The 55,079-nt window shown below is 61.9% G+C and carries 54 protein-coding genes, 5 tRNA genes and 1 riboswitch (1 of these 60 running past the window's edge); of the genes, 23 read left to right on the top strand and 36 right to left on the bottom strand.

Annotated features, from left to right (window positions below):
• Both C6W91_RS14445 and C6W91_RS14440 read right to left on the bottom strand, forming a co-directional pair.
• Positions 1-734 carry the 5' portion of a 50S ribosomal protein L11 methyltransferase gene (locus tag C6W91_RS14445; RefSeq protein WP_370570972.1) on the bottom strand. It extends 484 nt beyond the left edge of the window, so 734 of the gene's 1,218 nt are visible here — the first part of the coding sequence; the start codon lies at positions 732-734; the stop codon falls past the left edge of the window.
• Between the two features lie 725 nt (positions 735-1,459).
• A tRNA-Thr gene (locus C6W91_RS14440) sits at positions 1,460-1,535 on the bottom strand.
• 197 nt (positions 1,536-1,732) lie between these two features.
• Here C6W91_RS14440 and C6W91_RS14435 point away from each other — a divergent pair.
• Positions 1,733-2,608, top strand: a complete 876-nt coding sequence (locus C6W91_RS14435; protein WP_370570964.1) for a hypothetical protein — start codon at positions 1,733-1,735, stop codon at positions 2,606-2,608.
• A gap of 30 nt (positions 2,609-2,638) precedes the next feature.
• Here C6W91_RS14435 and C6W91_RS14430 read toward each other — a convergent pair whose 3' ends face one another.
• Entirely contained in the window at positions 2,639-3,076 is a 438-nt protein-coding gene (locus tag C6W91_RS14430) for a hypothetical protein (protein WP_370570963.1), read from the bottom strand.
• A gap of 202 nt (positions 3,077-3,278) precedes the next feature.
• Here C6W91_RS14430 and C6W91_RS14425 point away from each other — a divergent pair, with 202 nt between their 5' ends.
• Entirely contained in the window at positions 3,279-4,271 is a 993-nt protein-coding gene (locus tag C6W91_RS14425) for a hypothetical protein (RefSeq protein WP_368948325.1), read from the top strand.
• Between the two features lie 19 nt (positions 4,272-4,290).
• On the opposite strand, the gene C6W91_RS14420 is transcribed toward C6W91_RS14425, so the two are convergent.
• Positions 4,291-5,184 carry a LysR family transcriptional regulator gene (locus C6W91_RS14420; RefSeq protein WP_370570962.1) on the bottom strand — a complete coding sequence of 298 codons (894 nt, stop codon included), beginning with the start codon at positions 5,182-5,184 and terminating at the stop codon, positions 4,291-4,293.
• A gap of 133 nt (positions 5,185-5,317) precedes the next feature.
• On the opposite strand from C6W91_RS14420, the gene C6W91_RS14415 reads away from it, so the two are divergent.
• From C6W91_RS14415 to C6W91_RS14405, 3 genes are all read left to right on the top strand, one after another.
• Complete coding sequence (locus C6W91_RS14415; protein ID WP_065272995.1) at positions 5,318-6,508, top strand: cytochrome P450; 1,191 nt, start codon at positions 5,318-5,320, stop codon at positions 6,506-6,508.
• Between the two features lie 75 nt (positions 6,509-6,583).
• A complete protein-coding gene (locus C6W91_RS14410; RefSeq protein WP_065273778.1) occupies positions 6,584-7,615 on the top strand; it encodes a TRAP transporter substrate-binding protein in 1,032 nt (343 codons plus the stop codon).
• 153 nt (positions 7,616-7,768) lie between these two features.
• Positions 7,769-8,653 carry a DMT family transporter gene (locus tag C6W91_RS14405; RefSeq protein ID WP_370570959.1) on the top strand — a complete coding sequence of 295 codons (885 nt, stop codon included), beginning with the start codon at positions 7,769-7,771 and terminating at the stop codon, positions 8,651-8,653.
• Positions 8,654-9,062: 409 nt separating this feature from the next.
• Here C6W91_RS14405 and C6W91_RS14400 read toward each other — a convergent pair whose 3' ends face one another.
• The 4 genes from C6W91_RS14400 to dctP all read right to left on the bottom strand — a co-directional run bounded on the left by C6W91_RS14400 (position 9,063) and on the right by dctP (position 14,289).
• The gene (locus tag C6W91_RS14400) at positions 9,063-10,103 is read right to left on the bottom strand and encodes a fatty acid desaturase (protein ID WP_274830067.1); all 1,041 of its coding nucleotides are present in this window, start codon (positions 10,101-10,103) and stop codon (positions 9,063-9,065) included.
• A gap of 312 nt (positions 10,104-10,415) precedes the next feature.
• Positions 10,416-11,771: a TRAP transporter large permease subunit gene (locus tag C6W91_RS14395; RefSeq protein WP_065272999.1), complete on the bottom strand. Its 1,356-nt coding sequence runs from the start codon at positions 11,769-11,771 to the stop codon at positions 10,416-10,418.
• A gap of 3 nt (positions 11,772-11,774) precedes the next feature.
• Positions 11,775-13,097, bottom strand: coding sequence for a TRAP transporter small permease subunit (locus C6W91_RS14390; protein ID WP_274830066.1), 1,323 nt, complete (start codon positions 13,095-13,097; stop codon positions 11,775-11,777).
• A 94-nt stretch (positions 13,098-13,191) separates the two neighbouring features.
• Positions 13,192-14,289 (bottom strand): TRAP transporter substrate-binding protein DctP, encoded by a 1,098-nt coding sequence (gene dctP, locus C6W91_RS14385; RefSeq protein WP_065273001.1) that lies wholly within the window; start codon positions 14,287-14,289, stop codon positions 13,192-13,194.
• A 526-nt stretch (positions 14,290-14,815) separates the two neighbouring features.
• On the opposite strand from dctP, the gene C6W91_RS14380 reads away from it, so the two are divergent.
• Positions 14,816-17,311, top strand: coding sequence for an ATP-binding protein (locus C6W91_RS14380; protein WP_368981500.1), 2,496 nt, complete (start codon positions 14,816-14,818; stop codon positions 17,309-17,311).
• A 30-nt stretch (positions 17,312-17,341) separates the two neighbouring features.
• On the opposite strand, the gene C6W91_RS14375 is transcribed toward C6W91_RS14380, so the two are convergent.
• The 7 genes from C6W91_RS14375 to thiC are packed head-to-tail and all read right to left on the bottom strand — an operon-like array spanning position 17,342 to position 23,416.
• On the bottom strand, positions 17,342-18,133 hold the full coding sequence (locus C6W91_RS14375; protein ID WP_274837720.1) for a hydroxymethylpyrimidine/phosphomethylpyrimidine kinase: 792 nt from the start codon (positions 18,131-18,133) through the stop codon (positions 17,342-17,344).
• On the bottom strand, positions 18,130-19,104 hold the full coding sequence (locus C6W91_RS14370) for a HesA/MoeB/ThiF family protein (protein ID WP_274834992.1): 975 nt from the start codon (positions 19,102-19,104) through the stop codon (positions 18,130-18,132). The genes C6W91_RS14375 and C6W91_RS14370 overlap by 4 nt, the downstream gene beginning before the upstream one ends.
• Positions 19,101-19,694 carry a thiamine phosphate synthase gene (locus C6W91_RS14365; protein WP_274834991.1) on the bottom strand — a complete coding sequence of 198 codons (594 nt, stop codon included), beginning with the start codon at positions 19,692-19,694 and terminating at the stop codon, positions 19,101-19,103. Before C6W91_RS14365 ends, C6W91_RS14370 begins: the two co-directional genes overlap by 4 nt.
• Positions 19,694-20,461 carry a thiazole synthase gene (locus C6W91_RS14360; RefSeq protein ID WP_274834990.1) on the bottom strand — a complete coding sequence of 256 codons (768 nt, stop codon included), beginning with the start codon at positions 20,459-20,461 and terminating at the stop codon, positions 19,694-19,696. Before C6W91_RS14360 ends, C6W91_RS14365 begins: the two co-directional genes overlap by 1 nt.
• Positions 20,462-20,464: 3 nt before the next feature.
• Entirely contained in the window at positions 20,465-20,662 is a 198-nt protein-coding gene (gene thiS / locus C6W91_RS14355; RefSeq protein WP_274834989.1) for a sulfur carrier protein ThiS, read from the bottom strand.
• Positions 20,631-21,599 carry an FAD-dependent oxidoreductase gene (locus C6W91_RS14350; RefSeq protein ID WP_274834988.1) on the bottom strand — a complete coding sequence of 323 codons (969 nt, stop codon included), beginning with the start codon at positions 21,597-21,599 and terminating at the stop codon, positions 20,631-20,633. Before C6W91_RS14350 ends, thiS begins: the two co-directional genes overlap by 32 nt.
• Entirely contained in the window at positions 21,596-23,416 is a 1,821-nt protein-coding gene (thiC, locus tag C6W91_RS14345) for a phosphomethylpyrimidine synthase ThiC (protein WP_370570958.1), read from the bottom strand. Before thiC ends, C6W91_RS14350 begins: the two co-directional genes overlap by 4 nt.
• 123 nt (positions 23,417-23,539) lie before the next feature.
• Positions 23,540-23,668: riboswitch (TPP riboswitch) on the bottom strand.
• Positions 23,669-23,885: 217 nt separating this feature from the next.
• Here thiC and bioB point away from each other — a divergent pair.
• From bioB to C6W91_RS14305, 8 genes are all read left to right on the top strand, one after another.
• Positions 23,886-24,878, top strand: a complete 993-nt coding sequence (bioB, locus tag C6W91_RS14340; protein ID WP_274834986.1) for a biotin synthase BioB — start codon at positions 23,886-23,888, stop codon at positions 24,876-24,878.
• The gene (locus C6W91_RS14335; RefSeq protein ID WP_274837717.1) at positions 24,875-26,050 is read left to right on the top strand and encodes an 8-amino-7-oxononanoate synthase; all 1,176 of its coding nucleotides are present in this window, start codon (positions 24,875-24,877) and stop codon (positions 26,048-26,050) included. Before bioB ends, C6W91_RS14335 begins: the two co-directional genes overlap by 4 nt.
• Entirely contained in the window at positions 26,047-26,676 is a 630-nt protein-coding gene (bioD, locus tag C6W91_RS14330; RefSeq protein WP_274837716.1) for a dethiobiotin synthase, read from the top strand. Before C6W91_RS14335 ends, bioD begins: the two co-directional genes overlap by 4 nt.
• Positions 26,677-26,691: 15 nt before the next feature.
• Entirely contained in the window at positions 26,692-27,987 is a 1,296-nt protein-coding gene (gene bioA / locus C6W91_RS14325; protein ID WP_368981499.1) for an adenosylmethionine--8-amino-7-oxononanoate transaminase, read from the top strand.
• Between the two features lie 378 nt (positions 27,988-28,365).
• Positions 28,366-29,325, top strand: coding sequence for an ABC transporter substrate-binding protein (locus C6W91_RS14320; RefSeq protein WP_274837714.1), 960 nt, complete (start codon positions 28,366-28,368; stop codon positions 29,323-29,325).
• A gap of 11 nt (positions 29,326-29,336) precedes the next feature.
• Positions 29,337-30,392: a glycine betaine/L-proline ABC transporter ATP-binding protein gene (locus tag C6W91_RS14315; protein WP_274830052.1), complete on the top strand. Its 1,056-nt coding sequence runs from the start codon at positions 29,337-29,339 to the stop codon at positions 30,390-30,392.
• Positions 30,389-32,425: a proline/glycine betaine ABC transporter permease gene (locus tag C6W91_RS14310; protein WP_274837713.1), complete on the top strand. Its 2,037-nt coding sequence runs from the start codon at positions 30,389-30,391 to the stop codon at positions 32,423-32,425. The genes C6W91_RS14315 and C6W91_RS14310 overlap by 4 nt, the downstream gene beginning before the upstream one ends.
• Positions 32,426-32,546: 121 nt before the next feature.
• Positions 32,547-33,068, top strand: a complete 522-nt coding sequence (locus C6W91_RS14305) for a DUF2478 domain-containing protein (RefSeq protein WP_274830050.1) — start codon at positions 32,547-32,549, stop codon at positions 33,066-33,068.
• 290 nt (positions 33,069-33,358) lie between these two features.
• Here C6W91_RS14305 and C6W91_RS14300 read toward each other — a convergent pair.
• Positions 33,359-33,442: transfer RNA gene (locus C6W91_RS14300), tRNA-Tyr, on the bottom strand.
• 120 nt (positions 33,443-33,562) lie between these two features.
• On the opposite strand from C6W91_RS14300, the gene rlmB reads away from it, so the two are divergent.
• The 4 genes from rlmB (at position 33,563) to C6W91_RS14280 (ending at position 36,103) form a co-directional block, all read left to right on the top strand.
• Positions 33,563-34,354: a 23S rRNA (guanosine(2251)-2'-O)-methyltransferase RlmB gene (gene rlmB, locus C6W91_RS14295; protein WP_370570957.1), complete on the top strand. Its 792-nt coding sequence runs from the start codon at positions 33,563-33,565 to the stop codon at positions 34,352-34,354.
• Between the two features lie 104 nt (positions 34,355-34,458).
• On the top strand, positions 34,459-34,710 hold the full coding sequence (locus tag C6W91_RS14290; protein WP_274833000.1) for a hypothetical protein: 252 nt from the start codon (positions 34,459-34,461) through the stop codon (positions 34,708-34,710).
• A 159-nt stretch (positions 34,711-34,869) separates the two neighbouring features.
• Positions 34,870-35,322 carry a YHS domain-containing (seleno)protein gene (locus C6W91_RS14285; RefSeq protein WP_065273018.1) on the top strand — a complete coding sequence of 151 codons (453 nt, stop codon included), beginning with the start codon at positions 34,870-34,872 and terminating at the stop codon, positions 35,320-35,322.
• A 310-nt stretch (positions 35,323-35,632) separates the two neighbouring features.
• Positions 35,633-36,103: a CoA-binding protein gene (locus C6W91_RS14280; protein WP_065273019.1), complete on the top strand. Its 471-nt coding sequence runs from the start codon at positions 35,633-35,635 to the stop codon at positions 36,101-36,103.
• A 244-nt stretch (positions 36,104-36,347) separates the two neighbouring features.
• Here the strand turns inward: C6W91_RS14280 and C6W91_RS14275 are convergent, their stop codons facing one another.
• From C6W91_RS14275 to hisA, 4 genes are all read right to left on the bottom strand, one after another.
• Positions 36,348-36,665, bottom strand: a complete 318-nt coding sequence (locus C6W91_RS14275; RefSeq protein WP_274830046.1) for a phosphoribosyl-ATP diphosphatase — start codon at positions 36,663-36,665, stop codon at positions 36,348-36,350.
• A gap of 15 nt (positions 36,666-36,680) precedes the next feature.
• Positions 36,681-37,442, bottom strand: a complete 762-nt coding sequence (gene hisF / locus C6W91_RS14270) for an imidazole glycerol phosphate synthase subunit HisF (RefSeq protein ID WP_274830045.1) — start codon at positions 37,440-37,442, stop codon at positions 36,681-36,683.
• A gap of 83 nt (positions 37,443-37,525) precedes the next feature.
• Entirely contained in the window at positions 37,526-37,864 is a 339-nt protein-coding gene (locus tag C6W91_RS14265; protein ID WP_274834975.1) for a hypothetical protein, read from the bottom strand.
• Positions 37,865-37,940: 76 nt separating this feature from the next.
• A complete protein-coding gene (gene hisA / locus C6W91_RS14260) occupies positions 37,941-38,663 on the bottom strand; it encodes a 1-(5-phosphoribosyl)-5-[(5-phosphoribosylamino)methylideneamino]imidazole-4-carboxamide isomerase (protein ID WP_370570971.1) in 723 nt (240 codons plus the stop codon).
• Between the two features lie 158 nt (positions 38,664-38,821).
• On the opposite strand from hisA, the gene C6W91_RS14255 reads away from it, so the two are divergent.
• A complete protein-coding gene (locus C6W91_RS14255) occupies positions 38,822-39,220 on the top strand; it encodes a DUF2147 domain-containing protein (RefSeq protein ID WP_370570956.1) in 399 nt (132 codons plus the stop codon).
• 48 nt (positions 39,221-39,268) lie between these two features.
• Here the strand turns inward: C6W91_RS14255 and C6W91_RS14250 are convergent, their stop codons facing one another.
• The 3 genes from C6W91_RS14250 to C6W91_RS14240 form a co-directional block, all read right to left on the bottom strand.
• Complete coding sequence (locus C6W91_RS14250; RefSeq protein ID WP_274830041.1) at positions 39,269-39,520, bottom strand: WGR domain-containing protein; 252 nt, start codon at positions 39,518-39,520, stop codon at positions 39,269-39,271.
• 159 nt (positions 39,521-39,679) lie between these two features.
• Positions 39,680-40,675 carry a calcium-binding protein gene (locus C6W91_RS14245; protein ID WP_370570955.1) on the bottom strand — a complete coding sequence of 332 codons (996 nt, stop codon included), beginning with the start codon at positions 40,673-40,675 and terminating at the stop codon, positions 39,680-39,682.
• A 399-nt stretch (positions 40,676-41,074) separates the two neighbouring features.
• Positions 41,075-41,611, bottom strand: a complete 537-nt coding sequence (locus C6W91_RS14240; RefSeq protein WP_065273024.1) for a peroxiredoxin-like family protein — start codon at positions 41,609-41,611, stop codon at positions 41,075-41,077.
• A gap of 136 nt (positions 41,612-41,747) precedes the next feature.
• Between C6W91_RS14240 and C6W91_RS14235 the strand changes: the two genes are divergently transcribed.
• A complete protein-coding gene (locus tag C6W91_RS14235) occupies positions 41,748-42,476 on the top strand; it encodes an AraC family transcriptional regulator (RefSeq protein ID WP_065273784.1) in 729 nt (242 codons plus the stop codon).
• A gap of 24 nt (positions 42,477-42,500) precedes the next feature.
• On the opposite strand, the gene hisH is transcribed toward C6W91_RS14235, so the two are convergent.
• Both hisH and C6W91_RS14225 read right to left on the bottom strand, forming a co-directional pair.
• The gene (hisH, locus tag C6W91_RS14230; protein WP_065273025.1) at positions 42,501-43,139 is read right to left on the bottom strand and encodes an imidazole glycerol phosphate synthase subunit HisH; all 639 of its coding nucleotides are present in this window, start codon (positions 43,137-43,139) and stop codon (positions 42,501-42,503) included.
• Positions 43,140-43,194: 55 nt separating this feature from the next.
• On the bottom strand, positions 43,195-43,803 hold the full coding sequence (locus C6W91_RS14225; RefSeq protein ID WP_274837710.1) for a TetR/AcrR family transcriptional regulator: 609 nt from the start codon (positions 43,801-43,803) through the stop codon (positions 43,195-43,197).
• Positions 43,804-43,906: 103 nt separating this feature from the next.
• Between C6W91_RS14225 and C6W91_RS14220 the strand changes: the two genes are divergently transcribed.
• The gene (locus C6W91_RS14220; protein WP_368981497.1) at positions 43,907-44,542 is read left to right on the top strand and encodes a DUF2306 domain-containing protein; all 636 of its coding nucleotides are present in this window, start codon (positions 43,907-43,909) and stop codon (positions 44,540-44,542) included.
• Positions 44,543-44,560: 18 nt separating this feature from the next.
• Here the strand turns inward: C6W91_RS14220 and hisB are convergent, their stop codons facing one another.
• Positions 44,561-45,148, bottom strand: coding sequence for an imidazoleglycerol-phosphate dehydratase HisB (gene hisB, locus C6W91_RS14215; RefSeq protein WP_274830035.1), 588 nt, complete (start codon positions 45,146-45,148; stop codon positions 44,561-44,563).
• A 214-nt stretch (positions 45,149-45,362) separates the two neighbouring features.
• Between hisB and C6W91_RS14210 the strand changes: the two genes are divergently transcribed.
• Entirely contained in the window at positions 45,363-45,602 is a 240-nt protein-coding gene (locus C6W91_RS14210) for an Lrp/AsnC family transcriptional regulator (protein WP_065273027.1), read from the top strand.
• A 92-nt stretch (positions 45,603-45,694) separates the two neighbouring features.
• Here C6W91_RS14210 and C6W91_RS14205 read toward each other — a convergent pair whose 3' ends face one another.
• The 7 genes from C6W91_RS14205 to C6W91_RS14175 all read right to left on the bottom strand — a co-directional run bounded on the left by C6W91_RS14205 (position 45,695) and on the right by C6W91_RS14175 (position 50,819).
• A complete protein-coding gene (locus C6W91_RS14205) occupies positions 45,695-46,513 on the bottom strand; it encodes a calcium-binding protein (protein ID WP_274834966.1) in 819 nt (272 codons plus the stop codon).
• Positions 46,514-46,667: 154 nt separating this feature from the next.
• The gene (locus tag C6W91_RS14200; protein WP_274837707.1) at positions 46,668-48,020 is read right to left on the bottom strand and encodes an aminotransferase; all 1,353 of its coding nucleotides are present in this window, start codon (positions 48,018-48,020) and stop codon (positions 46,668-46,670) included.
• 214 nt (positions 48,021-48,234) lie between these two features.
• Positions 48,235-48,309 (bottom strand) — tRNA-Gly (locus C6W91_RS14195).
• A gap of 146 nt (positions 48,310-48,455) precedes the next feature.
• Positions 48,456-48,530: transfer RNA gene (locus C6W91_RS14190), tRNA-Gly, on the bottom strand.
• A 113-nt stretch (positions 48,531-48,643) separates the two neighbouring features.
• On the bottom strand, positions 48,644-49,540 hold the full coding sequence (locus C6W91_RS14185) for a NaeI family type II restriction endonuclease (protein ID WP_370570951.1): 897 nt from the start codon (positions 49,538-49,540) through the stop codon (positions 48,644-48,646).
• A 57-nt stretch (positions 49,541-49,597) separates the two neighbouring features.
• Positions 49,598-50,557: a DNA cytosine methyltransferase gene (locus tag C6W91_RS14180; protein ID WP_065273031.1), complete on the bottom strand. Its 960-nt coding sequence runs from the start codon at positions 50,555-50,557 to the stop codon at positions 49,598-49,600.
• A 187-nt stretch (positions 50,558-50,744) separates the two neighbouring features.
• A tRNA-Gly gene (locus C6W91_RS14175) sits at positions 50,745-50,819 on the bottom strand.
• Positions 50,820-50,973: 154 nt separating this feature from the next.
• On the opposite strand from C6W91_RS14175, the gene C6W91_RS14170 reads away from it, so the two are divergent.
• Positions 50,974-51,171: a hypothetical protein gene (locus C6W91_RS14170; protein WP_274834960.1), complete on the top strand. Its 198-nt coding sequence runs from the start codon at positions 50,974-50,976 to the stop codon at positions 51,169-51,171.
• A gap of 18 nt (positions 51,172-51,189) precedes the next feature.
• Here the strand turns inward: C6W91_RS14170 and C6W91_RS14165 are convergent, their stop codons facing one another.
• From C6W91_RS14165 to C6W91_RS14155, 3 genes are all read right to left on the bottom strand, one after another.
• Complete coding sequence (locus C6W91_RS14165) at positions 51,190-51,576, bottom strand: MAPEG family protein (RefSeq protein ID WP_274834958.1); 387 nt, start codon at positions 51,574-51,576, stop codon at positions 51,190-51,192.
• A gap of 199 nt (positions 51,577-51,775) precedes the next feature.
• Positions 51,776-53,350 carry a hypothetical protein gene (locus C6W91_RS14160; RefSeq protein ID WP_370570950.1) on the bottom strand — a complete coding sequence of 525 codons (1,575 nt, stop codon included), beginning with the start codon at positions 53,348-53,350 and terminating at the stop codon, positions 51,776-51,778.
• A 212-nt stretch (positions 53,351-53,562) separates the two neighbouring features.
• Positions 53,563-55,079 (bottom strand): biotin/lipoyl-containing protein (locus C6W91_RS14155; RefSeq protein ID WP_370570949.1); only part of this gene is annotated, 1,517 nt, incomplete at its 5' end.

Raw genomic sequence — 55,079 nt, 5'->3', positions numbered from 1 at the left:
TCGTTCGGGGTGATCTGCGCAACGCGGGCAAAGTGGTGAAAGGCACTGAGATCAAAGCCTTCCGCCCGTTGCGGGCGCCACAGATCAAGCAACTGATCGCTTTCCACGGCTTGCGCCACCAGGGTACCGCGTTCGGGGATGGCGCGCGCCTCGGGCTTGGCCAGAGCGCCCATGGCATGGGTCAGTGTTGCCAGCGCTCCTTCGCCCAGAAGGACCGTGTCGACGATTTCCGAAATCACCACATCTGCCGCTTCTGGCATGTCCTCACCAATGACGATCTCATGCGACCATTTCGGGATCACGGTGATGCGGTCAGAGAGACCATTGTCAGCGATGACGCGAGTTGCGGCCTCGGCGATCAGCGGCTGCTGTTCGCAGGTGTAGACGTGTTTCGCCCCGGCGCGCGCGGCCAGCATCGCCGTTAGACCGGCGCCGCAGCCGATGTCCAGCACCACATCGCCCGGTTTTACCTTCGCTGCGATCGCCTTGGCATAGGCGCTGTTGCGGGCCGTATCCGCCAGCATCGGGAAATGCCAGCGCGGCACGAACATCTGGTGCAGCCGTTCCTGGAAAATCTGCGCATCGTGGTTCCGGGGATCAAGCGCAAGGGCCTGGGACAGCATCTGCGACGTCCTGCGGCCCCCATCGGTCAGAGGCATGGATTTTGCGAGCTCTACAAGTTTCTCTGCGCCGTGCGCAGCCTGAGAGGTGTTATCCTGAGGCGAATGCGGCATCGGATTTTCGGCCAACTTTTAGATTTCCTTATTTGAGGCAAATGCGATTGATCCCATATTGCGCAGACGCGTCTAACAAAGGGTAAAGCTGAACTAACGAAGCTGTGAATGCTTCATTGACTGCTGCCGCGTGTCTCGGCGCTCAGACCGGCCTGATCGGCATGGGGTGTCCATTTGATCGCGGTCCGGCGCTGAGATGTTTTTGCTCTGAATGCTGTGCGGGACAGGGGAGAGCACAGCGCGTGATCGGTCCACCCATAGCCCCTCTGCGATGCCCATGCTGCCGAGCCGATAAGGAGAACGATCCGTTCACGGCTGACCTTTGAGACGCAGATACGTCAACATCGCCTCCGACAGCGTCAGAACATCATACGTGGCAGAGGCGTCTGCCGACGAGAGAGGAGCTTGCGGGGTCAGACTATGCCGAAGAAAGTGGTTGCTTGGGAGTTCCGCATCCTGAGTGCGGAGGCGATACCAGAATTCGTGGAGTTTGCAGGCAGCCCTGTTTGCCCGCGAGAGAGCGATGACGCGGGACCTGGTCCGCAGGGACTAGGAGATTTTTCCCGAAGAATAGTGCTGTCGGAGGTCCACCGGCATACGGGGGGTTAAGTAGTAGATACCTTCCTTCACGAAGACATAGCTGTGCGAAATGGTCTCCAATTTGTTCTACGCCTCGCTTTGATCAGGCTAAAAGCAAACGTAAAACAATATCTTAGATGAAGGAGTGGTGCCCCCACACGGACTCGAACCGCGGACCTACTGATTACAAATCAGTTGCTCTACCAGCTGAGCTATAGGGGCGCTGCCGGGGAATTAGCGATATTGGGCGCTGCCTGCAAGATGGAAAACGCAAGCTATGCGCAATTCCTGCGTCTAGTTTGTGCAGGCCACTGGCCGCGCGGGCCTGCAGGGCACATGGGCGCCTCGTTTGACCTTTGAACGCAGGCGGAGTAAGCCTTTAACCCGTTAAATCATCGCACAAGCAAGGCCCCGATTTCATGCAGGTCATCCTCCACGTGGGTGCACATGGCACCGAAGAAGACCGGTTGCTGAAGACACTTTTGAACAACAAGGAGGCGGCGGCGAAACGCGGTGTCGCTATTCCCGGTCCCGGCAAGTACCGTTACCTGCTGAAGGATTGCATGGGGGCGCTTCTGACCGGAACTCCGGCGCCGGACTCTGGCGAGGTCCTTTGGGATTCGATCCTGGAGCAGGAACATGCAGACCGGGTGATCCTGTCCAACCCGCATTTCTTCGGCTCGCAGCGGCAGGCGCTTGAGGGGCATAACTTCTACCCCGAAGCGGAAATGCGTATGGGGGCGCTTGCGCGGCTGTTCCCGGAAGATCAGCTGGAAATCCATATGGGGCTGCGCGATCCCGGCAGCCTGTTGCCGACCCTTCTGGCGGATGCCAGTCCGCAGCGTGTCGATCAGGTTCTGCAAAGCAGCGACCCGGTGGCCCTGCGCTGGTCGAATCTGCTGCTGCGCCTGCGTACCGCGGTGCCGGATGTGCCGATAACCGTCTGGTGTTACGAGGATATGCCGCTTATCTGGGCGCAGATCCTGCGACAGATGATGGGCTTTAATTCGGAAGAGCGGATTTCCGGAGGTATGGATCTGCTGTCCTCGATCATGTCCACCGAAGGCATGAAACGGCTGCGCGCCTATCTGCATGAACACCGGGACATGACCGAGGCGCATAAACAGCGGGTGATCGCCGCCTTCCTGGGCAAATATGCCATCGACGAGGCGATCGAAGAGGAAATCGATCTGCCGGGCTGGACCGAGGATCTGATGGACACCCTGTCCGACCTCTACGAGGAAGATCTGGAACAGATCGCACAGATCCCCGGCGCGACCCTGCTGTCGGCCTGATCCGGGACCATTGGCCCGGGGGCCGTCTGCTCAGGGGCTGGCCGGTTGCCCTTGCCGGTTCACGGTCTGGGTCTCGACCGTCATATCATCATAGGTAAGCTCGATCGTGATCGTCTCGACGCTGCCTGGGGCAAAGGCGCGGTAGGGCAGGCCGTCTTCCTCATGAATGGCGTTCGGGGCGGCCTGATCCAGATGGCAGGGCGGCAGAGGCCAGATTTCCGGGCCGCCATCGTTGATCGATAGCCGGATCCGTGCCAGCCCGCAGCGCCAGGACCACAGGTGGGTGACATAGACCAGATCCTGCCCGTTGAAATCCCGGACCGAGATCCAGTTGGCGCGGGTGGCTGCCAGGATCGGCTTGACCTCTGCCGCGGTGGTAAAGGGCGGATCGGCCAGGGCGGGCGTCCCCAGTGTCAGGGCACAGGCCAGCGGAACCAGAAGATTTCGGGACAGGGGGGTAAACATCATACTCTTTTCCTTCAACATGAGGGCCTTCAACAAAACGGGCCATTTAGCATAGCAGAGCATTGCGAAGACGCCCCCTTTGCAACAGCGTCCAGAGCCAGCACGCCCGGCGGGGCAGAATAGTTTTGACCCTGTCTGCATGGGATTATACTGAAGAAATGCACCCCGCACAGCCATCTTGAGCAGGCGGGCAAAGAGGTTTCAGATGGCAGAGCAGCCGCCCTTCAACATCGTAATCGTCGCTCAGAACGGCAGGTTGCAATACGAGGCGATCCTGTTTGCGGCCTCGCTCCGCCATGCCTCGCCGGGGTTCACAGGCCGCCTGTTCGTGGCTACGCCCCGGCCCGGTCCGCTGTGGAAAAAGGATCCGTCTTTGCGCAGCCAGCAGGTTCTGTCGGTGCTGGAAAGGCTTGGCGCAGAGATCCTGCCCTTTGACAGTCAGCTGTTCGGGGAAAACTATGCCTATGGCAACAAGATCGAGGCCTTGCAGGCATTGCCCGAGGGCGAGCCATTCGTGTTTTTCGATAGCGACACGCTGATCACCGGTGAACTCTCCGAGGTGCCGTTCGATTTCAGCCGCCCCTCGGCCTCTTTGCGATGCGAAGGGACCTGGCCCAAGCCAACGCTGTATGGGCCGGGCTATACCGGGATCTGGCGGGCTCTTTATGACCGCTTCGGGCTCGATTTCGAAAGCAGCCTCGATCTGTCGCAGCCCGAGGGATACTGGCGGCGCTATCTTTATTTCAACGCGGGGTTCTTCTACGGCGCTTGCCCGCGCCGGTTTGGCGCGCGCTTTGCCGAATATGCCACCTCGATCCGCGATGATCTGCCGGTCGAACTGGTCGGCCAGTCGCTGGATCCCTGGCTGGATCAGATCGCGCTGCCTTTGGTGATCCATTCCTTTGGTGGTGGGCGCGATGCGTTGCCTTCGGGGTACCTTGATGGGCAGACCAGCTGCCATTACCGGCTGTTTCCGCTGCTCTATGCGCGCGAAACCGATCACGTCATCAAGGTCCTGCACGAGGCATCGGCCCCGAACTGGATCAAGAAGGTGCTGAAAACCTACGAGCCGATGAAGCGGATGATCTATCAGGGGCGGGGCGAAAAGGTGCGTGCGCTGTTTGATCAGGCGAACCTGCCACGGCGTGAACAGGCGATCCGCAACCGCATCAAATCCGAAGGTCTGTGGATGCGCTGATGACCCAAGGTCGCGCGGGTCAACAGACGCGGGCGATCTGGTCGCGCAGCCAGACGTGCATCGCTGAATGATGGGTGCGCGATGTCCAGGTCAGGTCGATTTCGAACTGCCCGGGAAAGGGGCAGGGCGCGGCCTGAACCCTATCCTTGAAATGTTCGGCCAGCCGCGATGGCAGCGTGGCGATCATATCGGTGCCTTCCAGCAACTCGGGCAGGGTGGCGGGGCTGGGAATCGACATCACCTGGTTGAGCGATTTCCCTGCCGCCGCGATTTCCATCAGAAATCGGGACCGCCAGGAATCACCATAGTTCACAACCACTTGCGGCACGGCCAGAAATTCCGCTTCGGAGCGCGGCATGCGGTCCGGCGGGGCATCGCGGGCCATCACCATGACCGCATGTTCGCTCAGCAACGTGCGGCTAAAATAATTGCTGCCCTCGATCCGTACCGGCCCGATCAGAAGATCGCTTTCGCCGCGGTCCAGATGTTGCTTGCCTTCCACGGTTGAGGTCAGGATTGAAATGCGCAGCCCCGGCGCGCTGCGGCGCAGGTTGCGCATCAGTTGCGGCAGGATGGTGGCGCGTTCGTAGTAGTTACAGGAGATGGTGATCTCGGCCTCTGCCTCTCCAGGGTCAAAGGCGCGCGGTTCGGCCAGTTGCAGCACCTCGTCCAGCATCCGGCTGGAGGTGGCGACGATTTCCTCGCAGCGCTCGGTCGAAACCATGCGCCCGCCCTGGCGCACGAACAGCGGATCGTCAAAGGCGCGGCGCAGCCGGTCGATGGTATAGCTAACGGTCGACTGGTTGATGTTTAGCGTCTCGGCCGCCCGGGAAAACGACCGGTAGCCATGCACCAGCCGCAGGGTGCGCAAAGCAGCGAAATCAATGCTGAGTGGATCGGGATTGGATTTCATTTTAGCAGTCTAACCCGTTTGCACACCTCTTGTATTGAAAAAATGCATGTTCAAAATCAACAAAATCGGATTGCCTCATTTTGGCTGGAGCTTTTAGGCTCGTTCGGATCACGTCGCACTCGGGGAGGAGAAGATGACGGTTTCGATGCTGCAACAGGCACCGCAGGAGGAGACGATTACGATCCGGGACCTGACCCTGGATCCTTATCCGATTTACCAGCGCCTGCGCCGGGAGGCGCCCGTAGTGCGGGTGAAATCGCTGGGCCGCACCATGCTGACCCGCGCCGAGGACACCAAATACGTCAAAGACAACCCAGGCATCTTCAGCTCCAACGATCCCAAGACGCCGATGCAGCGGGCCTTCAGGGCGCATACGCTGATGCGCAAGGATGGCGCCGAACACGCGCGGGAGCGCGAGGCGATGGCGCCGACCTTTACCGGGCGCAATATCAAGGGTTGCTGGGAGGGTATCTATACCAAGATTGCCGAGGATTTCGTCGCGGGGCTGCCACGCGGCGAAACCGTGGACCTGTTCCCGGCGCTGGCGGGCCCCTTTGCGGCGCGCTGCCTGAAACACTTGTTGGGTATCCCCGAAGCCAGCGACGATGACATGCAGCGCTGGAGCCAGATCCTGATCGACGGGGCCGGCAACTTCGGCTTCACCGATGAGCTGTTTGCCCAGTGCGATGCGGCGAACGATGAAATGGATGCGCTGTTCCGTGCTGCGATCCCGCGCCACAAGGCCGATCCCAACCCCAGCGCCCTGTCTGTGATGGTGAATGCCGAGGATCCGATCCCCGAAAGCCAGATCTTTTCCAACATCAAGATCGCGATCGGCGGCGGCATCAATGAGCCGCGCGATGCGCTGCTGACCATCCTCTACGGCCTTTTCACCAACCCTGAACAACTGGCCGAGGCAAAGGACAAGGCGCTATGGGGCCAGGCCTTTGAGGAGGGGGTGCGCTGGGTTGCACCGATTCAGGCCAGCTCGCGTCTTGTGCTGGAGGACACCGAGATCCGCGGACACCTGATCCCCAAGGGCGATACGGTGATGACCATTCAGGCCTCGGCCTGCCGCGACGAAGAGATTTTTGAGGATGGCGAAAGCTTCAACATCTTCCGCGAGCGCAAGCCGCATCAGGCCTTTGGCAACGGACCGCATTTCTGTCAGGGCACACATATTGCCCGGCGCATGTTGGCCAATATCATGCTGCCGATGCTGTTCGACCGCTTCCCCAACATGACCCTGTCGGACAGCGAGCCAGTCAATTTCTACGGCTTCGGCTTCCGCGGCCCCCGGAACCTGCCGGTCACGCTGAACTGACAGCCACACACGTATAACAAAGGGGCGGTGATCTAATGCCGCCCCGGTCTTCATCATCATCTGGGAGGAAACATGATGAAACATACCCTGCTGGGCGCCGCGTTTTTTGCCGCGGCCACCGCATTGTCACCACTGATGGCACAGGCGCAGGAGGTGACGCTGCGGCTGCACCAGTTCCTGCCGCCCCCCGCCACCGTACCAAAGATGATCCTGAAACCCTGGGGCGCGCAGGTGGAGGAAGCCTCTGGCGGGCGGATCAAGATTGAGCATTTCGATGCCATGTCGCTGGGCGGCACCCCGCCGGGTCTGATGGATCAGGCGGCTGATGGGGTCGCTGATATGGTGATGACCGTGGTGGGCTATACGCCCGGCCGCTTCCCCAAGACCGAAGTGTTCGAGCTGCCCTTCATGATGACCGATCCAGTGGCCACCTCGAAGGCCTTCATGGAACTGGTTGAAACCGACCTGCAGGAAGGCGAGTACAAGGACGTCAAGGTGCTGGGCGCCTGGGTGCATGGCCCCGGCGTGATCCACACCGAAAGCGGTGTGAGCAAGCTGGAAGACATGGAAGGTCAGACCCTGCGCGGTCCGACCCGGATCATCACCGATATGCTGAAGGAGCTGGGCGCCACCCCAGTTGGCCTGCCGCTCCCCGCCATTCCCGAGGCGCTCTCCAAGGGCGTGATCAGCGGCACCGTGATCCCCTGGGAGGTCACTCCGGCGGTCAAGCTGACCGATCTAGTGGAACACCACACCGAGTTCAGTGGCAAGGAGGCGCTTTATACCGCGACCATCGTGCTGGTGATGAACCGCGACAAGTACAACGCCCTGCCGGATGATCTGAAGGCTATTCTCGACGCGGAATCGGGCCAGAAACTTTCGGCCTTTGCTGCCAAGGTCATGCTGGAGCGCGATGCGCCGGGCCGCGAAATCGCCGAGGACAAGGGCAATGAGATCGTCGTTCTGGACGAGGCCGAAGTGGCCCGCTGGAAAGAAAAGGCGCAGCCTGTGATCGCCCGCTGGATTGATGAGGTCGGCAGCAAGGGCATCGACGGAGAAGCCCTGATTGAACAGGCCAAGGCGTTGATTGCCAAACACGGCGGATAACACCCCAATCCCAGAACCGATGGGGTACGAAAGGGCGTGGGTCGCTGACCTGCGCCCTTTCTTTGTGCCGGGGATCCTGCGCGGGCGGCTCTGCGTTGCAAGTTGCGGGCTTTGCGGCGATAGATCGTGCAGAGGCAGCACGCAGGGGCGGACATGGGGGCTTTCAGATGGATGGGGCTGGGGGCGGTGATCCTGGCAGCGATGCTCTGGGGCACCACCGGGACAGTGCAGGCCCTTTTGCCTGCGGGCCGTGATCCGCTTGCTGTGGGGGCGCTGCGCCTGCTGTTCGGCGCCGGTGCCCTGTGCATGCTGGCACTGATGCAACCCAAGAACCGACTGGCCCTGCGGCATCTGCCACTGCCGGGGGTCCTGTTCGCCGGTGTTGCGATCGGCAGCTACAACCTGCTGTTCTTCTACGCGGTCGCGCTGGCCGGGGTCGGGATCGGTACCGCGGTCGCCATCGGCAGTGCGCCGATCTGGGCCACGCTGTGGGAGCGGTTTGCGCAGGGGCGCAGGTCCGGTCCTCTGCGGCTCATGGGGCAGGGGGTGTCGGTTCTGGGCGTTGGTCTTCTGGGCTATGCGGGCGCAGGCGAGGGCGGCGCACTGTCGGGGGTTATCCTGGCGCTGCTCTCGGGCGGCTGTTATGCGGCCTATTCGCTGGCCACCAGTCGCATGGGCGGCACGCTGCCTTCGACCGTGATCGCGGCTTCGACCTTTACCGTTGCGGCGCTGGTAACTGCGCCGGTTCTGTTCATGGTGCCGCTCGATTGGCTGGCGGGGCCCTCCGCCTGGACCGGGTTGGTATTCCTTGGCGTTGGGGCCACGGCGCTGTCCTATGCGCTTTATACTTGGGGGCTGACCCGTGTCACCGCATCCACCGCCGTTACCCTGGCGCTGGCCGAGCCGGTCACCGCATGGTTCCTCGCCACCATAGTGGTGGGAGAGGCGGTAACGCCGGGCGGTCTGACCGGCGTGGTGATGATCCTTACGGGCCTGCTGGTGGTGACCCTGTTTCGCGACCGGGCGCCGGGGCGCTAGGGCGCCATGAGGCAGGACCTGCAACAGCTGTTGCTGCGGCCCCTTCGCCGGGGACTGTGCCTTTGCGCGGATATGAACAGGGCGGGGAGGCTGCCTGATACTCTGCCGCGCTGACGCTGGCAGGCACCGGATCAGAGATCGCCTCTCCCTTGAATTCCGGCGCGTCGAAATCGAACCGGCGCAGCAGCCGGAACAATGCCCTGCGCCGCAGCGCAGCCTCTTCTTTTTCGAGCAATTGATGCATGTTGATCAGACCCCACGTCCACAGATCGGAAAACCCTGGCATGCGCGTTGCAAACAGAGAGTTTCCGGCGATCCGGAAAAATAGCGAGAGTTTTCGGAGTATTAAGCTGAGTGAACCGCGTCTTTGCTCATGAAAGACGCGGTTACAGGGTGGCTTTGACCCGGATCAGGCCGTCGCCAGCAGCGGGCGGGCCTGGGCAAAGGACAACAGGCGGCGGCTGTCTTCGTCCCAGAGGTGCAGCCGCGCATTGGCCAGGCTTTCGCGGATGGTCATGCGGTTGCTTTCGGCCAGTTCTTGATGGTCGCGCAGCACTTCGGTCAGCCGGTAGAACGGGATGCGGCTGTAAAGGTGATGCACGTGGTGGATGCCGATATTGGCGCTGAACCACTGTAGCACGGCGGGCAGCTGGTAGTAGGAACTGCCATGCAGGGCGGAGTCATGCAGCTGCCAGTCTTCGTTGCTGTCCCAGTTGGTATGTTCGAACTGGTGCTGCACGTAGAACAGCCAGACGCCGATGGTGGCCGCCAGCAGGGTGGTCGGCAGGAAGATCAGCAGCAACGGTTGCCAGCCGCCGAAATACCAGATCGTCAGCAGCGCCGCCGCAATGGCCAGGTTGGTGAGCATGGCGCTGACCCAGTATTTCGCACTGTCCATCAGTCCCAACGGCACCCGGTTTTGCAGCAGGAACAGATAGCTGGGGCCAAGGCCGAACAGCACCAGTGGATTGCGATACAGCCGGTAGACAAGGCGCTGGAACGGACCAAGCGCGCGGTATTCGGCAACGGTCAGCGTGTGGACGTCGCCCATGCCGCGTTTGTCGAGGTTGCCGGTGGCGCTGTGATGCACCGAATGGGTGCGGCGCCAGACATCATAAGGTGTCAGCGTAAGAACCCCCATGACGCGGCCGATCCAGTCGCTGAAGGTCCGGTTGGGGAAGAAGGCGCCATGGCCGCAGTCGTGCTGAATGGCAAAGAGCCGCAGCAGGAAGGCGGCGTTGAAAAGGGAGATACCGAAGGCCAGCCAGTAGCTGACCGACAGGCTCCACCAGGCCAGCGCCCAGAGAACCACGAAGGGAACAACGGTGGCTCCCAGTTCAAAGGCGCTGCGCAGCTGGTTGGGATCTCGGTAGCTGGCAAGGGTTTTCACCCAGTCGCGTGCAGGAGTTGCACCCCGGGGGGTGCTGTGTAGGTCGGTCGTGTCGGTCATGCGCCTGCTGTATTATTGCTTCTTGATTGTCCCGATACCCTAGCAGATGGGTATGGCAAGCGAAATTTGAAACTCCTTTGCCGGAACAGGAACTGCGGCCATGGTCTGTGCGGGCGCTTTTGCGGCGTGAATTCCGGCGGAAAACACATTCAACTGGCTGATTTTGGTGGACAATGCAGGCTGCGATACGGGCCGGGGCGCGGCGCTGGCAGGGACAATGGGCCGCAACTGCAAAAAGTCACAAAAAAATGAACCGCCCCGGGGCGGAGCGGCTCATGCTTGGAAGTTTGGCCGGTTCGGCGGCAGTCTTGCTTAGCCGTAAACCAGGCGCGGTAGCCATGTGATGATCTCGGGGAAGACCATGCAGAGGATCAGGCCGAGGATCTGCAGGCCAAGGAAAGGCAGCGCCGATTTGAAAATATCCGTCATCGGGATTTCTGCCGGAGCCACGCCGCGCAGGTAGAACAGCGCATAGCCAAAGGGCGGCGACAGGAAGCTCATCTGCATGTTGACGAGGTAGAGCACCCCGAACCACAGCACCAGATCCGCCTCAGAGGTGAGGCCAAAGGGTTCAGGCCCCATCGCCTTGATGATCGGCACAAAGATCGGCACGCAGAGCAGCAGGATACCCACCCAGTCAAGGAACATGCCAAGGACCACCAGGACGATCATCATGATGATCAGGATACCCCAGGGACCAAAGCCGGTTGCTTCCAGCGCCGATTGCACGAACTGCTGGCCGCCTTCGAGGACGTAGAGGCCTACAAAGATGGTGGCGCCGAACATGATCCAGATCACCATGGCGCTGGCCTTGAGTGTGCCGATCGAAGCCTCGCGCACGGTCTGCCAGTCCAGCTTTCGGTGGATCGCGGCAACGATGAAGGCACCGAAGGTGCCGATGCCAGCCGCCTCAACCGGGGTAGCAACACCGGTAAAGATCACCCCCAGAACGATGACGATCAGAGCGATAGGCGCCGACATATTGCCCATCAGGCGCATCTTCTCTGCAAAGCTGACGCGTTCTTCCACCGGGATCGGCGGGCCAAGCTTGGGATTGATCGTGGAGCGCAGGATCACATAGAGCACATAGGTGCCCGACAGCATCAGCCCCGGAAACACCGCGCCGATGAACAGTTCACCCACCGATTGCTCGGCCACCACGGCATAGATGATCGCCAGGATCGACGGTGGGATCAGGATGCCGAGCGTGCCGCCCGCCATGATCGACCCCATCGCGATCTTCGGATCATAGCCGCGTTTCAGCATCGCGGGCAGGGCGATGATGCCCATGGTCACCACCGCAGCGCCGATGACGCCCACCATGGCCGCCAGAACGGTTGAGGCGATGATGGTCGCGGCGGCAAGGCCGCCTTTGACGCCGCCCAGCACCTTGTAGATCACATCGAACATGTCGTTGATGATCCCGGCCCGTTCCAGCATAGAGGCCATGAAGATAAAGAGTGGGATCGCCGAGAGCTGATAATTGGTCATCAGCGGGAAGATCCGGCTGGGCACGATATTCAGTGCCCTCTCATCGCCAAGCACATAGAGAAACACGCAGGCCAGACCGCCGGTGACAAAGGCCAGCGGTAGCCCCGCCAGCAAAAGCGCCAGCAGCGAGCCGAACATGATGAGTGTCAGCCACTCAATTCCGATTTCCAGACCCATGTCTTAGGCCCCCTTCACGATTGCGCGCACGTCCTGCGCAAGCTTGGAAATACCCTGCAGAACCAACAGCAGGCCGCCGATCACCATGACCCATTTCATCGGCCACAGCGGGATTTCCCATTCATTGAAGCTGATTTCGCCCCAGCGGATATTCGGATCGGTCCATTGCGCCAGGCTCATGCTGCCCAGCATTTCACCAAATCCGATATTGCCGCGCGCCCATTCCGAGATGACCCCGTTGCCGGTCGCCACCGCGTTTGCGTCCAGCGCGAACTTGTAGCCGGTGAAGAGCAGGGTGAAGGCGAAGATGAAGAAGAAGATCGAGGTAAACAGATCCGCCCAGGCCCGTTTCGGACGGCTGAGTGGCGCATAGAAGATGTCGACGCGTACATGCGCCTCGGTCAGCATCGCATAAGAGCCGGCAATCAGGTACTGCATGCCGAACATCAGATACATCGCCTCGTGTGCCCAGTTGGTGGGCGAGCCGAAGACATAGCGGCTGATCACTTCGAAGTAATAGACGAAGACCGCGATTACCGCCCAATAGCTGACGAATTCACCCGCCATCAGGGATGTCCGGTCGATCCAGCCGGTCCAGCCCGTCGACACATGGCTGGAATCCTCGACCCGCTCAGATTCTTCCAGCTCCCGCAGGGCCCTTTCCGCTTCGCTTTCGGGTTCCTCCTCGGGCAGGTTCTGATTGGCGCGGCGCACCAGACCCGGCATCAGCACTGCATCGACCAGCATCGCCGCCAGCAGCACATAAAGCGCATAGGCGCCCACCTTGTTCCAGAAGGCCAGATTGTCGCCTGCCACTTCCAGCGCGGGGGTGGCGGTTTTCAGATCCTCAGTTGCCTGCGCGATCCTTTCGCGCCCGTCACTCAGCCGCTGTTCGGCGCGGGCGATGTTCTTTTCGGCGCGACGTTTGGCAAAGGTGCCTTCTTCGGCCTCGGCCAGATCCGCGCGCATCTTGGGCAGGTCCGCCTCGGCGGCTTCGATCCGGCCGGTTTCGCGCTCCAGCGTCCGTTCCGCCTGACGCACCACGTTGGAGGCATCCGACAGCACGCTGCGGGCTTCCTGGCCGTTGGAGTTTGAGATCAGGATCAGAATGAAGACCGGAATGAAGGCCAGGCCCATCAGGCTGCGCAGATAGAACCGGTGCAGACCCAGCATGCCGCCGGTCACGAGAATGAAATAGCCAAGCGCGTTGGTATATTTGCTGGGGCCGGTCCGTGGCCGCCTGGCCAGGACCATGGCCACCAGCGGAAAGACGATCAGTCCCACCCAATAGGCCCAATGGGGCAAGGTGACATCGAGGCTGGGCATGGGGTCCCCCGTTATTTTTGATTGTTTGAGGTCAGAGCAACGGACCCGCACGCGATGTGCGGGTCCGCATTGGTCAGCGTCGCCTGGGGTCTGATTACAGATCCAGCGACATGCCTTCGGTCAGGGCCGGGTCCACATATCCAAGCGAGCCGGACTGCATGTAGTCGAGGATGGTCTTGAAGATGCGGGCGCTGGATTTGTCGCGGTTGGCGTATTTGTACCAGACCGGGACGGCGACCTCGGTCATCAGCTCCACATCGTCCTGGCTGAGGCGGGTAACCTCGGTTCCGTCGGCCTCGAACTTTTTCCAGGCTTCCTGGTCGGCGGCCTGGATCGCAGCGTGGTGCATGTCGGAATAGACGTGGGTCTCCATTTCGACGAACTGTTGCATCTGCGGCGACAGCGCGTTCCAGCTCTCCATGCCCACGGTCAGATCCATGATGTCCACCGGCTGGTAGAGCGACATGAAGCCCGGAGGACCCATGACGATATAGTCGGTGACCTGGCTGAAGCCGAGCGAGTAGTTCACCGCCGGACCCACGTAGTCGGCCACGTCGATGGTACCCTTCTCCAGCGCCGGGAAGATTTCCGAGCCGGGCAGAACCGTGGTTTCGGCACCGATCTCGGTAAAGATCTCGGCGACCATGCCACCGGGCAGGCGCATCTTGCGGCCACGGAAGTCGTCGATCGAGCGGATCGGCACCTTGGAGTGGATGATATTCGGGCCGTGGTGGATCGGGCCGACGAAATGCATGCCCTGCGCCTTGTAGAGCTCGCGCGCCATATCAAGGCCGCCAAGCCCATAGTAGAACACGTCATATTCATGCGGGTTGCGCAGTCCCAGCGGGAAGGACGACAGGAACACCGCCGCCGGGATGATGCCCTGGGCATAGATGGTAAAGGGGTTCACCGCGTCCAGAACCCCATTCTTCACCGCGTCATAGAGCTGAAAGTCCCCGACGACGTCATTGGCGCCAAAGGGTTGAAAGGCCAGCTCACCGCCGGTCTTTTCGACGATGCTACCGCACCAGTCCTTGAAGATCTGCAGACCTGCACCGCCCGGCCAGGATGTCTGCACCTTCCAGGTTTTTGTGTGACTCGCCGCCGTTGCGATATGGGGTGCGGCCAGTCCCGCTGCACCCAGACCGGCAAGACCTGTCAGCGCGCCGCGGCGCGTTACGATTTTTGACATGATTTTTTTCCTCCCTAAACCTGTCTTGCGACAGTTCCGAACCCGCTTCCTCCTGCAGGTTCTTGAATATGTTAGGCGGGGAAGTACAAATTTTCAAAATCATATATGTTGTTTTTCGCAAGGGGATGGATAACGCTCGGGTAAGGATTTGATTCAACTGCGGGAATACCGTTCCTTCCGGCACGCGACCGCGGACTGTATTTTTTGTCGGTGTTTCCCTTGGGTCACTTTGCACAGGTTTTATCGGCATGGGAGCGCGTGTTCAGCCATATTGTCCTTGCTCCCAGGGGGCGGCTGTGCTGTTGCGGCGGCCAGATGGCGTACCGCCAAAAGGAGAGCGGACGTCCGTTGGGTAGGGTGAAGGTGCAACGGGGATGTTTATATTTCTACCGTTAAGAGCTATTGAACCACTTAAGGCCATAAGGGGAATTGCCGGTTGTTTTGCGGCACCCATTGCAATTTTAAGAGGCTTTTGATGGTCGTGAGTTCCAATACACGTGCAGATTTGCGCCGTGTGGCCAGGGGAGTGTCCAATCGCTCTTACCTGTCGGTGCTTGTGACCATTGTGGTACTAGTCGGCGCCTCGATATTTGCCGAGCAGCAGAACTCCACCATCTACAGCCAGCGTCTGCGCGCGGATGTGCAAAGCGAGGTCGGGTTGATCCGATCCCGGCTTGAGGGCGCGCTCAATGCCGATATTCAGTTGGTGCAGGGCCTGGTTGCAGTGATGTCGACCGAGCCGGACATGACACAGCAGCGGTTTTCCGATCTGAGTGCGCAGATGATCGGGCGGGACGGGCAGATTACCCATCTTGCCGCGGCTCCGGATCTGGTGATCTCTCTCATTCACCCGCTGAAGGGCAACGAGGCGGCGCTGGGCCTTGATTACAACCAGCACAAAGCGCAGCGCGCGGCCGCTGAGCAGGCGCGCGATACTGGCAAAATCGTTCTGGCCGGACCGGTCAAATTGGTACAGGGCGGCGAGGCCTTCGTGGCGCGCTTCCCTATTTTCACCTCGCAGGACGGTCCCTTGCGCTTCTGGGGTATTTTGTCAGCAGTCATCAGTGCCGATGGGTTATACGAGACCGTTGGTCTGACCGACCCGGATCTGGGCCTCGATATTGCGATCCTTGGAAAAGACGGCAAGGGCGCGGCGGGTGAGCAATTCTTTGGCTCCGAACAGGTGATGGATGAAGACCCTGTGCGTACCGATGTCGCTCTAGCCGAAGGCAACTGGGTGCTGGCCGCCACGCCCAAAGGCGGCTGGGACGTTACGCCGGACAATCTCTGGACCCTGCGGCTGCTGCTGCTTGTAGGCGGACTTCTGGTTCTGGTCCCGACCGCGCTTGCCACCCGCATGGCCGATGCCCGCAGCCACGCGATCGAGAAACTCAAACGCCGTGAACGGGATCTGGAAACCCTTTCCCGGCGTCTGGAGATTGCCGTTGAGACCTCCAAGATCGGCATCTGGGAGCTGGACGCGGAGACCGGTGAACTGATCTGGGATCGGCGCATGTCCGACCTTTATGGGATCGAGGCGCCGAACGGGAAAATCAATTTCTCCGAGTGGAAGAAGTGCCTGCATCCGGACGATTGCCAGCAAGCCGTGGAAACCTTCTGGCGCGCTACGCACGATGGCAAGAATTACCTGTCGGAATACCGCATCTTGCTGGAGAACGGCGAGCAAAAGCATATCCGGGCGCTGGGCTGCGCCTTCTCCGATGCCTCCGGGCGACTGCGCATGATCGGGGTCGACTGGGATGTCTCTGGCGATGTGCACCTGCGCGAAGAGCTGATCCGTGCCAACCGGGCTTTGACCCAGCGCAACAGCGAGCTACACGAGGCCAAGCTCAACGCCGAACAGGCGGACCGGGCGAAATCGGAATTCCTCGCCAATATGAGCCATGAAATCCGCACACCGATGAATGGCATCCTTGGCATGGCGGATCTTCTGGCCGAGGCTGAACTGCCAGATGAAGAGCAGCTTTATGTGGAAACCATCCGCGATTCCTCCAATGCTCTGCTGAAAATCATCAACGACATTCTTGATCTCTCGCGCCTTGAAGCCGGCAAGCTGGACATAACCCCGACGGATTTCGATCTGCGCAGCTGTATCGTGCAGGCAGTGAACCTTTTGCGGCCCAAAGCCAACGGCAAGGGGCTGACGGTTGAGGTGGAGATCGACGAAACCCTGCCGCAGCGCATGCGCGGTGACGATGGTCGCTTGCGCCAGATCCTGGTCAATCTTGTGGGCAACGCGGTCAAGTTCACGGCACAGGGCGGGGTTGTCGTGCGTGTCACCAGTGATCCGGAGTCGCCCTACCGGCTCGTGGTTGAGGTCGAGGATACCGGGATCGGCATTTCCGAAAGCCAGGCCGAGCATATCTTTGACCGTTTTGCGCAGGCGGACGCGGCCACCACCCGTGCCTTTGGGGGAACCGGCCTTGGCCTGACCATCTCCAGCATCCTAGCCGAGCGGATGGGCGGCACCATTTCGCTTCAGCCGAAACAAGCCGCCGGGCAGGGCTCCTGTTTCCGGCTCGAAGTCCAACTGGAGCCGGAACAAACCCCAGCGGCTCAGCAGAAAACGGAAACCGCTCCTGCGGTGGCAACCGAGGTTCTGACCGGCGCCCGGATCGTGCTGGCTGAGGACAACCGGACCAACCGGCTGCTGATCCAGAAATATTTCGCCGGGCTTCCTGTTGAGTGCGTCGAGGCCGAAAATGGCCGCAAAGCAGTTGATCTCTGCCGGGAGCAAATGCCGGATTTCGTGCTGATGGACATGTCCATGCCTGAACTGGACGGGGTCGAGGCGACAAGGGAAATCCGCGCTCTGGTCGGCCCGCAACCGGTGATCGTAGCGCTGACTGCCAATGCCTTTGACAGCCACCGCACAGAATGTCTGGAGGCGGGAATGGATCATTTCCTGCAGAAACCGATCCGCAAGGCTGTCCTTCTCCAGACGCTGGCCACTTTGCAGATGGCCCGCATGCCGGAGGCCGAAGAAGTGCGGGTCGGATAGCGCCGGATCGGGCCGCCGCTTCCCATGCTCTTAATCGATTTGCTGCTGGACCAGCCATTCGGTCAACGCCGTCTTGGCCCGTGCGCAGGCTTCCTCAAGGGCGTGCCCCTGGGCCAGCTGGCAGGCGATGGCCGTAGCCAGCGCGCAGCCGGTGCCCCGGTGGCCGTGGGGCAGGCGCGGGGCGTGATATGCATTGTGCCGCCCCGGTTGAAACAGATGGTCGGTGCTGATTGCTCCCTTCGCGTGGCCACCCTTAATTAGAACTGCGTTTGGCCCCGAAGTATGGGCGACCTGCACTGAGGATCCAGCTGGATCCGTTTTTCCATTCCAGCCCATAAGGATCTTCGCTTGTAGTTGCAGATCAGGCAGCGCCGCGCTCACGGGCTGCCCGGACAGGGATGCGCTTTCCTGCAGGTTTGGCGTCAGCAGCGTCACACGTCGGAGCAACGGCGCTAGGCAGATCAGGTCGCCGAGCGTCCCTCCGGAAGACGTCTTCAGTACCGGGTCCAGAACCACCGGCATCTCTGGCGGTAGCAACTCGGCGACCGCGCGGGCAGCTTCGGAGGTGCCCAGCATGCCGATCTTGATCGCCTGAACAGGAGCCTCACGCAGCGCAGCGGTGATTTGCGCTGCGATATCTTCGGGCGGTACGGGCCAGAGCGACGTGAGTGCGGTGCTGGTCTGGGCGGTGACGGCTGTGACCACCGGCGCCACGCTGCAGCCCAGCCGCTGCGCCATTGCCGTGTCCCGGGTGAGGCCCGCGCCGCCACTGGAATCCGTGCCTGCAATCACCAGAATGCGCGGAGTTCCCGGCTCGATCACGTGGCACCCGCTGCCAGCAGCGCCAGATTTTTGTAGCCGCGCTGTTGCAGGCAGCGGGCGGCGCTCCAGGCCCGCAACCCGCTGTGACAGCACAGGACGATCCGGCAGTCGTCTGGCAGGTCGGCACTCAGAATATTCTGTGGCAGCAGGCGCAGGGCCTGCGGTGTCACCGGCGCTGATGCCTCGGACGGATCGCGCAGCTCGACCACTTGATCTTCTGGCTGGATGTTGGCTGCGGCGATGAAGGGCAGGGCGATTTCCGGCTCTTCCGCTTCGTCAAAGCGGAAGCCGCCGGGGGTCAGCGTCGCCATGTCTAGCGTGATCAACTGCCCCAGTGGTGAGGGCGCATGTCCCAAGAGCGCCTTCAACGTCATCTGCGCCTGAAGTGCGCCAATGCTGCCCACCACCGGCCCCATGATCCCGGCGCTGGCGCAGGTGGCGCCGCTGGCCGGGGGATCGGGAAAGACCGCCCGCAGGGATGGCGCGTCGCCGCAAAAACCACCGACATAGCCGGATTGTCCCAGCGCCGAGGCGGAAATCAGCGGCGTACTCTGCGCCTTGCAGCAATCGGACAGGATATAGGAGGCGGCGACACTGTCGGCGGCATCTACCACCAGATCGGCCTGTGCCACCGTGGCGGGCGCGTTGAGCGGGTCGAGTGCGTGCGGATCTGCATGCAGCCGCAGATCCGGATGCGCCCGTAGTAGGTGGTGGCGGGCTGCCTCTACCTTTGGCGTACCGAGATCCCGCATATCGAACAGCGGTTGGCGGTGCAGGTTGCTTTCCTCCACCACATCGGGGTCCATCAGGGTGATTTCGCCCACACCAGCCCCGGCCAGATAGCTCAGCGCCGGGCAGCCAAGCCCCCCGGCGCCCACCACCAGCACATGCGCCGCCGAAAGCCGCGCCTGTCCCTCGGCGCCGACCTCGGGCAGGGCGATCTGGCGGGCATATCTTGCGGTCTGGCTCATGATGCGCAGGCCCTGATCCATTCCCGGGTGCGGGCTTCGGGGTCGGGGGCCTGTTGGATATCTGTGACCACGGCGGCGCTGTCGGCCCCCGCAGCAAAGACACCCGGCAGACGCTCGGGCGTCAGCCCTCCGATGGCCACCAGCGGAGTATTACCGGCAAGGCACTTCCAGCGGGTCACCCGCTCCAATCCCTGCGGATCCCATTTCATCTGTTTCAGCAGGGTCGGGTAGACCGGCCCCAGCGCCACATAGGCCGGATCATGGGATAGGGCGCGATCCAGCTCTGCCTCGTCATGGGTTGAAAGCCCATAGTGCACGCCCGCGCGGCGCAGGGCGGCAAAATCGGCCGCCTCCATGTCCTCTTGTCCGAGGTGCACAAAGGAGCAGTTGAGATCCAGCGCCGCCTGCCAGTAATCGTTGACCACCAGCTGCGCGCCATGCACGGCGCAGATGTCGCGGGCGCGGGCGATCTGGCGGCGCACTTCTGCATCCGTCTGGTTCTTTATGCGTAGCTGCACCAGTTTCACCCCGTGGGGCACTAGTAGCTCTAGTCGGCCGACGTGGCCGACAATCAGGTAAAAACGTTCCATCACATCAACTCTGCAAGACCAAGGACCGGCGTCGAAGGCACCGCCATGTCACGCGGCTCCATTGGCTGCGCTTCGAACCCAGCCCGCCCGGCCCGTATGGCCAGATCCATTGCGCGGGCCATAGCCACAGGGTCGCCCGCCTTGGCAACTGCGGTGTTCAAGAGGACCGCATCCATGCCCAGCTCCATAGCTTCCGCCGCATCCGATGGCCGCCCGATCCCGGCATCGACGATCAGCGGCACCTCCGGGAAATGCGCCCTCATGGCACGCAGCCCGTCTGGATTGCGCAACCCCTGACCAGAACCGATCGGCGCCCCCCAGGGCATCAGCACCTCGCAGCCCGCATCGACAAGCCGTTCGGCGACAACCAGATCCTCGGTTGTGTAGGGGAAGACCTGAAAGCCATCCTCGGACAGGATCCGCGCGGCCTCGACCAGGGCAAAGATATCCGGTTGCAGCGTATCGCCATGGCCGATCACCTCCAGCTTGATCCAGGGGGTGTCGAAGATTTCCCGCGCCATCTGGGCGGTGGTCACGGCGTCGCGGGCGGTGTGGCATCCGGCGGTGTTGGGCAGGATACGCGCGCCGGTCTGGCGCAGCATGTCCCAGAACCCTGCGCCCGATCCCGCTGCGGTTTCACGGCGTAGGGAGACGGTCAGCACCTCGCTGCCGCTGGCCTGCACCGCCTCGGTCAGGACCTGAGGCGAGGGGTATTGCGCGGTGCCCAGCAAGAGCCGCGAGGAAAGGTCGACATCATAAAGGCGCATCGCTTAGCCCCCCTGCATCGGGGCGAGGACTTCCAGTCGGTCGCCCGCCGTTAGCCTGGTGTCATCGCGTTTGGCGCGCGAGATAAATTGCCCGTTGAGTGCGGTGGCAATCGCCGGACTGGTAAAGCCCATCTCCTTCAGCGCGGCAGCGAGGGTGGTGGCGCGGATGTCACGCGGATCTGCGTTCACGATGATCTGCATCACTAGTCTCCGGAATCAGAATGTCTGCAGCGCGCGCGGCCATGGCGGGCGCCAGAAGAAAGCCGTGTCGGTACAGGCCGTTGAGGTACAGGGTGCCGTCCTGCCACATCAGATCCGGCAGGTTGTCGGCAAAGGCTGGGCGCAGTCCTGCGCCGATCTCCACCACCGCCGCTTCGGCCAAGCCGGGGTGCAGCGCATAGGCCGCATTCATCAGCTCGCTGAGGGCGCGCAGGGTGGGTGGGCCACTGGCGCTGCTTTCGATCATGGTGGCGCCCAGCATGAAATGGTGATCGGCGCGCGGCACCAGGTAGATGGGGCTGCGCGGGTGCAAAAGCCGCAGGGTGCGGCTGATCTCCACCCCGGGCGCGTGCAGGATCGCCATCTCGCCGCGCACCGGGCGCAGGCCCGGTAGGGGCGCAGCCATCCCGGTGCAATCAAGCGTGACCCGCGACGGCGCCGGTGTGCCGCGGTGCAGGGTCACGGCCATCTCCTGTACCCGGGCTGCCAGATCCCGGATCGCGCGGCGCGGGTCCAGATGGCCCTCTTCCGTGAAATGCAGCCCGGCGCGGAACCGGCCTGCCAGTTCCGGCTCCAACGCGGCGATCTGCGTCTCATCGACCGGTACATGTGCGCGGGTGCGCCGGGCAAAACGGGTCAGCTCGGCGCGGTCTCGGGCGGGTGCCAACACCAGCGTGCCGCGCCGGGTCACCGGGGTGATCCGGGCCCACCAGTCGAGGGCGCGGCTGCCGAGGGTGATCACCTCCTTCTCGGCGCTTTCGCCCTCGCACCAGGGCGCGAGCATGCCGCCGGCATAACGCGAAACGCTATCGGCACCGATGTGGGCGCTGCGTTCATAAAGCGTCACCTCGGCTCCGCGCCGGGCCAGCTCATGCGCGGCGGCGAGCCCGGCAAGGCCCGCGCCTGCGATGGTGATCATGCCCCCGCGTCCTCAGTGTCTTTTACGGGCACGTATAGGTCGCCGCCTTCGCGGAATTTGGCGGCCATCGCCTCCATGCCTTCCTTCTGCGCCTCGGCACGGATGTCGTGGCTGATCCGCATGGAGCAGAACTTCGGCCCGCACATGGAGCAGAAATGCGCCACCTTATGCGCCTGTTTCGGCAGGGTGGCGTCATGGAAATCCCGCGCTGTTTCCGGGTCGAGCGAGAGGTTGAACTGATCTTCCCAGCGGAATTCGAACCGGGCGCGGGACAGCGCATCATCGCGCCGCTGGGCGCCGGGAAGGCCCTTTGCCAGATCGGCGGCATGGGCGGCGATCTTGTAAGTGATCACGCCGGTTTTCACATCATCGCGGTCCGGCAGGCCCAGGTGTTCCTTGGGCGTCACGTAGCAGAGCATGGCGCAGCCGAACCAGCCGATCATCGCGGCGCCAATGCCAGAGGTGATGTGGTCATAGCCCGGTGCGATATCTGTGGTGAGCGGGCCAAGCGTGTAAAATGGCGCCTCGTGGCAGCACTCCAGCTGCTTGTCCATGTTCTCCTTGATCTTGTGCATGGCGACGTGGCCCGGCCCCTCGATCATCACCTGGCAATCCTTGGCCCAGGCGATCTTGGTCAGCTCACCCAGGGTTTCCAGCTCGGCAAATTGCGCCTCGTCATTGGCATCGGCGATCGATCCGGGGCGCAGCCCGTCGCCAAGGGAGAAGGAGACATCATACCGGCGGCAGATGTCGCAGATCTCCTCGAAATGCTCGTAAAGGAAGCTTTCCTTGTGGTGATGCAGGCACCATTTCGCCATGATCGAGCCGCCGCGCGACACGATCCCGGTGACGCGGTTGACGGTCATCGGCACCATGTGAAGCCGCACACCGGCGTGGATGGTGAAATAATCGACGCCCTGTTCGGCCTGTTCGATCAGCGTGTCGCGGAACACCTCCCAGGTCAGGTCCTCGGCAATGCCGTTCACCTTTTCCAGCGCTTGATAGATCGGCACCGTGCCGATGGGCACGGGAGAGTTGCGGATGATCCATTCGCGGGTGTTGTGGATGTTGCGCCCCGTGGAGAGATCCATCACCGTATCGGCGCCCCAGCGGATCGCCCAGACCAGCTTGTCCACTTCCTCCTCCATCGAGGAGGTCACCGCTGAGGTGCCCATATTGGCGTTGATTTTCACCTTGAAATTACGGCCGATGATCATCGGCTCCAGCTCGGGGTGGTTGATGTTCGCTGGAATGATGGCGCGGCCTTCGGCGACCTCCTGGCGGACGAATTCGGGCGTCACGTAGTCGGGAATATTGGCGCCGAAATCATTGCCATCGCGATGACAGGGCGAGGTCTCGCGCAACTGGTTCTCGCGGATGGCGATATATTCCATCTCGGGCGTGATGATCCCGGCGCGGGCATAGGCCAGCTGCGTCACCGCCCTGTCGCCCGTGGCGCGCAGCGGGGCCGGGCGCTGAGGGAATTCCGGTGTCAGCCGGTCGCCTTCGACAAATCCGTTGTCCTCGGGCTTTACATTGCGGCCCTGGTATTCCTCCACATCGGCGCGCGTCAGGATCCAGTCCCGGCGCAGGGCGGGCAGGCCTTGGCGGATGTCGGTGGTGTGATCGGGATCGGTATAGGGGCCGGAGCTGTCGTAGACCGGCAGCGGCGCCTCGCCCGCGGTGGGGTGGGTTGCGATTTCGCGCATTGGCACGCGGATCTCAGGGTGGATGTCGCCGGAGACGTAGATCTTGCGCGATGCGGGCAGCGGGCCGGTGGTCACGCTGGGCGCGATCGTGGAATTCTGATGGGGCATGCGGTGCTCCTCGAAGCCAAAACTCGGAAAAGACACCAGATGAGGTTTGGACGGGGAAACGCGGAACGGTCGTACCTACCGTTCGGTTCGGGCAGCGCGGAATTGGACCTGTACGGGGCCGCAACGACGCGCATCCTAGCTTCCTACGCCAGTGTCAACTGGGTCAGGTTCTAAGGGTCGCGTCACCGGCCGGAAGTGTTCCCGTCCTGTCAGCCTCTCAGTCCCCGTGGCGGGACTCCCCTGCGTGCTTTCACACCTAGGGGAGCTGCCCCCGCGCCGTCAAGAGGGTTTCTTCAGTCGCGTCTTTCGTTGAATGGATTGTATTAAGTTTCTGAAATATAACGAAATAATCCCGTTTCGAAAATCAACAGTCCGGGGCTTGTATTTGTCAGTCTAAATTATCTATAAAAAATCAAGCGGGGCGGTGGCCTTGGATAAATAATCTATAAATAGAAATGGGAGGTCCCAGATGCTGGATTCTGCGCCGATCAGAACCGACTGGACACGTACCGAAGCTGAGAAAATCTATAATCAGCCCTTCATGGATTTGTTGTTTCAGGCGCAGTCCGTGCATCGCCAGGCGTTCGACCCCAATCAGGTACAGAAATCCAAGCTTCTGAGCATCAAGACCGGCGGCTGCCCCGAGGATTGCGCCTATTGCAGCCAATCCGCGCGCAATGGTGCAAAACTCTCTGCCAGCAAGCTGATCGAGGTGGAGCGGGTGATCGCCGAGGCGAAAAAGGCCCGGGACGCAGGCGCTACACGCTACTGCATGGGGGCGGCCTGGCGCAGCCCGAAAGAGCGCGACATGGCGGCGCTGGAGGCGATGATCTATGGGGTCCGGGAACTGGGGATGGAGACCTGCATGACCCTTGGCATGCTGGAGGAGGATCAGGTGTTCCGCTTGCGAGATGCGGGGCTGGATTACTACAACCACAATATCGACACCTCTGAACGTTACTATTCCGAGATCATCACCACCCGCACATTCGCCGACCGGATCGAGACCCTGAATCGGGTGCGCGAGGCGGGGATCAAGGTCTGCGCGGGCGGCATCGTCGGCATGGGCGAAGAGCAGATGGACCGGATCGACATGCTGCTTGCTCTGGCAACGCTGGATGAACACCCGGATTCGGTGCCGGTGAACATGCTGATCCCGATTGCCGACACGCCACTGGCAGACGTCCAGAAACTCGACCCGATCGAATTCGTCCGCACCATCGCGCTGGCCCGGATCCTGATGCCGAACAGCCATGTGCGCCTGTCGGCAGGCCGCACCGACATGAGCGATGAGCTGCAGGCGATGTGTTTCTTTGCTGGGGCCAATTCGATCTTTGTCGGGGAAACGTTGCTGACAGCGGACAACCCCGAGGAAGACCAGGACCAGCAGCTGTTCGACCGGCTGGGTCTGGTGGCCATGGCTGCCCATTGCGAAGGGCGGATTGGCGAGGCGGGCGAATGAATATCGCCGCAGCCGACCCCACCGCTGATCCCGCCACGGCTCTGTTTCCGCGTCAACAGGCGCTGCTCACATCTCTTGCGGATCAGGACCGCTATCGCCGCCTGATCCCGCGGGCCGGGCATGATTTTTCATCGAACGATTATCTTGGGCTTGCGGCCAGCGATGAAATGCGCGCCGCCGCGATGGCGGCGTTGCAGCGGGGTGTGCCCGTCGGTGCCGGCGGTTCCCGCCTGCTGCGCGGCAATGACAGCGAACATCAGCAGCTTGAGGAAGAGGCGGCGGCCTTTTTCGGCAGTGAGGCGGCGTTGTTCATGGGTGGCGGTTTCAACGCCAATGTGGCGATCTTCGCGACCCTGCCACAGCGCGGCGATCTGGTGCTATATGACGATCTGATTCACGCCAGCGTCCGAGAAGGGATGCGGCTGGGCCGGGCCGAAACGCAAAACTTTGCCCATAACGATGTGGCTGATGCGGCGCGGGTGATCTCTGACTGGCGCGCGGCGGGCGGCATCGGGCAGGTCTGGATCGCGGTCGAGGCGGTCTATTCAATGGATGGCGATCTGGCGCCACTGACCGAGCTGATGGCGCTGGCCGACGCGTCCGGCGGAGTTCTGGTGGTGGACGAGGCTCATGCCACCGGCCTGTTCGGACCGCAGGGCTGCGGGCTGGCGCATGACATCGCGCATCGGCCCAACGTCATCAGCTTGCACACCTGCGGGAAGGCGCTGGGCGCCTCGGGCGCGCTGATCTGCGCGCCGAAGGTGCTGATCGACATGCTGATCAACAAGGGGCGGATTTTCATCTTTGCCACCGCGCCATCACCGCTCAATGCCGCGCTGGTGCGGGCATCGCTGGCTCTGCTGCAGCAGGATGCGTCGCGCATCGACCGTGCCTGGGAGGTGATTGATCATGCCCATGCCGAGGCTGCGCGCCTGTGCGGTCTGACCGGCTTTGCCTGTCAGATCCTACCAGTGATCACAGGCGGGGACGGGCGCACGATGCAGCTGGCCTCGGATCTGCAGGCGCTTGGTTATGACATTCGCGGCATTCGCCCGCCCACGGTGCCTGCGGGCACCTCGCGGCTGCGGGTCTCCATCACGCTCAACACCTCAAAATCGGTGGTGACGGAGATGTTCACCGATCTGGCACAGGTGCTGGAGCGGCGCCCATGAGCCGCACATTGGTTGTCACGGGGACCGACACCGGGATCGGCAAATCGGTGATATCGGCGGCGCTGGTGCAGGCGCTTGGCGCCAGTTACTGGAAGCCAGTTCAGTCCGGCCTTGAGGAGGAAACCGACAGCGCGTTCGTGGCGCGCATGACCGGGCGCCAGGTTCTGCCCGAAGCATACAGGCTGCAGCTGCCTGCTTCGCCGCATCTGTCGGCCGAGGCTGAGGGGGTGGAAATCTCGCTGGCGGAGCTGGCCTTGCCCGAAGGCGCGGGCACCCTGGTCGTCGAGGGTGCCGGCGGCGTCATGGTGCCGCTGAACCGGCGTGAGCTGTTTCTCGATCTCTTTGCCCATTGGCGTGCGCCTGTGGTGCTTTGCGCGGCGACACGGCTCGGCACGATCAACCATTCGCTGCTCTCGCTGATGGCGCTCAAGGATCTGGGATGCCCTGTCGTCGGCGTGCTGTTCAGTGGCGATCCCGAACCCGAGGTGGAGGACACCATCTGCCAGTTCGGGCAGGTGCCGCATCTGGGACGGCTGCCGCATCTGGATCCGCTGACCCCGGTGACGCTGGCCGAGGCCTGCGCCGCGCATGTCGACCTTGCCACCATCCGCATGGCGCTGACCTGAAGGAAGGACATCCCGATGACCCCGCCGCTGACCCCGCTGGAGTTTGACAAGAAACACCTCTGGCACCCCTATACCAATGTCACCAAACCCGGCCGGACCTTTCTGGTAAAGGAAGCGGAAGGCGTCCATATCACGCTGGAGGACGGCACCCGTCTGATCGACGCCATGTCCTCGTGGTGGTGCATGATGCACGGGCACCGGCATCCGGTGATCACGGCGGCCATGAAGGCACAGATCGACACCCTGCCACATGTGATGTTCGGCGGGTTAACCCATGAGCCGGCGGTGGAGCTGGGACGGCGGCTGCTGGAAATCACGCCGGACAGCCTGCAGCGGATCTTTTACTGCGACAGCGGCTCGGTCTCGGTCGAGGTGGCGATGAAGATGGCGGTGCAATACCAGCACGCCATGGGGCAACCGGGGCGCAGCGAATTTGCCACCGTGCGCTCGGGCTATCACGGGGACACCTGGAAGGCGATGAGCGTCTGCGATCCCGACACCGGCATGCATCACCTGTTTCAGGGCGCGCTCAGCGTTCAGCATTTCGTCTCTCGCCCGCCGGTGGCGATGGGGCAGGACTGGAACCCGGACCCCGAGCAAAACGGCCTCGGCGAATTGCGCCGGGTGCTGGAGGCCGGGCAGGACCGCATCGCTGGGTTTATTCTGGAGCCGGTGGTGCAGGGTACGGGGGGCATGTATTTCTACCACCCCGAGTACCTCAGCCAGGCGCGGGCGCTCTGCGATGAATTCGGCGTCCTGTTGATCTTTGATGAGATCGCCACTGGCTTTGCCCGCACCGGACAGATGTTCGCCACCGATTTCTGTTCGGTTGAGCCGGATATCCTGTGCCTCGGCAAGGGGCTGACAGGTGGGCATATTTCCTTTGCGGTGACGTTGACCAATGACCGGGTGGCGGAAGGCATCGGTGGCGGCAATCCCGGTATCTTCATGCATGGACCGACCTATATGGCCAATCCACTGGCCTGCGCTGCTGCCTGCGCTGCGATCGATGTGCTGACCGGGCAGGATTGGCGGGGGCGCATTGCAGATATCGCGGCGCAGATGCTGGCAGAGCTGGCCCCGGCGCGCGACCTGCCAGGGGTGCGGGATGTGCGGGTTCTGGGGGCGATTGGCGTGATCGAGATGGATCATCCGGTGTCCGCTGATGAAGCCCATGCGCTGGCGCCGGACACCGGCGTGTTCCTGCGTCCCTTTGGTCATAACATCTATACGATGCCGCCATTTATCAGCACGCCAGAACAGCTGAGCACGGTGACTGCAGCGATGCTGCGGCTTGCGCGGGTGCTGTAACAACCTGAAACTAGAAAGGGGCGACCGATCATCTGTGCCGCCCCTGATTCTTTCTGAGGCGTGCATCGCCAGGCGGAGGTACGGGGTATCCGGTCTCAAAATTGAATTTCCATCCAAAAATTTAAATGGAAAATCAAGAAAATGCGTCGGCAGCGCCGTGAATGCTCGACAAATGGTCGTATTAAAGGCAAAACCTTGTCCTGTAGGCGGTCACACTGGATCATCAATACGCGGAGATGAGCGGCTTGGACCGGCGGTGGCGAAACGGCAGATGACGGCCGATGGGCTGCGCAGTCCGCGACACCAGACGACCACAATCACATAAGGGCGCGGGACTTCGGGTCCGCCTGATGCGCCCACAGAACGGGGATGACATCCATGAAATCAACTTCTTTTGCACTGGCGCTGGGCGCTTCTGCCATGCTTTCCGGTGCCGCGGCAGCGGCTGATCTGGGTGCGGTGGACACGCCGATCAAACTGGCAGTCAACGAATGGACTGGCCAGCACGTCACCACTCACATCGCTGGTGAGATGCTGAAGGCTGCGGGCTACAAGGTCGAATATGTCTCGGCCGGCATGATGAACCAGTTCCAGGCGATCGCGGATGGTGACATCCACGCGACGCTGGAAATCTGGTCCTCCAACGTATCGGACGAATATGCCAAGAAGGTCGCCGAAGGCACCGTCGAGGAACTGGGTGATCTGGAACTCGACGCCAAGGAAGGCATTGCTTACCCCGCCCATGTGGCTGAGCTGTGCCCGGGTCTGCCCGCATGGGAGGCGCTGAAGGCCTGCGCGCCGCAGTTCGCCACTGCCGAAACCCTGCCGCAGGGCCGTCTGGTGGATTACCCGGCCGACTGGGGCACCCCCGGGGCCGACCGCATGGCCGGTCTTGATCTGCCTTTCAAGGCGGTTCCCGCGGGTTCCGAGGCCGCGCTGATCGTCGAGCTGCGCGCCGCGACCGAGCGCAAGACGCCGCTGCTGATCACCTTCTGGCAACCCCATTGGGCGATGTCCGCCTATGACGTGCAGTTCGTCGACCTGCCCGAGGGCGAAGAGGCCTGCTTTACCGATCCGGCATGGGGCCCGAACCCCAACGCGGTCAACGATTGCGATTTTGCCCCCTCGCGCATCTTCAAGGCGGGTTGGTCCGGTCTGGCCGAAACCTGGCCCGCAGCGCATGAGATCCTGTCGTCCTACACGTTGGCCGTTGAAGACCAGCAGCCGATGATGGGCGCCATCGACGTTGATGGTGGCAGCGTCGAGGAAGTGGTTGCCGACTGGATGGCGGCCAATGAGGACAAGTGGCGTCCGGTCGTGGACGCCGCGCTGAAGTGAGCCAAAGCGCCGTGAGTGACACGTCGACACCAGCCATCACCTGCCAGAATGTCTGGCAGGTGTTCGGCGCCCATGCGGACAGTGCTCTGAAACAGGCGCTGTCTGAAACTCAATCTGCCGAAGAGGCTGCCGCGGCGCTGCGCGCCAAGGGGCTGACGCCCGCGGTGCAGGACGCCACATTCGAAGTGAAAGAGGGCGAGTTGTTCGTCATCATGGGGCTCAGCGGGTCGGGAAAGTCGACGCTGATCCGCTGTATCTCGCAGCTCTTGCCGGGCACCGGCGGCGATATTCTGATCGACGGCGAAAACATCCGCACCGCCAGCCCGAAACGGCTGATCGAGCTGCGCCGAAACAAGCTGGGCATGGTGTTCCAGCACTTCGGCCTGTTCCCGCATATGAGCGTGGCCGAAAATGTCGCCTATCCGCTGAGGGTGCAGGGGATGCGCAAGAAGGACCGGCTGGCGAAGGCGCAGCAGGTGATCGAACTGGTCGGCCTTGGCGGGCGCGAAAAGAATTTCCCACGCGAACTGTCCGGCGGGCAGCGCCAGCGGGTCGGCATCGCGCGATCCCTCGTGGCGGATTGTTCCGTCTGGTTCCTGGATGAACCGTTTTCGGCTCTGGATCCGCTGATCCGCCGCCAGTTGCAGGATGAATTCCTCGACATTCAGGCCAAGCTGAAAACCACAATCGTCTTTATCACCCATGACATCAATGAGGCGCTGAAGCTGGCCGACCGCATCGCCATCATGCGCGATGGCAAGATCGTGCAGATCGGTACACCTTCGGACATCGTGCTGAACCCGGTGGATGATTACGTGCGTGAATTCTCCAAGGATGTCGCGAAGGGGCAGCACGCTCATGTGGCCTCGGTCATGCAAACTGGCGGGGATCTGTCCCATGGCCCCGACGATCCGGGTTTGCGCCGCGACATGACGCTGGATGCGGCGCTGGCGCGCTGCATGGAGCTGTATGAACCCGTGCCGGTGCGTGACGAAAATGGCGCGCTGCTGGGCGTGGTGAACCCGGCAGATCTGGCGGCGGCCCTGCAGGTGGATCCGGCGGCATGATGACGCTCAGCAAAGGCAGCCGCGCCGCGCTGATCGCGCTGGTGGTGGGCATTCTGTGTCTGGCGCTGGAAGGCGTCGCGCCCTGGCTTGTTTCATTCCCCAAAGGCTGGGTGCTTCCCGCGACCGATTGGGTCGGCAGCGGGATGGAGAGTTTTCTGGCCCTGATCAAACCGGCAGCCCGAATGTTTTCTGCCCTGATGGCCTATCCGATGGAGGCCGCAGGCTGGATCTTGAGCGAAACGCCCTGGCCATTGCTGATCGCGGCCACGGTGGCGCTGGGCTGGCGCCTTGGGGGGCTGGCGATGGCGCTGATGGCTGCGGTGGGGCTGGGTGCTGTGCTCGCCTCGGGTTACTGGCCCGAAAGCATGAACACGCTGGCGCTGGTCTCGGTCTCGGTGCCGCTGGCGCTGCTGGTTGGCGGTGCCATTGGCGTGCTGGCCAATGAATACCCTCGGGTGCGGGCGCCGGTTCAGGCGCTCCTGGACGTGATGCAGACGGTGCCGACCTTTGCCTATCTGACGCCCCTCTTGGTGCTTTTCGGCTTTGGTCCGGTGGTGGGGCTGATCGCCTCGGCCATCTATGCGGCGCCGCCGATGGCCCGCAACGTGATGCTGGGGCTGGAGCGGATCGAACCGGAAATCAAGGAAGCCGCCGTGATGGCTGGTGGCACCCGCATGCAGCAGCTGTTTCAGGTGGAAATCCCCGCCGCTGCCACCCAGATCATGGTGGGTGTCAACCAATGCCTGATGGCGGCCCTATCGATGGTGATCATCGCTGCCGTTATCGGGGGTTTTGACGACATCGGCTGGGAAGTGCTGCTGACCATGCGCAAGGCGCAGTTCGGTGCCAGCCTGCTGGCCGGTTTTGTGATCGTGATCTTTGCCATCCTGATCGACCGGATGAGCGGCACGCTCGCCGATGAAAGGCGCCGCAGCTATGACGGGCGCGTGTCGCTGGCAATCCTTGTGCTCGGCGCAATCGTCAGTCTGGCCTTTTACGGCCAGCTGCAGCATCCGGGCGACTATGCGCTGTTCGACAGTACGGCGGATCGTGTCGACGCGGGCCTGTCGGCCTTTACAAGTGCCAATGCCGAGCTGCTGACCAGCGTCAAGAACGGCGTGATGTTCTACGTGCTGCTGCCGCTGCGGATCGGGCTTGACCAGGCGGTGCTGCCTTTCACCTGGGGCTTTGTCTGGACCACGGGGATGAGCCTTGCGCTCTTTGCTGCAGGCGCCGTTGCAGGATTGTACTGTGCCTATCGCGGCAAGCTGACGCTGGGTGTGGTGATCCTGATCGCCACGGGCATGCTGGAAACGGGAATTTCGCAGCTTCCCTGGCCCTTTGTGCTGGTCGGGGTAGGGGCTTTGTCCTTTGTTGCAGGCGGCGTGCGTCTGGCGGCGCTGTCTGTGGTTCTGTTGATAACGATCCTGTTGTCTGGCCTGTGGGAACGGGCGCTTCTGTCGCTTTACCTCTCAGGTGCCTCGGTCTTTGCCTGCGCGGTTCTTGGCGGTGCCATCGGCCTTGCTTCGGCAGCCTCGCCCATGGTCTGGCGCGTGGTGCGCCCGATCTGCGATATGCTGCAGACGATCCCGCTGTTTGTCTTCCTGATCCCGGTGCTGATGGTGTTCCAGATTGGCGAGTTCTCGGCCTTCCTCGCCATCATGGCCTATGCCATCGTGCCGATGATCCGCTATACTCGTCATGGTCTGACCGAGACACCCGCCGAGATGATCGAGGCCGCGACCGCTTCGGGCGCGACCCGCTGGCAGATGATGCGCGATGTGCGGGCGCCCTACGCGGCGCCGACCATCCTTCTGGGGCTCAATCAGACCATCCTTTATGCCTTTGCCATGCTGGTGATCGCAGCGCTGATCGGCACCACCGGTCTGGGTCAGTCGATCTACCTCGCGCTGGGGCAGGCGGATGTGGGGCTGGGCATCTCTGCTGGCGCGGCGATGGCGATTCTGGCGCTGATTGCCGACCGGATCGTGCAAGGCTTTGCCGAGGAACGCCGCCACGCGCTGGGTCTCTAAGTCACCTTTTCTTGCCGCGCTGCCCCTCTGGTGGCGCGGCAAATGCCCCTCTGGCCCACTCCCTGAAACCGCGCTAGGATCTGTTTCGCTGAACAGAACCACAACCAAGTGAGGTCTCCCGATGAGCCTGGCCTATGTCATGACCACTGAACGCGGCGCCACCGACCGGCTGCTGACCGCGCTGGCCGAGCGTTTGCAGACGCGCGGGCTGCGTCTGGCGGGAATCGTCCAGACCAATACCGAATGCTATGATGACAAGCTCTGCGACATGGATGTGCGGGTGCTGCCGGGGGATGAGGTGATCCGCATTTCCCAGTCTCTGGGGCCAGAGGCCCGCGGCTGCCGCTTGAACCCCGGTGCGCTGGAGCAGGCGGTAGGGCAGGTCACTGAGAGCCTTGCTCAGACGCCCGCACCGCAGGTGCTTCTGGTCAACAAGTTCGGTAAGCACGAGGCCGATGGCCGCGGCATGCGCCCCGTCATTGGCGAGGCGCTCGCCATGGGGATCCCGGTCGTTTCTGGCGTCAACCGGATGAATGTGGAGGCTTTCAAGGATTTCTCCGGCGGTATGGCAGAGGCGGCTGAGGCCGATCTTGATGCGCTGGAGGCCTGGGTGATGCAGGCGGTCAAAACCCCGGCAGAGTGACGCCTCAGGGCGCGGTCTCCGCTGCCGGATATCAGTGATTTTTGAAGATTGACCCGGTCCTGTACCGGGTCTTTTTGCATCCTGCCGGGGGCGGGGCCTTTAGGGGAATCTGACCCGAAACAGGTGCCCGTTATGGGGGCAGGGGAAGGGGAATATGAGGCTGGAAACGGGGCAAAACCGGCTGCCAGAGCTGAAGCGATGGGGAGTGCTGTATTGGGAGACCTAGACCCGACACGGGCGGATGCCACCATCATTCCCGATGAAAATATCAATTATTTCTAGGAGGAAGATGGTGGGCGACCCTGGAATCGAACCAGGCGTGCGTCTCCGCGAGGGAGTTACAGTCCCCTGCCACACCTTGCGGCCTGTCGCCCACTGTCAGGTGAGTGTTGCACCTAACGTGGAGGCGTGATTACTAGCGGCACCAACGGGCGTCAACAGGAAAATACCAAGTTTTCTGCGCTGGCCTGAAATTCCTTTTGTCGGAGAGAGCAATGTCGAAGAAACCCACCAAGAAACCCCAGTGGGTCATCGAAAAGGAACAGGCCAAGAAGGCAGGCGCGAGCGAAACCGTCTGGCTGTTTGGCCTGCACGCGGTGCGCGATGCGCTGATGAACCCGCGCCGTGAGAAACTGCGGCTGATTGTGACGCTGAATGCCCAGAACAAGCTGGAAGAGGCCATCGCGGCTGCCAGGATCGAACCCGAGGTGGTCGATCCGCGCAAGTTCAACGCGCCGCTGGATCCCAATTCGGTGCACCAGGGCGCGGCGCTGGAGGTGAAACCGCTCAACTGGGGCAGTCTTGCGGAAAACTGCATCGGCGCCGAAGTGCCGCGGGTTCTGCTGCTGGACCGGGTGACTGACCCGCATAACGTTGGCGCGATTCTACGTTCGGCCGAGGTGCTGGGCGCCAGCGCCGTGATCGGCACCCGCCATCACTCGGCGCCCGAAACCGGCGCTCTGGCGAAAACCGCCAGCGGCGCGCTGGAACGTCAGCCCTATCTGCGGATGCGCAACCTCTCGGATACCATCACCGAACTGCAGAATATGGGCTTTCTGGTGCTGGGCCTCGATGGCGAGGCAGAGCAGACCATCGAACAGGCGCTGGAAGGGCGCAAGGACCGCCCAGTGGCGCTGGTGCTCGGCGCCGAGGGGCCGGGGCTGCGGCAAAAGACCAAGGAAACCGTGGATCAGCTGGTGAAAATCGACTTTGCCGGGGGATTCGGATCGCTCAACGTCTCAAATGCTGCGGCAATCGCCCTATATGCTTCCAGAGAAAGATCCTAAGCAGACAGGAGGCAGGCATCGCACATTCCAGCATTTCCGGAGGTAAGATCCTCAGTTGTTGTTACTGCGGCGTTCAATCGTCCTTTGTGCCGGGCGGGCGCGGCATGTCCACGCTGATATGCGGAACCTGCGGGGCGCCGCTTTCAGCGCAAAAGGCCCGGCCACTGGCGCCGGGCAAGGGCGCCAAAACCCCGGCGACGGCTGTGCCCGCGTCGCGGTCCAAGATTTCGCACCAGCCTGCGCCGGTGAAACCCGCCTATAAGCCGAAGAAGAGCAAGCCGCGCAAGAAACGCAAAAGCATGTTTCAAAAAGTGTTGTCTGAGGCATTTGACGTGATCGAGGATATTTTCGACTGAGTCAGGCTGGTGGGGGGTACCCGACGCCTTTCCGAATGAGATCAGACCGGCCCTGTGGCCGCAGACACACGGCGTTCACTTATTCGTAACACGCCTGTTCAGCCTGATACGCATGGGGCAGAATTGGGTCATCTCAAATTGATCCTGTGGAGTCGTCTCTTGTTTCTGCGCCTGTTCGTTCTGGTTGCTGCCGTCCTGTTGTCCGTCCCGCCCCGGGGCGCGCTGGCGGATTCGCCCCTGTTTGCGGCGCGCGAAGGGGTGGCGCTTGGCGGTTATGACACGGTGGCCTTTTTCGACGTCGGAGAGGCCGTGGCGGGGCAGGCACGCTATTCCGTTGTGTGGAAAGGTGTCATCTGGCGTTTCGCGTCTCAAAGCAATCAGATCCGGTTTGAAATGAACCCGCGTGCCTATGCACCGATGTTCGGTGGCTATTGCGCCTCTGCCATGGCGCGGGGCGTGTTGAAGGCCGGGGACCCGCAACTGTGGGTGATCGTGGACGGGCGGCTGTTCCTTTTGAACAATGAGGGGGCGCTGACGCGGTGGCGGGCACAGGCGGCGCAGCTGATCGCCGAAGCCGACGCCCATTGGCCCGCTGCCTTGCACCCCGAGTAAAGGGATCTGCGGCGACATTTGGTGACGTAAGCCCTTCAAAGCCCCTGCAAAACCCTTCCAAACATCGGGCCCCTTTAAAAGCCTGTCCCGAAGCCCCACATATAATTCAGGGCTGCGGAACGGAACATCCGTAGACCTTTTTCACTGTCCCTCGTTCCATACCTCGCGCCCGGGATCCCTTCCGGGCGCTTTTTTCTTTTTGGGGATGCCGATGTGCTCACTGGCCGGTTCGTTATTGCCGTCGGTTTTCCGTCGCCCAATGCCGCGAATTTGGCTTTTCCACGCGGCGGCAGCACAGTAGGGTCTGGCCATGACCAGCTATAGCGACGACCTTTTGCGCAAGATTTTGAAACGGACCCGGACCATCGCGGTGGTGGGGGTGTCGATGAATTCTGTGCGCCCCAGCTACTATGTGGCACGCTACCTTGGCCTAAAGGGCTACCGGGTGATTCCGGTCAATCCCGGCCACGCGGGCAAGCGGCTGTTCGGCGCCACCGTGCGCGCCAGCCTGTCAGAGATCGATGAACCGGTGCATATGGTCGATATCTTCCGCCGCTCCGAAGCGGTGCCACCCATTGTGGATGAGGCGCTCGAGCTGTTCCCGGATCTTCAGACCATCTGGATGCAGATCGGCGTCGAGAACGCCGAGGCCGCCGCCAAGGCCGAGGCGCGCGGCGTTGACGTGATTCAGAACCGCTGCCCCAAGATCGAATACCAGCGCCTGTTCGGCGAACTCCGCATGGGCGGGTTTGCCACTGGTATCATTTCGTCGAAACTGTAGCGCGCTGGGGGGCTCCCGCCCGTCGCGCGTCACATCAAAGATGTGAAGGCTCCCGTTGGGCCGGGCGCCGCGCTGACGCGCGGCGGCAAAGGATCCGCTGAGAGGCGCTTCAGGGGCAGGTCTGCCCTGAAGCGCCATGGCGAGTGTTATCCGATCTGTTCCGCCTCAAGGGTGAACCGCGCCTTGCGCGGCCGCTGGCGCGGCCCTTGACCCGGATCAGAGCGGGGGTCTGGAGGAGCAGGGGTTAGCCTTTTGGGCGGGCGGCTTTTTCTGCGATGCCGCTCAGGCCCTGACGTTCGGCCAGAACGGCAAGGACCTCGTCCAGCGCCACATCGCGGGCGGCAAGCATTACCAGAAAATGATAAAGCACATCGGCGCCTTCGCTGGCGAGCTTTGCCTTGTTGTCCTTTACGGCTTCGATGATGGCCTCGATGGCTTCCTCACCGAATTTTTCGGCGCATTTCTCGGGCCCCTTGGACAGGAGTTTTGCGGTCCAGGAGCTGCTAGGGTCCGCGCCCTTGCGGGATTGGATGGTGGTTTCGAGGTCGTGCAGCAGGGTCATGGCGGTGAGCCTTTCTCAGCCGAGGCGCATCGGGATACCGGCGGCGGCCATGTGCTCCTTGGCCTCCTGGATGGTATATTCGCCGAAGTGGAAGATCGAAGCGGCCAGCACCGCCGAGGCGCCGCCCTTGGTGACACCTTCGACAAGGTGGTCAAGTGTGCCGACCCCGCCCGAGGCGATCACCGGCACATCCACCGCGTCCGAGATCGCGCGGGTCAGGGGCAGGTTGAAGCCGGATTTGGTGCCGTCGCGGTCCATCGAGGTCAGCAGGATCTCGCCTGCGCCCTTGGCCACAACTGTCTTGGCAAACTCCACCGCGTCGATACCGGTTTCGCGGCGCCCGCCATGGGTGAAGATCTCCCATTTGCCGGGGGCGACGGTCTTTGCGTCGATCGCCACCACGATGCACTGGCTGCCGAATTGCGCGGCGGCCTCGGCCACCACATCGGGGTTGGCAACGGCGGCGGAGTTGAAGGAGACCTTGTCGGCCCCGGCCAGCAGAAGCGCGCGCACGTCTTCCTTGGTGCGTACACCGCCGCCCACGGTGAGCGGCACAAAGCACTGCTCGGCGGTGCGGCGCACCATGTCGAACATGGTGCCGCGGTTTTCATGGGTGGCGTGGATGTCGAGGAAACAGATCTCGTCAGCGCCCGCCGCATCATAGGCCTTGGCCGCCTCCACGGGATCGCCCGCATCGCGCAGGCCGACGAAGTTCACGCCCTTGACCACGCGGCCATCGGCGACATCGAGACAGGGGATGATGCGGGTTTTCAGCATGAGATCTAGGCCCTTTACTTCTGGCAGCGGTTCTATGCGCTTCCTCGGCCTTTGGCCAGAGGTTCCAGTGCTGTCGCTGTTGGCTAGCTCTCCTTTGAACGCAGTACAGAAACCCAGCGACTTACATCGCGTATGACGAGGAGCAGGAGATATGCAGCAATCCCAACTGCAAAAGGAAGGGTGAAGAGCAGATACCAGCCGGAGGCATAGGCATTGTAGAGCTCCGTGCCGTGATCAATCCCGTCTACGATACAAGGATACCTTCCCCCTTCGTTCAGGGTGCATCCGTGTTCTTCCGCAAAAGCGTAGGACCATTCAACCAAGTAGGCCGGATAGAAACAGAACAGCAGCCCCGCCACGGCGGCGGCATAGGGCCAGAGTTTGCGCCAAAGGACTGTCATGCGATGGTTCTGGATCGACATATGCAGAACCATCGCAGGGCAGCGTGATAAATGCAATCGGTGAGGGAGACGCAAGCACCGGGGGGGCAGGCGGCCATCAGCCTTTGAGAAGCTCCAGTGCCTCGCCAAGGTCGATGGCGCCATCATAAAGCGCGCGGCCCGAGATGGCGCCATTGAGCGGTGCCCCGCAGGATTTCAGCGCCCGGAGGTCCTCAAGCGAGGAGACCCCGCCGGAGGCGATCACCGGGATCGAGACCGCATTGGCCAGATCGGCAGTGGCCTGCACGTTGGGGCCCTTCATCGCGCCATCGCGCATGATGTCGGTGTAGATGATGGCGGCAACGCCTGCGTCCTCGAAGGATCGTGCAAGATCGGTGACCATCACGTCGGTTTCCTCGGCCCAGCCTTTGGTTGCGACCTTGCCGTTGCGGGCGTCGATGCCGACGGCCACCTTGCCGGGGAATTCGCGCGCTGCGTCGCGCACCAGATCGGGGTTTTCCACCGCTACAGTGCCAAGGATCACCCGGGCCAGCCCCTTGTCGATCCAGTTTTCGATGGTCTTCATGTCGCGGATGCCGCCGCCCAGCTGTGCGGGCACCTTGCATTGCTTGAGGATTTCCTCGACCGGGGCGGCGTTCACCGGCTCACCTGCAAAGGCACCGTTCAGATCGACGAGGTGCAGCCATTCGCAGCCCTTTTCGACGAACTCCAGCGCCTGGGCGGCGGGGTTGTCGTTGAACACTGTGGTCTTGTCCATGTCGCCATGCAGAAGGCGCACGGCCTGGCCGTCCTTGAGGTCAATGGCGGGATAAAGGATCATGTCGCTGGCCTTTGTCATCAATGGGCGCCGCCGGGCTGGCGGCTGGGTTTTGGCGGTTCTATGGCACGGTCGGCGCCGGGATTGCAACGCGACCCAAAGTCAAGCTTGCCTGAAAACCACATGCCGCGCCAAGGTGGGGCAAACAGGGAGGTTTTGAGATGAAGACAGTCACATTGGGTCTGGCGCTGGCGATGTCGCTGGCCACCGGCGCGCTGGCCGATCAGGTTGCTGGCAAATGGAAGACCGAGGAGGGCGATGAAGGCGGTTATTTGCACGTGGATATTGCGCCCTGCGGAGCCAGCATTTGCGGCACCATCGCCACCGCCTATGACACAAATGGCGGCGTGTCGGCGGATTATGAGCATCTGGGCAAGAAGCTGATCTGGGATATGAAGGCCGATGGTGGCGGCAGCTATTCCGGGGGTAAGATCTGGGCGCCCGATGCGGACAAGACCTACAAGTCCAAGATGTCGCTGGACGGCAACCGCCTGACCGTCAAGGGGTGCGTCGCAGGCGGGCTGATCTGCCGGGGACAGACCTGGAAACGGGTCAACTGAGAAACGGGTGAAGTGATCTCCCGCCGCATGGACGCGCCGGGACGTGGATCATAGTAGCCCAAGCTGAACCGGGATCGGCACAAAACCACGGCGGACCTGCCGGTCCCGCACCGTTTCGAACAGATGCATCGCCTCGGCGTGCTGGTTGAAATAGGCGCGCCGTTCCTGACCTCCGGGGGCGGCGATCGGACCCAGGGCCTGTTCGACGCACCAGTCGCCAAACAGGGTCTGGCTTAGCCGCAGCACGCAATAGCGGTGGCGGCCTTCGATATGGTCGAATTTTTCCAGTCTGATCTGCAAAGGGGCGGGGCCTGAACGGGTTTCACACCGGTTCCATATGCCGCGAAGCGGGCGCCCTGTCCATCGCCGTGCCGTCACAATTGCCGTATGTTTGATTGCTGTGTGGCATCGGCTGGGGCCAGCCCCCGTAATGGGGAGCTGGCGGAGAGGTAGGGGTGATCAGAAGAGGAAATCATCCGCCGTGAGGTCATCCAGGCTGACGCCGTTCAGGATGATGACGTTCTGCCCATCATCGCCCATGTCGTAGATCACGCGGCTGCCCGTGTCGGTCGCGGCATCGACAAAGGCGTCGAGGCTGGTCGCCTCATCCGTTAGAGCAGAGAGGTCCAGAACGTCCTCACCAATGGTGAAGTCCCGGACCACGTCGCGGCCAAAGTTGCCTTTGAAGATAAAGGTATCCTCGCCGCTGCCACCGATCAGCTTGTCGCGGCCGCCGCCGCCGTTCAGCACGTCGTTATGCGCACCGCCTTTCAGTTTGTCCGCGTGGGCGCCGCCCAGCAGAGTATCCTCGCCTTTGCCGCCTTTCAGAACGTCACGGCCAAGCCCGCCTTTCAGCTTGTCGTCCTGCGCACCGCCGAGCAGCGTGTCACGGCCCTTGGCGCCGATCAGAACGTCCTCGCCGCGGTTGCCCTGCAGGTCGTCATTGCCCGCGCCGCCCTTCAAGCGATCGTCATTGCCGTAGCCGCTGAAGCTGTCATCACCACCGGAGCCGAAGAAGCGGATGTTCTGCGCTTTAAGCTGATCGATCAGTGGTTCGAAATCCGCATCCAGCATGCCGTAGATCAGCGCCGCCGAAGCATCGGCGCCATCGACAGCGGGGGCGAATTCGATGGAATAATCCAGCTGATCCAGCGCGATGTCCTGGGTGCCGTTCTCCGCGTCGGTTGCGGTGGCGCCATAGCCCAGTTCAATTCCGCTGACCGTCCCGCTGAGCGTGTGGGTGCTCATGCTGTAAACAATGTCATCGCGCAGGATATAGGCCTGTGCATCCGGGGTTGCGGTGTCGGTGATCTGTGCCTCGGCGCCGGCGTAATCGCCGCCCAGGCCGTTGGAGAAGACACCGCGCCCGGCGGATTCGAAATTGGCGCTGAAGTCTTCGATATAGGCGGTGAAGTCGGTAACCTGGCTGTTGCCGGTTGTGATGGTGATCGTCATGGCATCTCCTGTGCCGACCCATCGCTGATCGCATGACAAGCGTCAGATGGGGCCGGGCGTGACCGTGTTCGCGTTGCAAAATTCGAGTGATTCGCTGGGTCTGGGATGCGGCAGATCTGCTGCACGGCGACTGGGCATTGGGCCTCAGAGTCCGGTACCTGGCAGGGCTGTGCTACAAAGGCAGATAAAAATTGTCAAGAAAAGGTGGCTGGAAATTGCGGTTGTGCTTGGGAAGGCGTCGGTTCGCCTAGCGCAAACGCCGGTGCCGGACTGCGGGAGGGCAGCCCGGCGGGAACAACGCGCCAGATTGGAAGCTTCACCCGCGGCGCGTTGATCTCTGGGACCGGTCCGACTGCTCCGTCAGACCGGTCTATCAGGTAGGCCTATCAGGCAGGCCGATCAGACAGCGCCGGTGTATTCGCCGCGCGCCGGATAGTCGTTGGCGATGGCGAAATCGAGGGCCGACACCAGTTCCGAGAAATGCGGACGCACGAAGGGCATGGTCTGAACCGAGCCGTAGTAGAGGGTCTGCTCGGGGGTCACCATGAACAGGCCGGGTTCAGAGAACAGCGCGGGCTCTTCCAGACCGATCGAGGTAGTGCCACGCGAGGTTGAGATGTAAAGACCCCATTCCTTTGCCACGTCCAGCGGCAGATCATAGGCAAAGCGCAGGGATTTGGCTTCGATCTTGTCGGCCATCGCCTGGGTGCGCTCTTCGCCATCGGCGCTGATGGCGATGGTGGCAACGCCGCGCTCAGCGAAATCGGCGGTCTTCTTTTCCAGCTCTTTCAGGTAGTTGGCGCAGATCGGGCAGTGCAGGCCCCGGTAAAAACAGATGACGGTGCCGCGTTCGCTGTCTGCCTTGGACAGATCAAAGGTGCCGCCGCCCAGCAGCGGCAGGGACAGGTTCGGGGTTTTCTGGCGGGGGATCAGCATAGCAGGTCTCCGAGTATGAATGTTGCTGCCGCATAAGCGGCCGTGAGTGATGGTGGTGGCCTTGTGCAACGGATCAGTGCTTGAAAAATCCGAAAAATCTGACAAAAACACCGGAACTCTGCACGGGAGAGAGATAATGGACAGATTGTCGAGCCTGATGGCCCGGTTTCGCATGACGGTCGAGGTGGCAACGCCGGAGGCGGCAAACCTGCGTGTCTATACTGATCCGGACGGGGCTTTGGCGCGGCTGGTGTTCTTTGCCGGTGGGGCGGTGCCGCAGGCAGAAGACGGACCCAGCCTTGCGCTGCGGGTGGACTGGGCCGGGGAGCATAATCCGCTGGTGGCTGCATTGCCGGTGCGGGTCGAAGTGGCTTTGGCTGACGCGACAGGGCTGTGCGCGGTGCTCGATCTGATGCAGCAGGAGCTGGCCGTGCACCGCTGCGGCGCCGAGAGTATTCTGGCCAGCCTGGGGCAGGCGGCCATGGTGCGGCTGTTGCGGCACCTAATCGAGGTGGGCACGGCGGAGCCGGGCCTGTTGGCGGGGCTTTCTGATGCGCGGCTGGCCCGCGCCATCGTGGCGATGCATGACCATCCGGGCCGGGTCTGGACCACGCAAGATCTAGCGACCGAGGCGGGCCTGTCCCTGTCACGGTTTTCCGAGTTGTTTTCCCAGCAGGTCGGGGAAAGCCCGATGCATTATCTGCGGCGCTGGCGGCTGACACTGGCGCGGCAGGACATGCTGCGCGGTGATCGGGTCGAGGCGGTGGCCCGCCGCTATGCCTATGATTCCCCCGAAGGCTTCACCCGCGCCTTTCGTAAGGCTTATGGCTGCGCTCCGGTGTCTTTACGCAAAAGCGCAGCCTAAGCCGCAGCGGGAGCAGGGGCGGCGTCAGGGCGCCCAGGTCAGGAAATTGCCGATCATGCGCAGGCCGACGTGTTGGCTTTTCTCCGGGTGGAACTGCATGCCCAGCATGGTGCCCTTGCCGATGACGGCGGTAACATCGCCGCCATAGTCCACATGCGCCAGCCGCTCGGCCGGGTCCGCGACGCGGAAATGGTAGGAATGCACGAAGTAGCAGTGATCGCCCGATGAAATACCTGCAAACACCGGGTGGTCGTGGTCGATCACCAGATCGTTCCAGCCCATATGTGGCACCTTCAGGGCGGGATCCTCGGGGGTGATCTTCACCACATCGCCGCCCACCCAGTCCAGACCGGGGGTGTCTTCGTATTCGTGGCCGGTGGTGGCCATCAGCTGCATGCCGACGCAGATTCCAAGGAAAGGACGTCCCTTGTCCTCGACCGCGTGGACCATGGCATCATAGATGCCCTTGTGACCGCGCAGCTCGGCGGCGCAGGCGGGAAAGGCACCATCGCCGGGCAGCACCAGACGGTCTGCGCGGGCCACCACATCGGCGTCGGATGTGACCACAACCTCACCCGCGTCCATTTCGCGCGCCATGCGCTGAAAGGCTTTTTCGGCAGAGTGGAGATTGCCGCTTTCGTAATCGATGATCGCCGTCAGCATGGGGCCTGGTCCTTCCTGTCTTGCGTCTTTGAAGTGGCCGGAAACCGTCCCGGGGTCAAGAGGGCGCTACAGGCTCCAGCCGGTCCAGAAGGGCGATCACCTGCGTCAAAGGGCCGTCGTCGATGGGGGGGGGCGGGTTGCCGAACTCCCCGGCGAGGTAGAGCAGGGTAAACCCGTGGATCAGCGACCAGATCTGGGTTTCCACCACCAGTCGGTCTTGACCGGGCGCCACAAAGGGCGCGGCCACCGCGCGTAAGGTCAGATAGGCGTCGGCCTCTTCCTTGCCGCCGCCATGGACCAGACCCGCAAGTCCCTGATCGCCAAAGATCACCGCGAGGATGCCGGGATGATCCAGCCCAAATTGCAGATAGCCCCGGCACAGCGAGTGGACCCGCCCGTGGGGATCCTGTGCGCCGCTGTCGCAGGCGCTTTGCAGGTAGGATGAGAACAGACGGAAGCCTTCCTCGGCGATGGCTTGTTTCAACCCCGCCAGCCCGTCGAAATGATGCGCGGGCGCCGAGTGCGACACCCCGGCGCGTGCAGCGCATTTGCGCAAAGACAGCGCGCTGAGGCCACCTTCCTCCAGGAGATCGATGCCTGCCTTGATCAGAGCGGCCTTCAGGTCGCCGTGGTGGTGGCGGCTTTTCACGTCTTCTTTTGTCATGCGGCAGGTATCGCCCTTCATCTTGACGGCGTCAAGTTTGCCTGCCAGATGTTAACTTGACAGTGTAAAGTTTGAGTCGCCCAAGGGCGCAAGGAGGGATGAGATGTCGAGTGAAACCCGGACGATGGGCTATCCCAGATGGGTTATCATGACGATGTGGGTGTCTGCGGTGCTGATCGCGGTGGGATCTTACCGGTTCCTGATTGCCGATATCGCGCTGGTGATGCCCGCGATGCTGCATCACGCGTTGGAGCGGCCGTTGATGCTCTACCTGCACATCGGCCTTGCGCCGATCTCGCTGGCACTGCTGCCGGTGCAGTTTTCCACGAGGGTCTGGCAGCGGCGCCGTGGGCTGCACCGCTGGCTGGGGCGTCTATACGGCGTCGCGATCCTGCTGGCCGGGATCAGCGGCATCTGGCTGGCCTATACAACCGAGGAGGGACCGGTCGCCGCGGCGGGCCTGGGGGTGTTGTCGCTGCTCTGGCTGTGGGTGACGGGCACGGCGATCTGGCATGCGATGAACCGCCGAATTGCGCAGCACCGGGTCTGGATGATCCGCTCTGCCGCACTGACGTTGGCGGCTGTGACGCTACGGGTTTACCTGCCCGTCGGGGTCGCGACCGTGGGGTTTGAGGCCAGCTATCCGATCATCTGCTGGCTGGCCTGGGTGCCCAATCTGTTGCTCGCGGAATGGATCCTGCGCCGGGGCCGTGGCGCGCCGCTGGGCGCCACGGTCTGATTGCGGTCTGAAAAGACGTCAGAGCGCGCCCTTGGTCGACGGGATGGCGTCTGCCTTGCGCGGGTCGGTTTCGACCGCATCGCGCAGGGCGCGGGCCACGGCCTTGAACGCCGCTTCGGCGATGTGGTGGCTGTTGAACCCGTGGATCTGGTCGATATGCAGGGTGATGCCGCCATGGGTGCTGAGCGCCTGGAAAAACTCACGCACCAGTTCCGTATCGAATGTGCCGATCTTGGGCGTCGGCAGAGTTACGTTCCAGATCAGGAAGGGGCGCGCCGACAGGTCCAGCGCGCAGCGCACCTGGGCATCGTCCATAGGCAGGTGGCATTCGCCATAGCGGCGGATGCCTTTCTTGTCGCCAAGCGCGGCGACCAACGCCTGACCCAGCGCAATACCCGTATCCTCGACCGTGTGGTGATCGTCGATGTGGTAATCACCCTTGGCACGAATGGTCATGTCGATCAGCGAGTGCCGCGCCAGTTGGTCCAGCATGTGATCGAAAAAGCCGACACCGGTCTGGTTGTCATATGCCCCGGTACCATCGAGGTTGATCTCCACCGAAATCTCGGTCTCGGCGGTGGAGCGGGTGATCTGAGCGCTGCGCATCTGCGGGCCATCCTTCGTCAAACTGCCCCTTGGGCCATATGGCGCCCATGGGCTGGTGCTGCGCTTATAGGGTGCTGGGGCTGTCTCACTCAAGAGCGCGTAAGTCGAAACTCAGACCCTGTTGCAGCTGCATCTGTGGGATTGCGCCTGCCTGCGCGCCGTGCCAGCTTAGCGGCCAAATCGTTACTCAAGAAAACCCAATGAAGGGGCGCCCATGTCGACCTGCGTTTTCATCCAGATCCGCTGCAAACCCGGCACCACCTACAAGGTGGCCGAAGATATCGCCCTGCGCGAAATTCATTCCGAGCTCTACTCCACCAGCGGCGAATATGACCTGCTGATGAAGCTTTACATCCCCAAGGACGCGGATGTCGGGAAGTATATCAACGACCACCTGCTGGTGATCCCGAATATCGAACGCTCGCTAACCACGATGACCTACAAGGTTTTCTGAGCCGTCCGCACTGCTGATGCAAAACGCCTGATCCCCTGCCGGAGATCAGGCGTTTTTCGTTCCTGCGCCGATGCGCCTGAAGCAGACTTAAATCAGAACAGGAAATCCGACCCGTCCAGATCGGAAATATTGGTATCGGCCAGGGTAATGCTGCCCGCGCGATAGGAAATCACGGCATCGTTGCCATTCTGGGTCAGCGTCAGGTCAGAAAAATCATCAACGCTGCGGTGTTTGATGGCGATGAGGTCAGTCCCATCGCGCCAGTCCTCGATCGTATCATCGCCGATGTTGCGCCCCTTGAACTTGAAGGTGTCGGCGCCGCGGCCCCCCACCAGCATGTCATCGCCCTGATCGCCCTGCAAAAGGTCACGGCCGCCGCCGCCCTTGAGGGTATCATTGCCACGCCCGCCCCAAAGCTTGTCACCGCCGCCCCGGCCCAGCATTTCATCATTGCCATTGTAGCCTTTGACCTTGTCTCCGCGGGACCCCAGATCGAAGAAGTCATCTCCGGAAAAGACCTGTTTGAACAATTTCACATTGTCCCGGTTGCGGTCTGTTTCAGACACGCGGAAGAAATCTTCTGCATCAATGTTGAGATTGGTGACCGTTGTGGTGAAATTGGTGCCGGTTTCGGTGACGCCCTCGATCAATCCGGAATACGGTGTCAGGATACTGTGGCCGTCGCGGGTGATGCTTTGGAATTGCAGGCCAGTCCCGTTGTAGACATCGGGAGAGGTGTCGGGGATCGGATCAAAGCCGGGAATGCCAAGATCGGTATTTCGCATCAGGGTAAACCCGGTGGATGATGCGTCCGTGACTTCGGCCTTCAGGTTGAAATGAAAACTGAACCAGCCGATGCCGCTCTGGGTCATCACGTAGCGTTCCGTGCCTTCATAGATCAACTCAACCATATGCATGTCTCCTGCAATTACTGATACCAAACCGGTTTCAGTTACAGGTCAAAGCGCTGGCGGGAGTAAGGGGAAAATACAGCAGAAGAGACGCAGATCGGCAGGGCCGAGATCGCGCCCCGGTCTTTGGGCAGTCCGGGGCGCGAGGGTGGGCTTAGCCGTCGATCAGCCCTTCGGCCTTCAGCGCTTCATAGGTGCTGTCCACGGCGGATTTGGCGCGTTTCAGCATTTCGTCCACTTCCGCCTTTGTGATGATCAGCGGCGGGCAGAAGGCGAGCGCGTTGCCCGCCACGGCGCGCAGGATCAGGCCTTCGTCCTGGCAGGCCTTGACTGCAAGGGCGCCGCCCTTGCCGCCGGGCACGGTTGCGCCCGTGGTCTTGTTCGACACCAGTTCCAGCGCCGCGATCAGCCCCTTGCCGCGGACCTCGCCCACCAGCGGGTGATCAGTGAAGATTTCGCGAAGTTGCGCCTGCATGTAATCGCCGACCTCGGCCGCATGATCAAACAGGTTGTCACGCTCATAGATTTCCAGCGTTTTGAGGGCGGCGGCGCAGGCGGCAGGGTGACCGGAATAGGTGTAGCCGTGGCCAAAGACGCCGACCTCGTTCGAGGGCGCAACCATTTCCTTGTACATCCAGCCGGGGATCACGGAGGCGGAGATCGGGAAATAGGCCGAGGAGAGCTGTTTGGCGAAGGTCATCAGGTCGGGTTTGATGCCCATGGTGGTGCAGCCGAAATCGGCGCCGGTGCGGCCAAAGCCGGTGATGACTTCATCCGCCCAGACCAGGATGCCATATTTGCGCAGAACCGCCTGCAGTTTTTCGTAATAGCCTTCGGGCGGCACGATCACGCCAGAGGCGCCGGTGATCGGCTCCATGATCATGGCGGCGATGGTGTCGGGATCCTCGGCAAGGATCTGCTGCTCCAGATTGTCGATGATACGGTCGACAAATTGTGCTTCGGTCTCGTTCCCCTTGCGGCCCGTGTAGTAATGCGGTGCGTCCGAGCGCAGGATGTGCAGAGCCTCAACGGGCGCGTCGAAATGCGCCAGGTTTGCGGGCAGGGAGGTCAGCGATCCGGCGGCGACGGTCACACCATGATAGCCACGCTCGCGGGTGATGATCTTGCGTTTTTCCGGTTTGCCGATGGCATTGAAGTAGTAACGCAGCATCTTGTAATGGGTGTCATTGGCATCCGAGCCGGAGTTGCCGAAGAAGAAATAGGCATCCTCGATTGGCACCATGGTCTTCAGTTTTTCCGCCAGTTCCTGGATCGGCGCGTGGGTCTTGCCGCCAAAAGTGTGGGAAAAGGACAGCTTGGTCAGCTGTTCGGTGATCGCCTCGATCAGCTCGGTGTTGCCATAGCCCAGCGAGGTGCACCACAGACCTGCCAGACCTTCGATATATTCCTTGCCGTCGGTGTCGTAGACATAGATCCCCTGGGCGTGGTCAATGCACATCTGCTCGGTCGCGGTCAGGTTGGTGGTGGGATAGATGACAGGTGCCATGACTGAACTCCTTTGAAGAAAAACGCGCGGGGCGGGCTGGAACGGCGGACTGCACGGGGCAGGGATGCGGCAAGCATTGGCGCGTTTTACAGGTGGCGTCAAAAGGAATTTGATCAAAAGGTGGCGGCGGGGGGATTGGCCTATGAGATAGGGGTAGGGAGGAAGGGGCCAAAAACACAAAAACCGCCCCGAAGGGCGGCCTCTTGTATCCAAATGGAGCGGGCGAGGCGATTCGAACGCCCGACCCTAACCTTGGCAAGGTTATGCTCTACCCCTGAGCTACGCCCGCGCTGCCATTCGGTGAGCGGTGTTTAGGAAATCATGCGGGGGGCTGCAAGGGAAAAATGCCGCCTCTGCGGGGATTTCTATGACTGGTCGAATGCGGGAAAGCGGAAAACAAAAAGCCGCCCTGGAGGGCGGCTGTTTTGATCCGAATGGAGCGGGCGAGGCGATTCGAACGCCCGACCCTAACCTTGGCAAGGTTATGCTCTACCCCTGAGCTACGCCCGCGCTACCATCCGATGAGCGGGTATTTAGGAGCTTCACGGAGACTGTGCAAGAGGAAAATTATGCTCGCCGGTACAGAAAAGCAGAGCCGCCCGATGGGTGGGGGAGGCTGGCATTCACGCCCTGGGCAGATCGAACCCGGCCTGCAGCGCCATGCGCCGATGCTGCTCTGTTTCAGGCTGGCAGGAGACAAAGGCGCTGGCGGGGCAGGCAGGCAGGTCCAGCGCGCGGATCAGCTGGCCATCGTATTGTCCCGACAACAGCAGGATCCCCTCGCGCTCCAGAATGTCGCGGGTGCCGCGTCCCTTGTCTGAGCGTATCCGGCGCATGAAGTCCTTTTGCTGGGCCACTGCCTCGACCACGTCGCGGTCGACCGGGCGGCCCTGAACAAGCCGGAACAGCTGGGCCATGCGTTCGTTGCCGGTGGCGCCGGAAAAAATCCGGGTGACGGTCTCTTCGGGCAGGCTGCGCCAGAAATTCTCAGGGTAGGGATGATCCCTCAGCAGCCACAGGATATGGCCGAACCCCATGGCCGAGACAGAGCGTTTGGCGTCCTTGTTCTGCCCGGCAGTAAGGTAGTCGGGCCGCGCCAGGATCAGGCCAAGGTAGCAGCGCGCGCGAGCCTCGTCCGCGGCCACCAGCAGGCAGACTTGATCCAGCGCTTCGGTCGGGATCATCCAATTGCTGCCCATGGTGTTCTTGATATCCATGTCGCGGCCCAGAACCTCGGTATCCAGGCGGCCACGGGGCAGCCGCAAGAGCGCGCGCAGCTCGATCTCGACGCGGGTGCCGATATAGGTCTTTTCGGTCTTTTCCAGTTCCTCATAGGCGCGGCGCCCGGTTTTCGGCGTCATGATCACATCGTCGATGCAGGTGCGCAGCATAGCTGGAAACCGGCTCGCCAGTTCCATCGCGCCACCTGCGCGGGCGGTGATCTCGCCTGCGATCTCGGTCAGGAGGTCATAATCCGGGTGTCCGGGCAGAATCAGGCTGTCGGGAAGGGTCTGTTTCATCTTGGGCTCCGCCCGGCCGCCGGGCCCAGCTCTTGGCTCAGATTGGGCAAGGCGGCTTTAGGCCCGCACGGCATGAAGGTTGGGCTTGGCAATCGCGGCGCGCAACTGGCGGGCCACGGCTTCGGCCACTGGCGGCGGGAAGGCATTGCCGACCTGACGGTAGGCGTTGGTCTTGGCGCCGGTGAAATGCCAGGCGTCGGGAAAGCCCTGGATGCGCGCCACCATCCGAACGGTCAGGCGGGGCATATCGTTGTGAAAGGGATCGGGCGCCTCATTGGCGATGGTGCGCCCCTCGACACCAAGAGCGGCCCAGGCGCGGCGCGCACGGGTGGGACCCAGATCCGGCCCGCCGTGTTTCTTGGAGCCACCAACGATGGTTGGGGCGATTTCATCGGCCTTGGCGGCCCAGTCTTCGGCGCCGCGCCAGCCACGTTCCTGCATCAGGTCCAGCAGGGTGGCGCCAACCGTGGGCGGGTTGTGCGGCAGCGGATCGGGCCAGTTGAACTGCCCGGCGAATTCCTTGCGCAGGGCCACGATGGCAACGCGCGGGCGCAGCTGCGGCACGCCAAAGTCCGAGGCGTTCAGTAACCGCCAATCAGTTTCATAGCCCAGTTTCGACAGCTGGCCTTTGAGCTTTTCGCGGTAGTCATGAAACACCGCGTCCAGAAACCCGCGGACGTTTTCGATCATCACCGCACGGGGGCGGGTGGCATCGACGATATCGATGGCATCGTCAAAGAGGTTGCGCTCGTCCTGCTCGCCCAGCTGTTTGCCAGCGACGGAAAACGGCGGGCAGGGCAGGCCGCCGGCCAGCAGGTCGATGCCCTTGTAATCACTGGCTTCTTCCTTGAACCGGCGCACGTCCTCTTCCAGCACGTTCCATGTGGGGCGGTTGTGGCGCAGGGTGGCGCAGCAGTGTTTGTCGATCTCGACGAGCGCGGTGTGATCAAAGCCCGCACGCTCCAGCCCAAGGGCCTGGCCGCCTGCACCTGCGCATAGTTCAACCGATGTCAGCATCCTGCCTGTCAGCCCCGTTTGTCGTTCTTGCTCTGTTCCTTGCGCAGAAGTGGTAGCCGCAAAGGCGATTCCGCGCAAGTCTCTCGCGGCGTCTTCCCCTGCGGCGACAGGAGCTGGCAAGGAACAAAAACACCAGGATCCGAAAACACGAAAGGCCGCCAGGGCGGCGGCCTTTTAGTGGTCCAAATGGAGCGGGCGAGGCGATTCGAACGCCCGACCCTAACCTTGGCAAGGTTATGCTCTACCCCTGAGCTACGCCCGCGCTGCCATTCGGTGAGGGGTGAAATATTCATTCCGCCGCGGGGCTGCAAGTGGAAAATCGTGCCGCCCCGGAAAAAACTCTCATTTTCTGCGACGGAACCTGCGGGCTGCTGCGTTTCATACAGACGAAAAGAAACAGAGGGGAGCTGTCTAAGATGAAACCTGCCGATTATGCCCGTATTGGCGCGCTGATCGCGACCATAGCGCTGGCCAAGGCGCTGTCGCCCGCGGGGGGGCAGAGCCCGGAAACCGCATCTGAGGTCGACCCGGGCGCGATCCGGCCCGCGCCGGTCTATGTTAAAACGATCAGCGCCCCCGAGGTCACGGCCCCGGTGCAGGGGCATGACGTTTAGGCTTAGCCACTCTTCACCTTAGAAAAGCGCGTGCGCGATCAGGCCCAGACCTGCCACAAGCAGCATCAGAAGGTTCAGCACGATGCCGGCCTGACGCAGGATCAGGATCTGCGGGCGCGCGGTAAAACCGACCGCGTGCATCAGCCGTCCGCCCAGCAACATCACCCCCAGCGCATGCGTGGCCAGTGCCGGTGCGCCCTGTGCTTCGCTCAGCGCCAGAAGAACCAGGCCAAGCGCGGTATATTCCACGAAATTCCCCTGTGCGCGGATGGCCATCAGTAATGCGCGATTGCCGCCATCTCCGACGGAAATCTTGTGTTTCAGCCGCTGGCGACTGACGCCAAGCGACAGGTAGACAAACAAGAGCGCCGCCCCGCCGGCATAAAGTGATGTAATCGGAAGCATCGGCCTATCCTCCCCATAGGAATTGCAGTGTCATAAGTGAGTTCGTTTTTGGAACCTAATACTGAACAATCCTGCGGGGCTTTTGAAGCCGATTCAGAGCGGGTTCACGCGAGGGAATGCGCGCCGCGGAAGCGCGGGCGGGATGCCGAGGGCAGCGGGAGTGGTCCCCACGGCCCTTGGGGCGTATCCGTTGAGGTGATTATTTGACCGGGATCTTGTGCTTTTTCAGCGCCTTGGCCAGTTCGTTGTCGACCAGTTTCATCAGCGCCTTGTCCTTGGCGGCGGCCTTGGCAGCCATATCGGTCATCTGTGCCTCGCTTTCCTTGCCGGTGGCGCGGGACAGAATGACGCCATAGCCGACCTTCAGGCTTTCATCGCTGACCTTGTTCATCACCTCAGCCCAGAGCTTGGCCTTGAGCGTATTTGGGATGTTGTTGGTCTTGGCCAGTTTCGCCAGCCGGTCCGGCAGGATCGTGCCCTGCAGAAGATCCTTGTTCTTATAGGCCCATTTTTTCTGGAAGCTGCCGAGGTTCTTCACCATCCCGCCAAGAAGTGCCGAATAAAGAAGTGAGGTTACGATGGCCTGGAATTCCTTTTCGGTCGGGGGCTTGCCGGTCTTCATGATCCGGCCGACTTCCTTCACGGCTTCACCCAGAACGGTTTTGATCACCTCTTGTCCGGAGCCGGCGATGTAATTGGCGATGAATTTCTCAAGCTGTTTGGTGGACAGGAAGGCGACCTTGGACGCCAGCTTGGGTGCGATCCATTTTGCCGCATCATCGCAAAAGCCGAGCGGTACCTTGCTGCCGATCCCGCCGGTCAGCCCGCCAACCGTGCCATCGATCACCATGGCCTGGATCGAACCCCAGACGGTCACCTTCTGACCGCTGGCATGTTTGCCAAGCTCCTGACTGGCGCTTTGCAAAAGGCCGACACCGGCACCAGAGGTGATAGCCGCGCCGCCAGCCGTCATGCCCGCTCCGGTCACCAGAACCGGGGCGGCCAGCGCCCCGACGACTGCAAAACAGGCAGCCGACGAAACCGACAGAACAGTGGCCGTGGTCCGGGCAGAGCCGGTGAATTCCTTCAGAAACCGCAAAAGATCCGCGTTGAAGGCGCCAATCGCCTTTTCTGCCTCGGGCAGGGCCTCATCGATCAGCTTGAGGTCCTTTGTCATGATCGCCCGCTCCAGCTTGCCACTGGCACGGATGGAGCGGCCACAGAGCTTGTTATCGGGCATCTTGACCGATCCGGCCTCGATGATGATGACCTGCGCTACGGCGTTCAGCACGCCATCTTTCAGCTGAGCCACGTCAAGATAGTGCTGATAGGTCTCCAGCGCGGTTTCATGGTTACGCAGGACCGATTTCATATAGGGCGTCAGCCGTTTGAGGACGTCCAGCTTGACCTTCTCGTATTCCTTGGGCGTGCAGCGGATCTTCTTGCCGCGGAAGGTGACCTCCATCATGGGTTGTTTGGCGGCCTTTTCCTCTTCGGCCTTCATCTTCTTGTAGGCTGGCAGCAGCGCCTTGAAGGTGCGCCCGCCGGGATCGACGACCTTGTCGGGGTTTTTGAAGCCGCTTTTCTTCTGAAAGGTGCCGATGGCCTTCAGCAGGCCGGTATCCATCTTCTTGGAGGCGCCAAGCGGACCGATCTTATTGGCCTCCAGCATCCTGCGCACCAACAGCACGTCGTCTGGTTTGTTCTTGACCTCATCCCCGGAACTGGAGCGTGGGGACTGACCGACAGGAGCTGTCAATTTCGCTGAAGACATTGGAAACCTCGCAAACTGGATAAAAACTGGCAGCTATTTTGGGCTGGTCCCGCAAAGGATCAAGATTGACAGCAGCGAAATGAGGAGGCTTGCCGAATTTTCCCCGTTGTCGCGTATTCGCGGGGCAGTGGATCCGGCCTGCGTGCGGCACGAAAAAAAGCCGCAGCCTTTTTGGGCTGCGGCTTGTAGTTTTGTGGTCTGGGCTTCGTGTCTTATTCCAGCTCGATGAGGAGGTCCTTTGCGTCGATCTGGCCGCCTGGCTGGACGTGCACGGCCTTGACCACCGCGTCGCGTTCGGCGTGCAGGCCGGTTTCCATCTTCATCGCTTCGATGGTCAGCAGCATATCGCCCTCATGCACCTGCTGGCCAACCTGTACCGCGACCGAGGCGACGACGCCGGGCATCGGCGCGCCGATGTGGTCGGGGTTGCCCGCTTCGGCCTTGGGGCGGGCAGCGGTGGTGGATTTCACCAGACGGTTCGGCACCCGGATCACCCGCGGCTGGCCGTTGAGTTCGAAGAACACCTTCACCTCGCCGTTCTCATCGGTCTCACCGATGGCTTGCAGGCGGATCTCTAGCGTCTTGCCGGGGTCGATCTCGGCCGAGATTTCCTCGCCCGGTTCCATCCCGTAGAAGAACGCCCGCGTCGGCAGGCTGCGCACCGGGCCGTACTGGCGATGGCGGCCCATGTAATCAAGGAACACCTTGGGATACATCAGGTAGCCATTCAGATCCTCGTCATCGACTGCCTTGCCTTCCAGCTGCTGGGACAGCTCGGCGCGGGTGGCTTCCAGATCGACCGGCTCCAGATGTTTGCCGGGGCGCTCGAGGTTGGGCTTTTCGCCTTTCAGCACCTTGTCCACGATACCCGCCGGAAAGCCGCCCGGCGGCTGGCCGAGGTTGCCGCGCAGCATGTCGACAACGGAATCGGGGAAGGAGAGGTCGGTCTGCGGATCCTCCACCTCTTCGCGGCTGAGGCCCTGGCTCACCATCATCAGCGCCATGTCACCGACCACCTTGGAGGAGGGCGTCACCTTGACGATATCCCCGAACATCTGGTTCACATCCGCATAGGTCTGGGCGACCTCGTGCCAGCGCTCCTCCAGTCCCAGGGAGCGCGCCTGCGCCTTGAGGTTGGTGAACTGGCCACCCGGCATCTCGTGCAGGTAAACTTCCGAGGCTGGAGCCTGAAGGCCAGACTCAAAGGCTGCGTATTGCGCCCGCACCTGTTCCCAGTAATCGCTGATCTCGCGGATCTTGGCGATATCCAGCCCGGTGTCGCGGTCGGTGTTGCGCAGACCTTCGACGATCGACCCCAGACAGGGCTGCGAGGTGCCGCCACTGAACGCATCCATCGCTGCATCCACTGCATCGACGCCCGCATCGGCGGCAGCCAGGATGGTGGCCCCGGCGATGCCGGAGGTGTCATGCGTGTGGAAGTGGACCGGCAGGCCGACCTCTTCCTTCAGCGCCTTCACCAGCTGACGCGCGGCGGCGGGTTTCAATAGGCCTGCCATGTCCTTCAGGCCGAGGATATGGGCGCCCGCAGCCTCCAGATCCTTGGCCATGCCGACGTAGTATTTCAGGTCATACTTGGCCCGGTCCGGGTCCATGATGTCGCCGGTGTAGCAGATGGTGCCTTCGCAGATCTTGCCGCTCTCGACCACCGCATCCATCGCGACGCGCATGTTCTCCACCCAGTTGAGGCTGTCAAAGACCCGGAAGACAT

The organism is Phaeobacter sp. SYSU ZJ3003 (assembly GCF_041300735.1).
Classification (GTDB): Bacteria; Pseudomonadota; Alphaproteobacteria; order Rhodobacterales; family Rhodobacteraceae; genus Phycobacter; species Phycobacter gallaeciensis_A.
Note: the sequence above shows the minus strand (reverse complement) of the source record. Positions and strands in the feature narration are given on the sequence as shown.

Bases quoted from the DNA above. Each gene is read 5' to 3' on its own strand.
- rlmB (WP_370570957.1), top strand. From the start codon at position 33,563: ATGTCGAAGAAACCCACCAAGAAACCCCAGTGGGTCATCGAAAAGGAA.
- hisA (WP_370570971.1), bottom strand. From the start codon at position 38,663: ATGATCCTTTATCCCGCCATTGACCTCAAGGACGGCCAGGCCGTGCGC.
- C6W91_RS14400 (WP_274830067.1), bottom strand. From the start codon at position 10,103: ATGACCGACACGACCGACCTACACAGCACCCCCCGGGGTGCAACTCCT.
- C6W91_RS14350 (WP_274834988.1), bottom strand. From the start codon at position 21,599: ATGATCACCATCGCAGGCGCGGGCCTTGCCGGGCTCGCCGCCGCGCAT.
- C6W91_RS14160 (WP_370570950.1), bottom strand. From the start codon at position 53,350: ATGTCTTCAGCGAAATTGACAGCTCCTGTCGGTCAGTCCCCACGCTCC.
- C6W91_RS14165 (WP_274834958.1), bottom strand. From the start codon at position 51,576: ATGCTTCCGATTACATCACTTTATGCCGGCGGGGCGGCGCTCTTGTTT.
- thiS (WP_274834989.1), bottom strand. From the start codon at position 20,662: ATGCAGATCATCGTGAACGCAGATCCGCGTGACATCCGCGCCACCACC.
- bioA (WP_368981499.1), top strand. From the start codon at position 26,692: ATGACCCCGCCGCTGACCCCGCTGGAGTTTGACAAGAAACACCTCTGG.
- C6W91_RS14425 (WP_368948325.1), top strand. From the start codon at position 3,279: ATGGCAGAGCAGCCGCCCTTCAACATCGTAATCGTCGCTCAGAACGGC.
- C6W91_RS14235 (WP_065273784.1), top strand. From the start codon at position 41,748: ATGGACAGATTGTCGAGCCTGATGGCCCGGTTTCGCATGACGGTCGAG.
- C6W91_RS14365 (WP_274834991.1), bottom strand. From the start codon at position 19,694: ATGGAACGTTTTTACCTGATTGTCGGCCACGTCGGCCGACTAGAGCTA.
- bioD (WP_274837716.1), top strand. From the start codon at position 26,047: ATGAGCCGCACATTGGTTGTCACGGGGACCGACACCGGGATCGGCAAA.
- C6W91_RS14220 (WP_368981497.1), top strand. From the start codon at position 43,907: ATGTCGAGTGAAACCCGGACGATGGGCTATCCCAGATGGGTTATCATG.
- C6W91_RS14410 (WP_065273778.1), top strand. From the start codon at position 6,584: ATGAAACATACCCTGCTGGGCGCCGCGTTTTTTGCCGCGGCCACCGCA.
- C6W91_RS14205 (WP_274834966.1), bottom strand. From the start codon at position 46,513: ATGGTTGAGTTGATCTATGAAGGCACGGAACGCTACGTGATGACCCAG.
- C6W91_RS14415 (WP_065272995.1), top strand. From the start codon at position 5,318: ATGACGGTTTCGATGCTGCAACAGGCACCGCAGGAGGAGACGATTACG.
- C6W91_RS14240 (WP_065273024.1), bottom strand. From the start codon at position 41,611: ATGCTGATCCCCCGCCAGAAAACCCCGAACCTGTCCCTGCCGCTGCTG.
- C6W91_RS14280 (WP_065273019.1), top strand. From the start codon at position 35,633: ATGACCAGCTATAGCGACGACCTTTTGCGCAAGATTTTGAAACGGACC.
- hisB (WP_274830035.1), bottom strand. From the start codon at position 45,148: ATGCGCAGCGCTCAGATCACCCGCTCCACCGCCGAGACCGAGATTTCG.
- hisH (WP_065273025.1), bottom strand. From the start codon at position 43,139: ATGCTGACGGCGATCATCGATTACGAAAGCGGCAATCTCCACTCTGCC.
- bioB (WP_274834986.1), top strand. From the start codon at position 23,886: ATGCTGGATTCTGCGCCGATCAGAACCGACTGGACACGTACCGAAGCT.
- C6W91_RS14275 (WP_274830046.1), bottom strand. From the start codon at position 36,665: ATGACCCTGCTGCACGACCTCGAAACCACCATCCAATCCCGCAAGGGC.
- C6W91_RS14185 (WP_370570951.1), bottom strand. From the start codon at position 49,540: ATGAAACAGACCCTTCCCGACAGCCTGATTCTGCCCGGACACCCGGAT.
- C6W91_RS14245 (WP_370570955.1), bottom strand. From the start codon at position 40,675: ATGACGATCACCATCACAACCGGCAACAGCCAGGTTACCGACTTCACC.
- C6W91_RS14435 (WP_370570964.1), top strand. From the start codon at position 1,733: ATGCAGGTCATCCTCCACGTGGGTGCACATGGCACCGAAGAAGACCGG.
- C6W91_RS14320 (WP_274837714.1), top strand. From the start codon at position 28,366: ATGAAATCAACTTCTTTTGCACTGGCGCTGGGCGCTTCTGCCATGCTT.
- C6W91_RS14420 (WP_370570962.1), bottom strand. From the start codon at position 5,184: ATGAAATCCAATCCCGATCCACTCAGCATTGATTTCGCTGCTTTGCGC.
- thiC (WP_370570958.1), bottom strand. From the start codon at position 23,416: ATGCCCCATCAGAATTCCACGATCGCGCCCAGCGTGACCACCGGCCCG.
- C6W91_RS14170 (WP_274834960.1), top strand. From the start codon at position 50,974: ATGAAACCTGCCGATTATGCCCGTATTGGCGCGCTGATCGCGACCATA.
- C6W91_RS14405 (WP_370570959.1), top strand. From the start codon at position 7,769: ATGGGGGCTTTCAGATGGATGGGGCTGGGGGCGGTGATCCTGGCAGCG.
- C6W91_RS14335 (WP_274837717.1), top strand. From the start codon at position 24,875: ATGAATATCGCCGCAGCCGACCCCACCGCTGATCCCGCCACGGCTCTG.
- C6W91_RS14310 (WP_274837713.1), top strand. From the start codon at position 30,389: ATGATGACGCTCAGCAAAGGCAGCCGCGCCGCGCTGATCGCGCTGGTG.
- C6W91_RS14180 (WP_065273031.1), bottom strand. From the start codon at position 50,557: ATGCTGACATCGGTTGAACTATGCGCAGGTGCAGGCGGCCAGGCCCTT.
- C6W91_RS14225 (WP_274837710.1), bottom strand. From the start codon at position 43,803: ATGACAAAAGAAGACGTGAAAAGCCGCCACCACCACGGCGACCTGAAG.
- C6W91_RS14210 (WP_065273027.1), top strand. From the start codon at position 45,363: ATGTCGACCTGCGTTTTCATCCAGATCCGCTGCAAACCCGGCACCACC.
- hisF (WP_274830045.1), bottom strand. From the start codon at position 37,442: ATGCTGAAAACCCGCATCATCCCCTGTCTCGATGTCGCCGATGGCCGC.
- C6W91_RS14430 (WP_370570963.1), bottom strand. From the start codon at position 3,076: ATGATGTTTACCCCCCTGTCCCGAAATCTTCTGGTTCCGCTGGCCTGT.
- C6W91_RS14290 (WP_274833000.1), top strand. From the start codon at position 34,459: ATGTCCACGCTGATATGCGGAACCTGCGGGGCGCCGCTTTCAGCGCAA.
- C6W91_RS14305 (WP_274830050.1), top strand. From the start codon at position 32,547: ATGAGCCTGGCCTATGTCATGACCACTGAACGCGGCGCCACCGACCGG.
- C6W91_RS14200 (WP_274837707.1), bottom strand. From the start codon at position 48,020: ATGGCACCTGTCATCTATCCCACCACCAACCTGACCGCGACCGAGCAG.
- C6W91_RS14265 (WP_274834975.1), bottom strand. From the start codon at position 37,864: ATGTCGATCCAGAACCATCGCATGACAGTCCTTTGGCGCAAACTCTGG.
- dctP (WP_065273001.1), bottom strand. From the start codon at position 14,289: ATGTCAAAAATCGTAACGCGCCGCGGCGCGCTGACAGGTCTTGCCGGT.
- C6W91_RS14255 (WP_370570956.1), top strand. From the start codon at position 38,822: ATGAAGACAGTCACATTGGGTCTGGCGCTGGCGATGTCGCTGGCCACC.
- C6W91_RS14360 (WP_274834990.1), bottom strand. From the start codon at position 20,461: ATGCGCCTTTATGATGTCGACCTTTCCTCGCGGCTCTTGCTGGGCACC.
- C6W91_RS14370 (WP_274834992.1), bottom strand. From the start codon at position 19,104: ATGAGCCAGACCGCAAGATATGCCCGCCAGATCGCCCTGCCCGAGGTC.
- C6W91_RS14395 (WP_065272999.1), bottom strand. From the start codon at position 11,771: ATGGGTCTGGAAATCGGAATTGAGTGGCTGACACTCATCATGTTCGGC.
- C6W91_RS14390 (WP_274830066.1), bottom strand. From the start codon at position 13,097: ATGCCCAGCCTCGATGTCACCTTGCCCCATTGGGCCTATTGGGTGGGA.